The 57671-nt window shown below is 27.6% G+C and carries 52 protein-coding genes (2 of these 52 cut by a window edge); 35 read left to right on the forward strand and 17 right to left on the reverse strand.

Going from position 1 to position 57671, the window contains the following annotated elements; genetic code table 11:
* The 8 genes from MPF13_RS14855 to MPF13_RS14890 form a co-directional block, all read left to right on the forward strand.
* A protein-coding gene (locus MPF13_RS14855; protein ID WP_249983551.1) for a T9SS type A sorting domain-containing protein crosses the window boundary here: on the forward strand, positions 1 to 1179 show its 3' portion. Its footprint begins 399 nt before the window's first position; only the last 1179 of its 1578 coding nucleotides appear in the window; the start codon falls outside the window, past its left edge; the stop codon is at positions 1177 to 1179.
* Complete coding sequence (locus MPF13_RS14860; protein WP_249983552.1) at positions 1180 to 2130, forward strand: GSCFA domain-containing protein; 951 nt, start codon at positions 1180 to 1182, stop codon at positions 2128 to 2130.
* A 102-nt stretch (positions 2131 to 2232) separates the two neighbouring features.
* Positions 2233 to 2739, forward strand: a complete 507-nt coding sequence (locus tag MPF13_RS14865) for a hypothetical protein (RefSeq protein WP_249983553.1) — start codon at positions 2233 to 2235, stop codon at positions 2737 to 2739.
* On the forward strand, positions 2736 to 3728 hold the full coding sequence (locus MPF13_RS14870) for a hypothetical protein (protein WP_249983554.1): 993 nt from the start codon (positions 2736 to 2738) through the stop codon (positions 3726 to 3728). The genes MPF13_RS14865 and MPF13_RS14870 overlap by 4 nt, the downstream gene beginning before the upstream one ends.
* A 294-nt stretch (positions 3729 to 4022) precedes the next feature.
* A complete protein-coding gene (locus MPF13_RS14875) occupies positions 4023 to 5336 on the forward strand; it encodes a hypothetical protein (protein WP_249983555.1) in 1314 nt (437 codons plus the stop codon).
* Positions 5337 to 5698: 362 nt separating this feature from the next.
* Positions 5699 to 7669: a tetratricopeptide repeat-containing sensor histidine kinase gene (locus MPF13_RS14880; RefSeq protein WP_249983556.1), complete on the forward strand. Its 1971-nt coding sequence runs from the start codon at positions 5699 to 5701 to the stop codon at positions 7667 to 7669.
* 45 nt (positions 7670 to 7714) lie between these two features.
* Positions 7715 to 8368: a response regulator gene (locus MPF13_RS14885; RefSeq protein WP_249983557.1), complete on the forward strand. Its 654-nt coding sequence runs from the start codon at positions 7715 to 7717 to the stop codon at positions 8366 to 8368.
* 45 nt (positions 8369 to 8413) lie between these two features.
* Positions 8414 to 8800 (forward strand): hypothetical protein, encoded by a 387-nt coding sequence (locus MPF13_RS14890; protein ID WP_249983558.1) that lies wholly within the window; start codon positions 8414 to 8416, stop codon positions 8798 to 8800.
* A gap of 96 nt (positions 8801 to 8896) precedes the next feature.
* Here MPF13_RS14890 and MPF13_RS14895 read toward each other — a convergent pair whose 3' ends face one another.
* On the reverse strand, positions 8897 to 9178 hold the full coding sequence (locus MPF13_RS14895; protein ID WP_249983559.1) for a rhodanese-like domain-containing protein: 282 nt from the start codon (positions 9176 to 9178) through the stop codon (positions 8897 to 8899).
* A 326-nt stretch (positions 9179 to 9504) separates the two neighbouring features.
* Between MPF13_RS14895 and MPF13_RS14900 the strand changes: the two genes are divergently transcribed.
* The 5 genes from MPF13_RS14900 to MPF13_RS14920 all read left to right on the forward strand — a co-directional run bounded on the left by MPF13_RS14900 (position 9505) and on the right by MPF13_RS14920 (position 13369).
* Positions 9505 to 10281 (forward strand): M48 family metalloprotease, encoded by a 777-nt coding sequence (locus tag MPF13_RS14900; protein WP_249983560.1) that lies wholly within the window; start codon positions 9505 to 9507, stop codon positions 10279 to 10281.
* Positions 10282 to 10339: 58 nt separating this feature from the next.
* Positions 10340 to 10591: a hypothetical protein gene (locus tag MPF13_RS14905; protein ID WP_249983561.1), complete on the forward strand. Its 252-nt coding sequence runs from the start codon at positions 10340 to 10342 to the stop codon at positions 10589 to 10591.
* A 315-nt stretch (positions 10592 to 10906) separates the two neighbouring features.
* Complete coding sequence (gpmI, locus tag MPF13_RS14910; RefSeq protein WP_249983562.1) at positions 10907 to 12424, forward strand: 2,3-bisphosphoglycerate-independent phosphoglycerate mutase; 1518 nt, start codon at positions 10907 to 10909, stop codon at positions 12422 to 12424.
* Between the two features lie 19 nt (positions 12425 to 12443).
* Entirely contained in the window at positions 12444 to 12968 is a 525-nt protein-coding gene (locus MPF13_RS14915; RefSeq protein ID WP_249983563.1) for a thioredoxin family protein, read from the forward strand.
* Entirely contained in the window at positions 12968 to 13369 is a 402-nt protein-coding gene (locus MPF13_RS14920; protein WP_249983564.1) for a BT0820 family HAD-type phosphatase, read from the forward strand. The genes MPF13_RS14915 and MPF13_RS14920 overlap by 1 nt, the downstream gene beginning before the upstream one ends.
* A 6-nt stretch (positions 13370 to 13375) precedes the next feature.
* Here the strand turns inward: MPF13_RS14920 and MPF13_RS14925 are convergent, their stop codons facing one another.
* Entirely contained in the window at positions 13376 to 14641 is a 1266-nt protein-coding gene (locus tag MPF13_RS14925) for an acetyl-CoA hydrolase/transferase family protein (RefSeq protein ID WP_249983565.1), read from the reverse strand.
* Between the two features lie 132 nt (positions 14642 to 14773).
* Between MPF13_RS14925 and map the strand changes: the two genes are divergently transcribed.
* Positions 14774 to 15583, forward strand: coding sequence for a type I methionyl aminopeptidase (map, locus tag MPF13_RS14930; RefSeq protein ID WP_249983566.1), 810 nt, complete (start codon positions 14774 to 14776; stop codon positions 15581 to 15583).
* 5 nt (positions 15584 to 15588) lie between these two features.
* Positions 15589 to 16359: a class I SAM-dependent methyltransferase gene (locus MPF13_RS14935; protein WP_249983567.1), complete on the forward strand. Its 771-nt coding sequence runs from the start codon at positions 15589 to 15591 to the stop codon at positions 16357 to 16359.
* Here MPF13_RS14935 and MPF13_RS14940 read toward each other — a convergent pair whose 3' ends face one another.
* Both MPF13_RS14940 and MPF13_RS14945 read right to left on the reverse strand, forming a co-directional pair.
* Positions 16360 to 17637: a hypothetical protein gene (locus tag MPF13_RS14940; protein ID WP_249983568.1), complete on the reverse strand. Its 1278-nt coding sequence runs from the start codon at positions 17635 to 17637 to the stop codon at positions 16360 to 16362.
* A 73-nt stretch (positions 17638 to 17710) separates the two neighbouring features.
* Positions 17711 to 18703, reverse strand: coding sequence for an FAD:protein FMN transferase (locus MPF13_RS14945; protein WP_249983569.1), 993 nt, complete (start codon positions 18701 to 18703; stop codon positions 17711 to 17713).
* A gap of 115 nt (positions 18704 to 18818) precedes the next feature.
* On the opposite strand from MPF13_RS14945, the gene MPF13_RS14950 reads away from it, so the two are divergent.
* Positions 18819 to 19664, forward strand: coding sequence for an OmpA/MotB family protein (locus tag MPF13_RS14950; RefSeq protein ID WP_249983570.1), 846 nt, complete (start codon positions 18819 to 18821; stop codon positions 19662 to 19664).
* A gap of 78 nt (positions 19665 to 19742) precedes the next feature.
* Here MPF13_RS14950 and MPF13_RS14955 read toward each other — a convergent pair whose 3' ends face one another.
* Together MPF13_RS14955 and MPF13_RS14960 are read right to left on the reverse strand one after the other, a co-directional pair.
* Positions 19743 to 20108 (reverse strand): DUF8840 domain-containing protein, encoded by a 366-nt coding sequence (locus MPF13_RS14955; protein WP_249983571.1) that lies wholly within the window; start codon positions 20106 to 20108, stop codon positions 19743 to 19745.
* A 98-nt stretch (positions 20109 to 20206) separates the two neighbouring features.
* Positions 20207 to 21559 (reverse strand): DEAD/DEAH box helicase, encoded by a 1353-nt coding sequence (locus tag MPF13_RS14960; RefSeq protein ID WP_249983605.1) that lies wholly within the window; start codon positions 21557 to 21559, stop codon positions 20207 to 20209.
* Between the two features lie 153 nt (positions 21560 to 21712).
* Here MPF13_RS14960 and MPF13_RS14965 point away from each other — a divergent pair, with 153 nt between their 5' ends.
* The 7 genes from MPF13_RS14965 (at position 21713) to MPF13_RS14995 (ending at position 29304) form a co-directional block, all read left to right on the forward strand.
* Positions 21713 to 22477: a TatD family hydrolase gene (locus MPF13_RS14965; protein WP_249983572.1), complete on the forward strand. Its 765-nt coding sequence runs from the start codon at positions 21713 to 21715 to the stop codon at positions 22475 to 22477.
* Positions 22478 to 22481: 4 nt separating this feature from the next.
* A complete protein-coding gene (locus tag MPF13_RS14970) occupies positions 22482 to 23576 on the forward strand; it encodes a hypothetical protein (RefSeq protein ID WP_249983573.1) in 1095 nt (364 codons plus the stop codon).
* Positions 23576 to 24070, forward strand: coding sequence for a methylated-DNA--[protein]-cysteine S-methyltransferase (locus tag MPF13_RS14975; protein ID WP_249983574.1), 495 nt, complete (start codon positions 23576 to 23578; stop codon positions 24068 to 24070). The genes MPF13_RS14970 and MPF13_RS14975 overlap by 1 nt, the downstream gene beginning before the upstream one ends.
* 57 nt (positions 24071 to 24127) lie before the next feature.
* Entirely contained in the window at positions 24128 to 27505 is a 3378-nt protein-coding gene (locus MPF13_RS14980; RefSeq protein ID WP_249983575.1) for a DUF8818 domain-containing protein, read from the forward strand.
* A gap of 51 nt (positions 27506 to 27556) precedes the next feature.
* On the forward strand, positions 27557 to 28117 hold the full coding sequence (locus MPF13_RS14985; protein WP_249983576.1) for a DUF3575 domain-containing protein: 561 nt from the start codon (positions 27557 to 27559) through the stop codon (positions 28115 to 28117).
* Positions 28118 to 28187: 70 nt separating this feature from the next.
* Positions 28188 to 28685, forward strand: a complete 498-nt coding sequence (locus MPF13_RS14990) for a DUF3575 domain-containing protein (protein ID WP_249983577.1) — start codon at positions 28188 to 28190, stop codon at positions 28683 to 28685.
* A 265-nt stretch (positions 28686 to 28950) separates the two neighbouring features.
* Complete coding sequence (locus MPF13_RS14995; RefSeq protein ID WP_249983578.1) at positions 28951 to 29304, forward strand: toxin-antitoxin system YwqK family antitoxin; 354 nt, start codon at positions 28951 to 28953, stop codon at positions 29302 to 29304.
* Between the two features lie 77 nt (positions 29305 to 29381).
* Here the strand turns inward: MPF13_RS14995 and MPF13_RS15000 are convergent, their stop codons facing one another.
* Both MPF13_RS15000 and MPF13_RS15005 read right to left on the reverse strand, forming a co-directional pair.
* The gene (locus MPF13_RS15000) at positions 29382 to 31346 is read right to left on the reverse strand and encodes a beta-helix domain-containing protein (RefSeq protein ID WP_249983579.1); all 1965 of its coding nucleotides are present in this window, start codon (positions 31344 to 31346) and stop codon (positions 29382 to 29384) included.
* 130 nt (positions 31347 to 31476) lie between these two features.
* The gene (locus tag MPF13_RS15005; RefSeq protein ID WP_249983580.1) at positions 31477 to 34296 is read right to left on the reverse strand and encodes a TonB-dependent receptor; all 2820 of its coding nucleotides are present in this window, start codon (positions 34294 to 34296) and stop codon (positions 31477 to 31479) included.
* A gap of 336 nt (positions 34297 to 34632) precedes the next feature.
* On the opposite strand from MPF13_RS15005, the gene MPF13_RS15010 reads away from it, so the two are divergent.
* On the forward strand, positions 34633 to 35862 hold the full coding sequence (locus MPF13_RS15010) for a porin (protein WP_249983581.1): 1230 nt from the start codon (positions 34633 to 34635) through the stop codon (positions 35860 to 35862).
* A 79-nt stretch (positions 35863 to 35941) separates the two neighbouring features.
* Positions 35942 to 38212, forward strand: a complete 2271-nt coding sequence (locus MPF13_RS15015; protein ID WP_249983582.1) for an inorganic phosphate transporter — start codon at positions 35942 to 35944, stop codon at positions 38210 to 38212.
* A 66-nt stretch (positions 38213 to 38278) separates the two neighbouring features.
* Here MPF13_RS15015 and MPF13_RS15020 read toward each other — a convergent pair whose 3' ends face one another.
* Positions 38279 to 40474 (reverse strand): patatin-like phospholipase family protein, encoded by a 2196-nt coding sequence (locus MPF13_RS15020; RefSeq protein ID WP_249983583.1) that lies wholly within the window; start codon positions 40472 to 40474, stop codon positions 38279 to 38281.
* A complete protein-coding gene (gene uvrC, locus MPF13_RS15025; RefSeq protein ID WP_249983584.1) occupies positions 40471 to 42267 on the reverse strand; it encodes an excinuclease ABC subunit UvrC in 1797 nt (598 codons plus the stop codon). Before uvrC ends, MPF13_RS15020 begins: the two co-directional genes overlap by 4 nt.
* A 180-nt stretch (positions 42268 to 42447) precedes the next feature.
* On the opposite strand from uvrC, the gene MPF13_RS15030 reads away from it, so the two are divergent.
* The 7 genes from MPF13_RS15030 to MPF13_RS15060 all read left to right on the forward strand — a co-directional run bounded on the left by MPF13_RS15030 (position 42448) and on the right by MPF13_RS15060 (position 49208).
* Positions 42448 to 42849, forward strand: a complete 402-nt coding sequence (locus tag MPF13_RS15030; protein ID WP_249983585.1) for a hypothetical protein — start codon at positions 42448 to 42450, stop codon at positions 42847 to 42849.
* Positions 42850 to 43491 carry a hypothetical protein gene (locus tag MPF13_RS15035; protein WP_249983586.1) on the forward strand — a complete coding sequence of 214 codons (642 nt, stop codon included), beginning with the start codon at positions 42850 to 42852 and terminating at the stop codon, positions 43489 to 43491.
* A gap of 138 nt (positions 43492 to 43629) precedes the next feature.
* The gene (locus tag MPF13_RS15040; protein WP_249983587.1) at positions 43630 to 44430 is read left to right on the forward strand and encodes a sensor histidine kinase; all 801 of its coding nucleotides are present in this window, start codon (positions 43630 to 43632) and stop codon (positions 44428 to 44430) included.
* A gap of 1 nt (position 44431) precedes the next feature.
* A complete protein-coding gene (locus MPF13_RS15045) occupies positions 44432 to 45112 on the forward strand; it encodes a response regulator transcription factor (protein ID WP_249983588.1) in 681 nt (226 codons plus the stop codon).
* Positions 45113 to 45256: 144 nt separating this feature from the next.
* On the forward strand, positions 45257 to 45877 hold the full coding sequence (locus MPF13_RS15050; protein WP_249983589.1) for a phage tail protein: 621 nt from the start codon (positions 45257 to 45259) through the stop codon (positions 45875 to 45877).
* Positions 45878 to 46029: 152 nt separating this feature from the next.
* Positions 46030 to 48996, forward strand: coding sequence for an Ig-like domain-containing protein (locus MPF13_RS15055; protein WP_249983590.1), 2967 nt, complete (start codon positions 46030 to 46032; stop codon positions 48994 to 48996).
* A 32-nt stretch (positions 48997 to 49028) separates the two neighbouring features.
* Positions 49029 to 49208: a hypothetical protein gene (locus MPF13_RS15060; RefSeq protein ID WP_249983591.1), complete on the forward strand. Its 180-nt coding sequence runs from the start codon at positions 49029 to 49031 to the stop codon at positions 49206 to 49208.
* Between the two features lie 56 nt (positions 49209 to 49264).
* Here MPF13_RS15060 and MPF13_RS15065 read toward each other — a convergent pair whose 3' ends face one another.
* The 7 genes from MPF13_RS15065 to MPF13_RS15095 form a co-directional block, all read right to left on the reverse strand.
* Positions 49265 to 49870 (reverse strand): DUF4230 domain-containing protein, encoded by a 606-nt coding sequence (locus tag MPF13_RS15065; RefSeq protein WP_249983592.1) that lies wholly within the window; start codon positions 49868 to 49870, stop codon positions 49265 to 49267.
* A gap of 88 nt (positions 49871 to 49958) precedes the next feature.
* Positions 49959 to 50312, reverse strand: a complete 354-nt coding sequence (locus tag MPF13_RS15070; protein WP_249983593.1) for a hypothetical protein — start codon at positions 50310 to 50312, stop codon at positions 49959 to 49961.
* Positions 50313 to 50443: 131 nt separating this feature from the next.
* Complete coding sequence (locus MPF13_RS15075; protein ID WP_249983594.1) at positions 50444 to 51055, reverse strand: lipoprotein signal peptidase; 612 nt, start codon at positions 51053 to 51055, stop codon at positions 50444 to 50446.
* A 43-nt stretch (positions 51056 to 51098) separates the two neighbouring features.
* Positions 51099 to 51743 (reverse strand): hypothetical protein, encoded by a 645-nt coding sequence (locus MPF13_RS15080; protein WP_249983595.1) that lies wholly within the window; start codon positions 51741 to 51743, stop codon positions 51099 to 51101.
* A 51-nt stretch (positions 51744 to 51794) separates the two neighbouring features.
* Positions 51795 to 52172 (reverse strand): TraR/DksA family transcriptional regulator, encoded by a 378-nt coding sequence (locus MPF13_RS15085; RefSeq protein ID WP_249983596.1) that lies wholly within the window; start codon positions 52170 to 52172, stop codon positions 51795 to 51797.
* 5 nt (positions 52173 to 52177) lie between these two features.
* A complete protein-coding gene (gene ileS, locus MPF13_RS15090; RefSeq protein WP_249983597.1) occupies positions 52178 to 55585 on the reverse strand; it encodes an isoleucine--tRNA ligase in 3408 nt (1135 codons plus the stop codon).
* An 80-nt stretch (positions 55586 to 55665) separates the two neighbouring features.
* On the reverse strand, positions 55666 to 56424 hold the full coding sequence (locus MPF13_RS15095) for a TerB family tellurite resistance protein (protein WP_249983598.1): 759 nt from the start codon (positions 56422 to 56424) through the stop codon (positions 55666 to 55668).
* Positions 56425 to 56739: 315 nt separating this feature from the next.
* Between MPF13_RS15095 and MPF13_RS15100 the strand changes: the two genes are divergently transcribed.
* The 3 genes from MPF13_RS15100 to MPF13_RS15110 form a co-directional block, all read left to right on the forward strand.
* Positions 56740 to 57150: a BrxA/BrxB family bacilliredoxin gene (locus MPF13_RS15100; protein WP_249983599.1), complete on the forward strand. Its 411-nt coding sequence runs from the start codon at positions 56740 to 56742 to the stop codon at positions 57148 to 57150.
* An 80-nt stretch (positions 57151 to 57230) separates the two neighbouring features.
* Positions 57231 to 57470, forward strand: coding sequence for a hypothetical protein (locus MPF13_RS15105; RefSeq protein WP_249983600.1), 240 nt, complete (start codon positions 57231 to 57233; stop codon positions 57468 to 57470).
* A 2-nt stretch (positions 57471 to 57472) separates the two neighbouring features.
* Positions 57473 to 57671, forward strand: the beginning of a protein-coding gene (locus tag MPF13_RS15110; protein ID WP_249983601.1) for an HD domain-containing protein. It continues 461 nt past the right edge of the window; only the first 199 of its 660 coding nucleotides appear in the window; the start codon lies at positions 57473 to 57475; its stop codon lies beyond the right edge, outside the window.

Here is a 57671-nt window from a genome sequence, read left to right on the forward strand (position 1 = left end):
AATTCTGCTTCAAGAGCAGAAGATTATATTTCGTCTGGTTGGGTAGGTCGTTTTTTTGATGTAAACCATCCAGAATTTCCAGAAAATTATCCAAGTGAAGAAATACCTCATCCTTTTGCAATTACCTTAGGAAAGGTTGTTTCTGAAACTTGCCAAGGTTCTAATGCAAATTTTTCTTTAGCTATTTCTAACCCTAAAAATCCAGGAACTGCTTTAGTATCTAATACTGGAGAAATTCCTTCTAATTGTTATGGAGATACTTTAAGTTTTGTAAACAATACAATTAAACAAACCAATGCTTATGCAGATGCAATTACAGAAGCAGAAAATTTAGGTAATAATTTATCTACCAAATACGAAAATAGCAACAACAATAAATTAGCTGGAAAACTAAAAAATGTAGCAAAATTAATTTCTGGTGGATTAAAAACTAAAGTATATATTGTGCAACTTGGTGGTTTTGACAACCATGATAGCCAAGTAGAAGAAGGAAATGTAACAGAAGGAAAACACAGTGACTTATTAAAAGAATTATCTGAAGCAATTGCTGCTTTTCAAGAAGATTTAGAATTATTAAATATTGATGATAGAGTAATTGGAATGACGTATTCTGAATTTGGAAGAAGAATTCGTTCTAATGCAGGTTTGGGAACAGATCATGGTACAGCAGCTCCTATGTTTTTGTTTGGTAATTGTGCTAAAAATCAAATTTTAGGTGATGCTCCAGAAATTGATACTGCTGTTGATGAAAAAGAAGGTGTACAAATGCAATTTGATTTTAGAAACATTTATAGTACACTTTTAACAGATTGGTTAGGAGCAACAAAACAAGATTCTACTTCAATTTTATTTGATGAATTTGATGCATTGCCTTTATTTAAAACAGGTTGTTCTGCTGCACTTTCTTCTAACGAGTATATGTTAAATCAATTAGAAATAGACATTTATCCAAACCCAACTATTAACAATTTAAATATTAAATTTTTGGGTAAAAACGAAAATGTTAAAATTATACTTTACAACAGTATTGGAGCAGTTGTAAATCTTATTACAAATAAAAAATACAACAGTACTTTACATACTATTAAAATAGACGTATCTCATTTACCTAAGGGAAATTATTTTATTCATTATCAAACTAAAAGTATTTCTAAAACTAAAAAAATATTGAAATATTAAATGAAACTTCAAACACAAATCCCTATAAAAAAACAAGCTAAAAACACAATAGATTACAATTCTAAATTATTGTTATTAGGTTCTTGTTTTTCGGATAATATTGGAGATAAACTAAATTATTTTAAGTTTCAAACAAGTATAAACCCTTTAGGAATACACTTTCATCCAAGAGCAATAGAAACTTTAATTACCAATGCAATTAATGAAAAAAAATACACGTCAGAAGATTTAATATTTCAAAATGAACGTTGGCACTGTTTTGATGCACATTCTAACTTAAGTTCATCTATTAAAAATGACATATTAAATAATTTAAACACTACTATCTTATCTACAAAAAAACAATTAAAAGAAGCTTCACATATAATAATTACCCTAGGAACTTCTTGGGTTTATAGGTTTATAGAGTTAGATAGTATTGTAGCTAATTGTCATAAAATTCCACAAAAAAAATTCTTAAAAGAGCTGCTAACTATCAATGAAATTACAGAAAGTTTAGACGCAATTTATGCTCTTATAAAAACCATTAACAAAGACATAAATATCATTTTTACAGTATCTCCCATCAGACATTTAAAAGATGGTTTTATTGAAAACACACAAAGCAAATCTCATTTAATTGCTGCAATTCATTCTGTCATTAAAGACAATAAAAACGCACATTATTTTCCTAGTTATGAAATAATGATGGATGAATTAAGAGATTATCGTTTTTATGCAGAAGATATGATTCACCCAAATAAAACTGCAATTAACTATATCTGGGAAAAATTCATAGATTCTTGGTTTACTGAAAATAGTAAACAAATTATGAAAGAAGTAGATGTAATTCAAAAAGGAATGTTACACAAACCATTTAATGAAAATTCTACACAACATCGTCTTTTTTTAGAAAACTTAGAAAAAAAGAAATCTAATTTAATTGCTCAATTTCCTTCAATAACTTTTTAAATCTTCATTTCTAAATACGTCAAATGACGTATTGTTTCTACTTTATATTTTTATGATTTTTGGAGTGTAACTTTAAAACTCATAAAGAATTCCCTTTTAAAGATGGAACAGACAATTAATTTTAAGCTTTTGGCCACTTGGGAATATTCTGAAAAAGAATGGAATGAATTTGTAGACATTGAAAAAGCCAATAAAAAGGAAGATAATATCTATTTTGGTATTGGAATTTTAGTTTTAGGTACCTTTGGATTGATGATACTTAGGCAAACTAGTTTTTTAATGGGGTTACTTTTTGCAGCTCCACTTGCTTTATTAATTCCATTTTTAAGATTTAAATTTAGTTATCCACATTTAAAAAAGAATGCCAAAAAACCATATATTAAAATTTTTAGTGATCATTTAGAAATTAACAAACATATTATAGATTTATCTGGAAAAAGAAAGAGACTAAAAAACATTAAAATTATTGATGCAGTTAATCAAAGAAAACTTTTAGAGTTCGATGTTCAGTGGATTACTGCTAAAGGACCTACAAATGATGAGTTTAGAATTTTAATTCCTAAAAACAAGCTTAATGAAGCTACTACAATTTTAAAAACAATAAAATGAAAAAATTTCTTTACTCTTTTGGTATTCTTTTAGTTACATTTTTTTTTGTTTCTAACTCTGCACAACCAGGAGTTTGGAACGCTGGTGGTAGTGGAAGTTTTACACTTTTATATCCAGAAGACACTATTGCTTACAAAAAAATTCAGATGAAATCTGAAAACATTTACATGCAACTATACAAAGGTTTTGCAACTGTAAAGGGCAATTACTATTTTAAAAATACGGCTACAGATACTTTAAAAATTAAAGTAGGATATCCTATAAATAATGTATTCGAAAACATAGATTTTCATCATCAAGTAAATGAAGTTAGAGTAGATGGATTGTATAAAATTAAAGGGCTTGTTAACGGAAATGAAGCAGAAGTTTTTAAAAAACCAAATGCTCAAAATGACAATTGGTATGTTTGGGAAATAACTTTTCCTCCAAATAAAATTACAGAATTTACTGTTTATTTCTTAGTAAATACTAATAATGCCAAAACCATTGAAGGTTATGAATCTGACAAAAAAAATGCTTTTATTTACTTAATAGAAACAGGTTCTATTTGGAAATCTCCAATTGAAAACGGAAATTTTTACACACAATTAAAAGACAATCTATCAATAAACAAAGTAAAATCAAGTTCTCCAACTTCTTTATATTTTGATGAAGAGAATTCTGTTTTAAAGTTTTCTTTATCTGATTATGGAAAAAAACCAGATCCAAATTTTGTAATTACTTACGGAAAAACCATTAGTAATTTTAACTTTGAAGCAATTACTAAAAACAGTGATTCTTATTTTAATGAAATTAATACATTTTCTAAATTAAATTTCAGCAAGAATACCTATTCAGATATTGATTTACCAAACCCTTATAAAGTAGGTGGTATCTCTAACAAAGCTATTGGGTTTCTTTTTTACTTATCTATTTACGGAATCCCTTTTTTTACAGGTATAATCGTTATTTTACTTTTAGTTTTATTGTACAAGAAAATTAAAAAATAATTCAATTTTAATAAAGATAAAAATACGGCAGATGCCGTATTTTTTTTTGAGTAAATATGTTTGAATTTTGTAAAACAACATTAAAACATAACTAAAAAAACAAATATAGTTTTAACATTAATTACTTTTTCAATTTTCCTTTTTAGTTGAACAAGTACTAAATGATTAAATAAATTAAGAACTATTTAAAAACATTAAGATTGTTTTTTAGGGTTACAGATGGTTGGTGGTTTCTAGAATATAAACCAACCATCTCCTTTAAAACAATAAGTATTAACCTTAAAAACAAACACAATGAAAAAACTAACAATTTTATTATTTCTACTAACAGTATTTCAATTTGATGGATTTAGTCAAACAGAAATCTACAATTTAGAATCGCAAAACTTACATAAAAATGTTCAAAAAACTATAGAGCATTATTATACTTATGATAAAAACAGTGGTGGTTTTGTAAAAAAATCTGTGAGTATAAAAAGATATAATGATCATGGTAATTTAGCAGAAACTTATTATTTATATAATAGTACTTATTCAGAATCCAATCCTACTAAAAAAATCTATAATTATAATAGTAAAGATTTATTAGTAAGTACAAAAAACATAAGCGATGTTACTAATAAATACAGCTCTCATTATGAGTTTACTTATGATAAAAAAGGAAATCTTATTAAAAGAGAGTCTGTTTCTAAAGATGGAAGTAAATATGTTACTTTATACGAAAATGATAGAAAAGGAAGGGTTATAAATAAAAAAGAATACAACAAATCTAATAAACTAATTGCAGAAGTAAACTACACTTATAAAGGAAACAAAAAAACACAAAACAGAACTAGTTTTAGCGGTAAAGATGGTAGTATTTCTGGTAATTACATTACTGTTTATAAAGACAACATAAAGGTTTCTTATAAAGCAGATAGTAAGTATAGTAATTCAAATACTACTTATGAATATGATAAAGAAGGCAACCTTTCTAAATCAAATTATAAAGGAAAAACAAATTCTACCTCTTCATATAATTATGTGTATGATAAAAAGGATAATTGGATTAAAAAACACCATAATTCAGGCAAATATCATTATTTCTATTTTAGAGAAATATACTTTAAAAATGGTGACGTAACAGGAAGTAGTGAGTTTGATAGAACTTTTATAAATAGACATGGTAATTTTGATAATGTTGCTGTTGTTCCTTTAAAAAAGAAAGATTTAAAAAAGAAAAACAATACTTCTTACGATTCTGGAATGCCTAGTTTTAGTTACAAAAACTGGAAATATTCATTTGTTAACATGAAAGATAAAGTAACAGATGTTTCTGGTAAAGTAAATCTTTCAGTTCCAAATAATTCTAAATTAACAAATGGTGCAACTGTAAAATTTAGAGTAGAAATAAATGGAGCAGACACTAAAAACCTAACCTATACAGTAAGTTCTTATTATTTTGACACAAAAACAAAAAGACATTTTTGGTCGTTAAAATCTAGCACTAATGATTCTAAAGGAACTTTATGCCTTTTTAAAGAATCACAAAACTTAAGAAGTGTAGACATTGTTGGTTTATTAATGGTTGGTAAAGAAGACAATAAACTCAGTTTTTATCTACAATAAAAAAAATAATGCTTAATCTATTGGAATATCCCCCATTCTTTTTTTTCTCTCTACTACTTGTAATAGCTGCTATAATAATATATTTTACTTATAGTTTTAAGGTATTAAAGGTAGTAGAGAATAAAAAGTTAAATCTGATTTATTCTAAAATAGAGGCCGAAAAAAAAATAGCCAAAGAGTTTAAAAATTCTGATAATGATGTTGTAGTTTTTAATAACAAAACTCAGATTAAACTTCAAAAAATAAAAGTTGGCATTTTAAATATAGATTTTACTTTGAGAGAATTGTATACTTAAGCTCTCCTAGCAAATTAATAATCAAATATTTGTAAATTAGTTTCTTAATTTATTAAATTACATCTTATGTTTTCACATTTTAAAAAATTAGTATTTATAGTTTTACTTTGTAATTTTAGTACATACTCTCAACAAAAACAAATTAACACTTTAAAAGAAAAACTAAAAGGTGAAAACATTTCAGATTCTTTAAAAATTAAAATATTTGGTGATTTAGGGTGGTATTATGGAAACATCAATACAGATTCTGCTTTTTATTACACAAAAAAGGGATTAAACCTATCTTTTAAAAAAAATAATTTAAAAGGAATTGGACAATCTTATAATGATCTTGGTATTATTTATTACAGAACTTCAAAATTTGATTCTGCTGTTTATTATTATAAAAAATCTCTAAAAACAAGAACAGAACTAAATGATTCTGTTGGTATTGCAGGTTTGTATTCTAAAATAGGAATTGCTTTTCAAAAAACTGCTACTTTAGATTCTGCATTATTTTTTAATAATAAATCCATAAGAATTTATGAAAATTTAGGGTTAAAAAGGCATATATCAATTAATCAAAACAATAATGCCAATATATATCAATCTTTAAATCAATTAGACAAAGCTCTAGAAATACATTTTGATATATTAAAATATAGAGAAACAACTAAAGTACCTATAGATTTGGTAAACTCATACACTAATATTGGAAACATTTATTTTAAAAAGAAAAAATATAATGACTCTAAAAAATACTATAACAAAGCATTATCTATAGCAGAAAAAAATAATTTTAATAATGTGCTATCTGTTATTTATAACAATTATGGAAGTATTTATAATGATGAGGGCAATTCTAAACTAACATTATGGTATTATAAAAAAGCCTATGATATAAGAAAAAAATTAAATGACGTTTATGGATTAGCTAGTACAACTGCAAATTTAGGAATACATTATTATGAAGCTGGTTCTTTTAATAAAGCTAACATCTATCTTCAAGAATCTGTAACTCTTAGCAAAAAAATAAATGCTAAAGAAATAGAACTAAATTCTTACAGGTTTTTATTACTTCTTAACGCACATCTAAAACAACCAGATAGTGTTTTATATTATCAAAAAAAATATGACAACTTAAATAATCAAATTCTTAATTCTAATATAACAAAACAAATTACAGAGATTGAAGCTAAATATAAAACTGAAAAAAAGGAAAAAGAAATTTCTATTCAAAAAGAAAAATTATTAAAGCAAGAATTAGCACTTAAAAACAAAACTTTATATACTATTCTTTTACTTGCATTCATTATTATTTTATCGATAATTTTTATCGGTATTTACAAAAAAAACCAATTTAAAAGAAAACAATTACAAAAAGAAATAGATTTAAAAGATGCCCTAGCAACTATTACTACTCAAAATAAATTACAAGAACAACGTTTAAGAATATCTAGAGATTTACATGATAATATTGGCTCTCAACTTACTTTTATTATTTCGTCCATAGATAATTTAAAATATATTTCTAAAGATGCCAATCAAAAATTAAAAGACAAGTTATCAAATATAAGTTCATTTACCTCAGATACAATACATCAACTTAGAGATACTATTTGGGCTATGAATAAATCAGAAATTTCTGTTGAAGATTTACATGCCAGAGTATTATCTTTTATTGAAAAAGCAAAATCTGCAACAGAAAACATAGAGTTTGAAATTGTAGAAAAAATAGACAAGAACACTTCTTTCTCTTCATTAATAGGAATGAACTTATTTAGAGTTATACAAGAAGCAATTAATAATGCTATTAAATATGCTGATGCTTCTAAAATAGAAATATCATTACAAAAAAATAAAAATCTTTTTGAAGTTTTGATAAAAGATAATGGAATTGGTTTTGATTTAAATACGGTAGATTTAGGAAATGGGTTAAGCAATATGGAAGAGAGAATGAATAATATTAATGGAAAAGTAAATATTAATTCAAAATTAAAAAGTGGTACAGAAATATCAATTTCTATTTCTTTAAAAAATACGGCAGATGACGTATAAAATAGAATTTCATATTTTTTTAACTTAGTAAAAAAACCAAACCATATGAATTTGAAAGTTTGCATAGCAGAAGACAACTATTTTTTAGTAAAAGCTATTAAAGAAAAACTCTCTTTTTTTGACGATATTTCTTTAAAATTTCATGCAAACAATGGCGCTGAACTTATTGGAAAATTAGAAGAAAACCATAATATAGATGTTATTTTAATGGATATTCAAATGCCAGAAATGAATGGTATAAAGGCTACAGAAATTGTAAAAAACAAATATCCTCAAATTAAAGTAATAATGCTTACTGTTGTAGATGATGATGATTGTGTTTTTAAAGCAATAAAAGCAGGAGCAAATGGTTATTTGTTAAAAGAAATTAATGCAGAAAATTTACACAAAAGTATTATAGAAGTAACCAAAGGTGGTGCCCCTATGACACCAAGTATTGCGTTAAAGACTTTAAATTTATTACGTAACCCAGATTTAGCAAACATAAAAAAGTTAGAACAAGAAGAAATAAAACTATCTAAAAGAGAAACCGAAATTTTAGTTCAATTAAGTAAAGGCTTAAACTACAATGTAATTTCAGAAAACTTAATTATTTCTCCATCTACAGTTAGAAAACACATAGAAAACATCTACAAAAAATTACAAGTACACAGTAAAATGGAAGCTGTTATGAAAGCTCAAAAAAGAAACTTAATTTAATCTAATTTTTTTATGTATTTTTATAGGAGATAATTCCCCAATAAAATGTTTCAAAAAATTATTATAGGAATACTTTCCGGTTTTTTAATAGGTCTATTTGTTACTTCAATTTTTGTTTCAAAAGAAACAACTTTCATAGATTTATTTCTATCAAAAATAACTGCTACATCAATAATAACAGGTGGTGTTTGTGGTGTTTTTGCACATAAAATAAAATCAAAATTAAAAGTATTTCTACTTTCTATAGTTATAGGAGTTATTATTTTTTATTTAAAGTATATTATTACAAATCATAATTACGATCCATTAACAATGGGAGCTTTTGTTGGTGCAATGTTAGGTGGTACTTTTGCTGTAATAAGAAAAGTAACACACTCAATTAAAGTTTATAACAGACTTCAAAGACATAGAAAAAAAGGATTTAATCACTAAATTTTATATAACTTATAAAAAAATAGGATTGTAACTTTTAGTTACAATCCTATTTTTTGTTTATAATATCTATTTAAGATATACCTATAATTTTTATTATTTAGAAACGTATTGGTCTACATTTTGCCAAGGTCCTCCATTAATAACATCTACTCCATTATTCGTTAAAAACTGAGTAGCTTGTCCACTTCTTGCTCCACTTCTACAAACAGCAATTACTGGTTTGTTCCAAGCTTTTATTTTTTCTATTTCTAAAGGTATTACTGTTAAAACAACATGTTTTGCTCCAGCAGTATGTCCTTCATCCCATTCAGCTTTTGTTCTAACATCTAAAATAACTGCTCCTTTTTCTAAATATTCTTTAATTTCTTCGCCCATATTTTTTCTTCTAAATAAATTAAATAAACCCATATTATATTCTTAATTTTTATACAAAACTAAGTCATTTTAAAAAAGCCATGTGTAGCATTTGTTACAATCTAAACTTTTTAAAATAAAATAATTAAATGCAAATATAAATCTATTAACAATAATTTATCCTATTGTAAATCTCTTTTTAACTGATTAACCTTTTCTGTTAGTTATTCTGTTAGTGCAATAAATCTCTCCTTTCTTACAGTTTAATCTAAATAAGTTGATTTAATAAAAACCAAATAAAAAATCTGTTTTGTATCTTTATCGCTAACAACAAAAAATCAAAAAAAATGAGGTTTAATAGAAATGGAAGTAAATTTAAAATACGGCTTTTTATAGGTATAGCCATAGTTGCCTTTGCTTATTTAAAAAAATGTAGTCAAAGTGAGGTAAACCCTTATACAGGTAAATCTCAATCAATAAGTTTATCTCAACAGCAAGAAATAGCTATTGGATTACAACAAGCACCAATGATGGCACAACAACATGGTGGTTTGTATCCAAATCAACAATTACAAGACTTTGTAGACAAAGTAGGTAAAAAATTGGTTGATAATTCTATAGCAAAAAGATCTAATTATAAATACGAGTTTCATTTATTAAAAGATGAAAGAACAATTAATGCTTTTGCACTTCCTGGAGGTCAAATATTTATAACCTATGCTTTATTTTCTAAATTAAAAAACGAAGATCAATTGGCAGGTGTATTGGGTCATGAAATTGGACATGTTTTAGGTAAACATTCTAATGAAAGAATTACAGATGCTAATTTTTGGAAACTTCTAACCATGGGAGCTTCTGTTGGAGCAGATTTAGGAGATTTAGCAAACGGAATTGGACAAAAAACTTTACTTAAAAATGGACGTGGAGACGAATTAGAAAGTGATGAACTTGGAGTTAAACTAATGATTGATGCAGGTTACAATCCAGAACATTTAATTGGAGTTATGGAAATTTTAAAAGCAGCAGCTGGACCTAACAGAGTTCCAGAATTTCAAAGTTCTCATCCAGATCCAGAAAATAGAATTCAAAAAATTAAAGAAGCTATTAGAAAATATAGAAAGTAAAATACTGTAACATTTCTTAGAAATCTACTACCTATAAGTAAATAAAAAAATATAAGCTATGGGTTTTGGTGGTTCTGTTGCAGCAATGATTGCAAGTTTAAAGGCAAATAAAAGAACGCGAGTTTCTACTTTTGATAAAATAAAAGATTTTAAAAAAAGTAGTAAAACTGAACTTTATTTTAAGAAAAAAGCTTCTCCTTTAGAGTTAAAAAAAATTAGAGATAAATTACAAAAAGAAAATGATGCTAATTTTAAAAGAAAAATATTATTTCTTATTACATTATTAATAATATTACTATTTTTAATATAAAACAAATAGCGATTGCCTTTAACTAGCAATCGCTATTTTTTTGCCTTTAGATTAATTAATTCAAATAAATTACCCAAAGAAAACCTTTAAAATTTGGGGATATCAAGCTTTTAAAATGATTTTATACAATAAAGACTTCTCTAAAGAAAAAATGTTTCACTTAAAACCACAAAACAGTATTTATTAAACAAAATTATAGGTTACTGTTAAGAATTAAACCAATAATTTATTCTTAATAATTACGCTATCGGTTTCGTAAAAAAATGAGAATCAAGCCAAAAAACTTTCTTATTTTTACTGCTCAATTTTAAGACAATGAACAAGAAAGTTATACTAATGATTTTGGATGGTTGGGGAATTACACAAGACCCAAAAGTATCCGCTATTTACAACGCAAAAACACCTTATATTAATGGGTTATATGACCAATATCCAAATGCAGAATTAAGAACAGATGGAGAGCATGTTGGTTTACCTGAAGGACAAATGGGTAACTCAGAAGTTGGACACATGAATTTGGGTGCTGGTAGAATAGTTTATCAAAATTTAGCACGTATAAACAAAGCTGTAGAAGAAAAAACTTTAGGTAAAGAAAAAGTATTATTAGATACCTATAAATATGCTAAAGAAAATAATAAAGATGTTCATTTATTAGGATTGGTTTCTAATGGAGGAATTCATGCGCACATAGACCACTTAAAAGGTTTACTAGATGTTGCTAAAGAAAATGAAGTAGAAAATGTGTATTTACATGCTTTTACTGATGGACGTGATTGTGACCCAAAATCTGGTACTTATTTTATAAACGATATTCAGGAATACATGAAAGAAAGTACAGGAGAATTAGCTTCTGTAACTGGGCGTTATTATGCAATGGATAGAGATAATAGATGGGAACGTGTAAAAGAAGCATATGATGGTGTTGTTAATGGTGAAGGTTTAAAAACAACTGATGCTATTGCAACAATGAACGCCAATTACGAAGCTGGTTTAACAGATGAATTTCATAAACCAATTATTGTAACAAATGAAGATGGATCTCCAAAAACACAAATTAAAGAAGGAGATGTTGTTTTATTCTTTAACTACAGAACAGATAGAGGTAGAGAATTAACAAATGTATTGTCTCAAAATGATTTTCCAGAATTTGGAATGAAAAAATTAGATCTTTACTACACAACAATTACTTTATATGATGAAAGTTTTGAAGGTATTAACGTAATTTATAATACTGACAATATTAAAAACACATTAGGAGAAGTTTTATCTAATGCTGGTAAAAAACAGATTAGAATTGCTGAAACTGAAAAATATCCTCACGTAACATTTTTCTTTTCTGGAGGACAAGAAGCTCCTTTTGAAGGCGAATCTAGAATATTAAGAAATTCTCCAAAAGTTGCAACTTACGATTTAAAACCAGAAATGTCTGCTTATGAATTAAAAGATGCTCTTTGCCAAGATTTAGAAAAAGGAGAAGCAGATTTTGTTTGTTTAAACTTTGCAAACGGAGATATGGTTGGTCATACAGGTATAATGGAAGCTGCAATAAAAGCTTGTGAAGCTGTTGATGAATGTGCAAAAGCAGTAATAGAAACAGGTTTAGAAAATGGTTATTCTATCCTTTTAATTGCAGATCATGGTAATTGCGAAACAATGATGAATCCTGATGGTTCACCTCATACAGCACACACAACAAACCCTGTTCCATTCATTTTAATAGACAAAGAAATTAAATCAATAAAAAGTGGTATATTGGGAGATGTTGCACCAACAATTTTAGATCTTATGGGCGTAGAACAACCAGAAGAAATGACGCAACATTCTTTATTATAATTAAATAAAACTTAAAAAAATGAAAAAGATTCTTTTATTAGCATTTGTAATCATGTTATCCTCTTGTACTGCACAACAAAAAATAACTGCAGAAAAAAACAAAAATGGAGACTTAGTTGGTATTGCTAATAAAGAATCTTTTAATCAAACTCCTTACAACACTTGGTTTAATCAAAAATATGACTCTTATAAACCAGATGAAAACACAATTTCTTTTCTTAAAAAAGAATTAAAAGGAGTTAAGATTAAAGGTTTTATGGGTACTTGGTGTGGAGACAGTAAAAGAGAAACTCCACGTTTTTATAAAATATTAGAATTATCCGATTTTAATTTAAAAAACTTCGAATTAATTACGGTAAACAGAGGTAAAAAAACTCCAGATAACTTACAAGAAGGTTTAGATATTAAAAGAGTACCAACTTTTATTTTTTACAAAAATGGTAAAGAAATTGGTAGATATGTTGAGTATGCAAGAGAGTCTTTAGAAAAAGATATCTTAAAAATTGTTTCAGGAAAAGAATATAAACATTCATACGACAATTAATGTTACCAAATAATCCTCTTATTATTGCTGTAGATTTTGACGGTACAATTGTAGAAGATGCTTACCCAAAAGTTGGTAAAGAAATGATTTTTGCTTTTGATACTCTTAAAAGATTACAAGGTCAAGGGCATAGATTAATTCTTTGGACATACAGAAGTGGTAGAAAATTAGATGAAGCTGTTGCTTTTTGTAAAGAAAATGGTCTTGAGTTTTATGCTGTAAATAAAAATTTTCCTGAAGAAGAATATGATGAAAAATACAGTCGTAAAATTCATGCAGATTTATTTATAGATGATAGAAATGTTGGAGGTTTTTTAGGATGGACTGCAATACACAAAGCCATCTTTAACTATGAACCTCCTGCAAAAAAGAAAAAAGGTTTTTTCTCATTTTTTAAATAACAACTATTAATTCATTTCTCTGTATTCTCTCTCTAAATTTTCTCTATGAGTTGGATGCGCAATTTTAATCAACTCTTTTAGTCTTTGTTTTAAGGTTTTACCATACAAATTAGCAACACCATATTCTGTAACAATATAATGAGCATGTGCTCTTGTAGTTACTACTCCTGCTCCATTTTTTAAATAAGGTACAATTTTACTCTCTCCTTTAGCTGTAACAGATGGAAGTGCAATAATTGCTTTTCCACCATCACTTAAAGATGCTCCCCTAATAAAATCTACTTGTCCACCAACACCAGAATACATTCTAGGCCCAATAGAATCTGCACATACTTGTCCAGATAAATCTACTTCAATAGCAGAATTAATTGCTACCATTCTTGGATTTAATTTAATATTAGCAACACTGTTTACATAATCAGAAGATCTTAATTCTATAAACGGATTATCATCTACATAATCATATAATTTTTTGCTTCCTATTAAAAATGTAGCCAAGGCTCTACCAGGATTAATTCCTTTAAAATTGCCATTTATTACATCTTTTTCAATTAAATCTACTACTCCATCAGAAAACATTTCTGTATGTAATCCTAAATTTTTATGATTTCCTAATCTAGATAAAACTGCATTAGGTATTGTACCAATACCCATTTGTAAAGTACTTTTATCTTCAATTAAACTAGCAACATAATCTCCAATTTTATTTTCTATTATTGTAGATGTTGACATATGATGTTCAAAAATTGGAACATCAACTTCTACAAGTGTATCTATTTCAGAAATATGAATAATTCCTTCTCCATGAATTCGTGGCATTTTTGGATTTACCTGTGCAATAACATGTTTTGCATTTTCTATAACAGCTAAAACAGCTTCTACAGAAACACCTAAAGAACAATAACCATGTCTGTCTGGAGATGAAACATGAATTAAAGCGACATCTACAGGCAAAACATTTCTCTTAAATAACAAAGGTACTTCACTTAAAAAAATAGGTGTATAAGAACCATTTCCTGCTTTTAAAGTATGTCTTACGTTTGCACCTATGAATAAAGAATTTACATGAAAACTATCTTTTAACTTTACATCTGCATAAGGTGCTGCACCTTCTGTGTGTAAATGGCAAACCTCAACATTTCTTAATTCTTCATGTCTATTAGTCATTGCAATTATTAACTCTTGAGGTGTTGCTGCTGCAGCCTGTACATAAACTCTATCATTAGATTTTATAACTTTAACGGCCTCTTCTGCTGAAAGATAATTATACATTTTGTTAATTTTTAGAATACAAATTTCTAAAAAAACTACTATTTAAAATGTGAAATATATCATATTAATTCTTAGAAACTCTTCATAATTTAAAAATCTAAATAAGTATCTTTGCCTTTCAATTTTTTTAACATGATTAAAATAAAAACTAGAGAAGAAATAGAAATTATGCGCGAAAGTGCTTTAATTGTTTCTAAAACATTGGGTATGCTAGCTAAAGAAGTTAAACCTGGAGTTTCTACTTTATATTTAGACAAACTTGCTGAAGATTTTATTAGAGCAGAAGGTGCTATTCCTGGTTTTTTAGGATTGTATGATTTTCCAAATACACTTTGTATGAGCCCAAACTCGCAAGTTGTTCATGGAATTCCAAACAAAAAACCATTAATAGAAGGCGATATTATTTCTATTGATTGTGGTGCTCTAAAAAATGGTTTTTATGGTGATCATGCATATACTTTTGCTGTTGGTGAAATTGCTGACGAAACAAAAAAACTTTTAGAGGTAACTAGAGAAAGTTTGTATGTTGGTATTCGTGAATTTAAAGCTGGAAATAGAGTTGGAGATGTTGGTTATGCTATTCAGAAATTTACAGAAGACCATGGTTATGGAGTTGTTAGAGAATTGGTAGGTCATGGTTTGGGAAGAGAAATGCATGAAGATCCAGAAATGCCAAATTATGGTAAAAGAGGAAGAGGAAAAAAGTTTACAGAAGGTATGGTTGTTGCAATTGAACCTATGACAAACCTAGGAACTCATAAAATTAGACAGCATGCAGATGGTTGGACAATAACAACTTTAGATAATAAACCATCAGCTCATTTTGAACATGATGTTGCTATTGTTAATGGTAAACCAGAGTTACTTTCTACATTTAAATATGTGCATGAAGCATTAGGTATAGAAACTAATGAAGAAGATGAATTTAGAGCAGATTCTTAATATTTGTGTCTTTATTTAAATCCATATTAAACACTGTACCAAGACCTTGGCTAATTAAAGCAAGTTACTTAGTTAGACCTATTATTGCTTTATCTTTAAAAGGAAATAAATTTACAGACCCAATAGATGGTAAAAGCTTTCGTAAGTTTTTACCTTATGGTTATGGTAAACAAAGAGAAAATGCACTTTCTCCATCTACTCTTTCTTTAGAAAGACACAGATTAATGTGGTTATTTTTAAAAGACGAAACAAACTTCTTTACTTCAGAAAAGAAACTAAAAACGTTACATATAGCACCAGAACAATGTTTTTTAGACATTTTTAGAAAACAAAAAAACTTAAATTATATTACCTCAGATTTAGAATCTCCAATTGCAGATGTAAAAGCAGATATTTGTAATTTACCTTTTAAAGACAATTCTTTTGATGTTGTTTTTTGCAATCATGTTTTAGAACATATTACAGATGATACAAAAGCAATGCAAGAACTTTTTAGAGTAATGAAAAAAGGCGGTTTTGGTATCTTTCAAATTCCACAAGACTTATCTAGAGAAACTACTTTTGAAGACAACTCTATTACTGATAAAAAAGAACGAGCAGAAATCTTTGGACAGTATGATCATGTAAGAGTTTATGGTAAAGATTACTTTAATAAATTAAGATCTATTGGTTTTAAAGTAGATGAAATTGACTACACAAAAAAAATCGCTCCAGAAAAACTAGAACGATTTTGTTTGATGAAGAATGAAATTCTTCCTGTATGTTATAAAAAATAATTATTTATTATTTCTTAAAAATTCTGCTATTTTTTCTAATTTTTCGTTTCCTAAAATTATAAATTCACCTTGCATTAATTGGTAAGAACCGTTTGATAATTTTACAACTTTAGTATTACCAGTATAAACTCCAGATTCATTATCAGGAGCTCCAACTTTAGTTCCATTTTGATTAACCCAAACAGTTTCATTATCTTTTATTGCTTGAAATTTATTATTATAAAAAGCTCCTATAAACTGGTATCTAGAAGTACTTCTTAACATTTTTCCATCTATAGAACATAAAAAAGAATGCACTTTATAATTATTGTTAATATATAGAGGGTGTATACCACCTCCTAAATGACCTCCAAATTTGTACCAAACTTTATTTACTTTTAACTCATCATCTTTGTTATACTTATCAATAACGTCGTTCTTTTTTAAATTTTTAAATAAATCTTGTTTATTAGCAACTTTTACGTTTTTCTTTAAATTTAAATCATAAACCATTGGCTCATAAGAGTTGTTTGGATATGTAACTAATCTTCCATTTCCACGAGGTAACATTACTTCTCCATAATGAGTAGAAAGCATATTAAAATCTGAAGGACTTGGTAATGTATAACCCGTTTTAGAACTAGCATTATAACAATAAATTTTAGTAGCTTCTTTTACTTTATTTTTTAAAATAAAAAAGCCATCAAAACTTAATGCATCTTCATAAAGATCTGCTTTTAACAATACTTCTCCTTTATCATTTATAATACCATAATAATTATTTGCCTTAAAAAGGGCTAAATTATTTTTATCAAACTTATAAATACTATCAACTTTAAGAGACAAGGATTCAGACTTATTATTCCAAATAGTTTTTAAAGAATCTATTCTTTTTAATTCTTTTTCTTTTCTTAAGCGTTCTTCTTCAATCCTTTTTTCTTCTGCTAATTGAGCTTCTAATTCTTCATTAATATTAACAAATAAGTCTAAAAACTCTAAATATTCTTCTGATTTTTTATTTTTAACTAATAAAAAATATTGTTTGGCATAAGATTGAGCTTCTGCAAAATTTGTTAATTCATAATGAATTATTGTTCCTAATCTAGCAACTTTAGAAGAAGTAATAGTATCCATGTATTTCATGGCTTTGTCAAAATGAGTCAATGACAGTTGTACTTCTAAGTTTTCAAGACTCTCTTTAGCCCTTTTTACATAGACATTTGCAATGTCTTTATTAGATTGAGCGTTTGATAACGCAAACGTCATTAAGCATATAAATGCTAATAGTAATTTTTTCATAGTAGTTGTAGTTATCCCCGTTTACAAAACGCAATATAGCAAAAATAGAGCGTAATCTACTAACAAAAAATACCTACTTATAAGTATTTGTCTTATATTCTTTTAACACACCCTTTTTATCAACAAATAATAATATTGCATCTATATTTTTGTGTTTATCTAAAAATTCTATAGATTTTTCTAATCCCATAGCCATAAAAGCAGTTGCATAAGCATCTACATCTGCACAATCTAAACTAGCAATAACTGAGGCACTTAGTAAATTACTTTCTTTTGCATACCCTGTTAAAGGATTAATTGTATGTACAAATTTTTGTCCTTCTTTAGTTAATCTAAATTTTCTATAATTACCAGAAGTTGCCATAGACTTATTAGATAAATTTAAATTTTTATATCCTTTATTTTTATCTTTATTTAATGGATCTACCAATTTAATTATCCAAGGAACATTATTTTCTTTTGTTCCTTTAGCTCTAATTTCTCCTCCAATTTCAACTAAAAAATTATCTACATTTTTACCCATTAAAAAACGAGCAACAACATCAATTCCAAATCCTTTAGCAATTGAGTTAAAATCTAAATAAATTTTAGGGTCTTGTTTTACAATTCTTCCTTTTTCTAATAAAACTTTATTAAGACCAACATACTTCATTTGCTCTAGCACTTCATTTTCTGTTAAAGATTTCTTTTCTCTTTTAGGACCAAAACCCCATGCATTAACCAAATTACCAACTGTAGGATCAAAATATCCATTGGTTTCTTTATGTATTCTTTTAGACTTTTTAAAAACTTCAGTAAATAAATCATCTACCAAAACAGAAGAATCTCCTTTATTAATTTTAGAAATATCTGAAGAAGGAATATAGGTAGATAACGACTTATTCATTAAATAAAACAAACTGTCTATCGATTTTTGATAGTTCTTTGATGCGTTTAAATAAACAATTTTATAAGTAGTACCAAAAACATGACCTTTTAAAGTATAGTTTTTTCTTATTTCTTGCTTTGAACATGCAAAAAACATTATACTAATCGTAAGAAAAAGAAGATTTTTTTTAAGTATCATTAATTTTATATTCAGTTCACAAAAATAGTGCATAAAGTTTTCATAAAATATCATTAATACTACTTTTTATAGATACATTTTGCTAAATTTGTTAACTGAATTTAATCTTTAGACGATGAAAAAAATATCATTACTGTTATTAACTGCAGTTTTAGTTAGTTCTTGTGTTACAAAAAAAGAATTTGTTGCTTTACAAACTAAACATGATCAAACTAAAAAAGAATTAGTAAATGTAAAAGCTAACTTACAAAAGTGTTTAATTGAAAACGAAAAAGAATCTACACAAGTTTTTGGTTTAACAGAACAAGTAAAAACCCTAAAAGAAGATAAAAAAGTAGCTTTAAAACAAGTTGAAAACTTAACTGTTTTAACACAATCTTCTTCAGATAATATTAAAAGTGTAATTTCTCAATTAAGCGAAAAAGACAAATATATTAATGGTGTAAGAAAAGCAATGACTCAAAAAGATTCATTAAATCTTGCTATTAAATATCATTTAACTAAAAACTTAACAGATGGTATACAAGATAAAGATATTGAAGTAAATGTTGAGAAAACTGTTGTATTTATATCTATTTCTGACAAATTATTATTTAAAAGCGGAAGTTATAATGTAACTGACAAAGCTTATACAGTATTAGAAAAAATAGCTAAAGTTATTAAAGGGCAACCTAAAATGGATGTTATGATAGAAGGTCATACAGATTCTAACCCTATAAAAACTGATTTCTTACAAGACAACTGGGATTTATCAGCTAAAAGAGCTACTTCTATTACAAGAATTTTACAATATAAATATGGTGTTCAACCTCAAAGGTTAATTGCTGCTGGTAGAAGCCAATATGTACCTTTAGTTGAAAATGACTCTGATGTTAATAGAGCAATTAACAGAAGAACAAAAATTATTATAATGCCTAAATTAAATCAGTTTTTTGATTTGTTAGAGCAAGATACTGAGTAAAATATTATTAAAAAACCATCTGATTTTCAGATGGTTTTTTGTTTTATAATTAATTATTTTAATTAAAAATTAAGACTTTTACTCTATAATCTTAATAAAATCATCAAATGCTTCATAGTAAGGTTGATTTTTAAAAACAGGGTTATCAACACTTTCTGCATTAGCAATACCAACACCAGCAAACCAAACTTTTGCATTTTGCTTTATAGCATGATTTTTAAAAGTTTCCATCCAAATTGCATCATATTCATTAGGATTTTGAATATTGTTAGTAGCTTTAACCAATACAAAAATTGTAGGTTCTCCTTTTTTAAATAATACAAACTGAGGATGTTTTTTTAATTGGCTATTTATTGCCTGAAATTCATACCCCATTTTTGTAAGTTTTTCACCTACAATATTCATTGCCAAATTGTGCAATTCTTGTTCGGTTAAAATCTGCATTTCCTAAAATAAAATTATTGAATTATGTATCTTTTATTTGTCATTTTATTATTATTTCGCTTAAAATGACAGTAACTTAACTTTTTTTAAAAGTTAATCTACTTCTTTTTATTTCTTTTATTGTAATTTTTATCTCCCCTAGTTTTAGGCTTCTTATATTTTTTAGCAATTTCTCTTCTATAAGATCCACCTAAATTTACTTTACTATTTTTCTCGCTTTTTTCATGAAAAGCAGGTCCAGGTACATACTCTAAACCAGATCTATTTTTAGATTGTTCATTATCTTCTTTAGGCCTTTCATCTTCAGTTAACATTGTAGAAATTTCTACTTCATCTGGCAATTCTAAAACAGGAATTTTATAATCCATTAACTCTTCAATACCAGCTTTAGCTTCTTGTTCTTTTTCGGTTGAAAAAAGAATGGTTTTTCCTGCTTTTTCTGCACGACCAGTTCTTCCAATTCTATGCATATAGTTTTCTGGAAAATCTGGAGTATCAAAATTAAATACATGAGAAACTTCATCAAAATCTAAACCACGAGCCATTACATCTGTTGCTAATAAAATTCTGTTTTTCCCTTCATCAAACTGACGGATAGAACGTATTCTATAATTTTGAGTTTTATTAGAATGGATTACACACATTTCATCATTAAACACTTCTTCTAAATGTTTAAACAACAAATCTGCAGTTCTTTTAAATGCAACAAAAATTAATACTTTACTATACGTTTCTTTGTCTTTTAAAAGGTAATTTAACAAATTTACTTTAGTAAAAAAGTTAGGTATATTATAAGAAACTTGCTTAATATTATCTAAAGGAGTTCCACTAACTGCTACAGAAATTTTAGTCGGATTTTTAAAAAAATCGTAAATTAAAGCATCCACATCTTCAGTCATAGTTGCAGAAAAAAGCACATTTTGTCTTCTTTCTGGTATCACATCAAAAATGTTCATCAATTGAAAACGGAAACCTAAATCTAACATTACATCTACCTCATCAATAACCAATTTTTGAATAGATTTAAGTTTTAAAGCATTGCTTAAAGCCAAATCATACAAACGTCCTGGTGTAGCAACAATTATATCTTGTCCCTGTAAAATAGCTTGTTTTTGGGTATTAATGTTTGTACCACCATAAACCCCTAAAACACGATTATTAATGTATTTTGATAGTTTTTCTATTTCATCTACTACCTGAATTACCAATTCACGAGTGGGCACCAACACTAAAACTCTTGGATGTTGTTGCTTAGAAAACTTTAATTCTTGCAAAATAGGCATCATATAAGCAAAGGTTTTACCTGTACCAGTTTGTGCAATTCCCACAACATCTTTCCCCGATTTTACTACAGAAAATGCTTGTTCTTGAATTGGTGTTGGGTTTACAAAACCTAAATCATCAATAGCATATTGTAGTTGTTTAGAGATTCCTAAATCTGTAAAAGTCATTCTAATTATTTTTTGCAAAGGTACATTTAAAGTTTTGAGTGACGAATTTTGAATTTTAAGTTTAACAGGAAACTAAAAAAATAAAAATCTGACAGTTTTCATAAATTTTGAAAGTCTAAATTTAGTAGTTTTGTTGCTTCCTAAATAACTTAAATGATTACAGATACACACACCCATTTATATTCAGATCAGTTTAATGAAGATCAAGCAGAAATGATGCAAAGAGCTAAAGATGCTGGGGTTTCCCGCTTTTTTATTCCTGCTATAGATTCTTCATATACAAACAAAATGTTGCAGCTAGAAAAAGAGTATCCAAATGAAGTTTTTTTAATGATGGGATTGCACCCAACTTCTGTAAAAGAAAATTATTTAGAAGAATTAGCCCTGGTAAAAGAATGGATTGATAAAAGAAATTTTTATGCAATTGGAGAAATTGGTATGGATTTGTATTGGGACAAAACTTTTTTAGAACAACAAAAACAAGCTTTTAAAACTCAAATACAATGGGCAAAAGAAAAAAAACTACCCATAAACATACATTGCAGAGATGCTTTTGATGAAATTTTTGATGTTTTAGAAACCGAAAAAGGAGATGATTTAAGAGGTATTTTTCATTGCTTTACAGGTAACAAAGAACAAGCAGAAAAAGCTATTTCTTACAATATGAAATTAGGAATTGGAGGTGTTGCAACCTTTAAAAATGGTAAGATTGATAAATTTTTAAATGAAATTGACATTAAACATATTGTTTTAGAAACTGATGCTCCTTATTTAGCTCCTACTCCATTTAGAGGCAAAAGAAATGAAAGTTCATACATAACTAATGTTGTTGATAAATTAGTTGATATTTACGGACTTTCTTTCGATGAAATTTCGGAAATTACTACTCAAAATTCTAAAGACGTTTTTAATATTTAATAAAATGAACAAACAACTTTTATTCTTAGTAATTCTCTTAATTTCTTTTAAAAGTAATGCACAAGATTATAGAAAACATTGGAAAGATGGCAATTTAGTTTGGAGTGATTTTCAAGCAAAACCAACTAAAAAACACACTTCATATCTTGCTTATGTTTTACTTTATCAGTCTGATAAAAAAATTATAGACAATGTTACTTATGAAGGTGTTTTTACAGATGCTTATATAGACAAATCATTGTCATTTGTTCATAATAATTTAAAAGACAAGCATCATTTAAAATACAATCAGGTAATTTTTAACTTGCTAGAAATCTATAAAAGAAAACTACAAAAAAGAATAATTTCTTTAGAAAACATTCATTCTATAAGTTCTGTTTTAAGTGATACTAAAAATCAATTACAAAGAAAAATTTTAGATTTTCAAGAAGAAGGTAATTATGGTATAGATAAAGATATTACTGCTAAATGGCTTTCTCAAACAAATTTAGATTTATTAAAAATTGATGTTTTTGAATTGCCCGATTTTAAAAAAAGTAATTGGACTTATGGTTTAAATGGTGGTGTAGATTTTGCCTTTTATAATGATAAATACAAAGAAATCTTTAACAACACTGCAGCACTAACTTTTGGTTTTGAGTTTTCTTATAAAAAGCTATTTATGGGCTTAAACATGTCTATTACAAACAGTAAATTGAATGAAGACATAGTACATAATTCTTTTTTAAACTCTAAAGGAAATAGAAGTACCATTTCTAATTTAAACATTACTTTAGGATACCCAATCTACGAAACCAATAAATTTAGAATACTTCCTTTTGCAGGTTATGGAATTTTAAGTTTAGGTGAAGTTAATAAAGAAAAAAATAAAGATGAAATTACAAATGGTAGCTCATTTATAGGTTTAAATTTTGATTTCAAAAACAGAAAAAGAGTTAATTTTACTCCATCTATTTTTAACATAAGAGAAGAAGGAAATAGTTATATTAGAGCTAAAATTTTTATGAGTAAATCTAACTTTAATCCAAATTTAAAAGGTTATAGCATAAATATTGGAATTGCTTATGGTATAGAAGGTAGATTATTATCTTTAAAATAATGAGTTTACAAACTGCATTTTATAAAACACCAATTGGAACTGCTAAAATTATTGGAGATGAAAATGGCATACAGTCTATAACCGTTTTAGATGAAGATTTTTCTGGTAATTTAGATACTGTAAACACAAAAGTTCCTTATTATTTACAAGATTGTATTACACAATTAGAACAATATTTTTCTGGAGAAAGAGTAAATTTTGATTTAAAATTAAATCCTCAAGGAACTACTTTTCAGAAAAAAGTTTGGGAAGAACTTTTAAACATACCTTTTAATAAAACAAGAACTTATTTAGAACAAAGTAAAGCTTTGGGCGACGTAAAAGCAATAAGAGCTGTTGCTTCTGCAAATGGCAAAAACCCAATTTGGATAATAATTCCATGTCATAGAGTTATTGGTTCTGATGGTTCTTTAACAGGTTATGCTGGTGGAATTTGGCGTAAAAAGTGGTTACTAGCGCATGAAAACCCTGTAAAACAGCAATCACTTTTTTAATTATTATTTTAAGAATATTAAAAAACTAATTTTTACGTTAAGATTGTATCGTTTTTTATGACTCAAAAATTTCTCTTTTTTCTATTCCTTTTTGTTGGATTTTCTATCCAATCTCAATCTATATCTACAGATTTTAGAGTAAAGAAAATTTTAGTAAAAAAAGATAGTCTTCAATTAGATTCTGTTGCTATAAATCCAGAAAAATTTAAAGTCTTAAATTCTTTTTTAAAAGTAATACCTACAACAGAATATACAGTTAATTTTAGTAATGCCATTTTAATAATTGATTCTAAAAAATACTCAGAAATTACTGTAGAGTATTTTAAACTTCCAGATTTTATTACCAAAACTTATACACTTTTTGATGAAAATTTAATTGTACCAAATGGCACTAATACTGGAAAACTTTACAGTTTAACCACTAATAAAAAAGCATCAGACATAAAACTTTTTGATGGCCTTAAAACCAAAGGTTTTATTTCTAGAGGAGTTACATCTGGTAACAATCAAAATGCTGTTACAAACTCTGCTTTAGATTTAGAAATTTCTGGAAAACTCTCTAAAGATGTTACGTTAAGAGCAAATATTTTTGACACAAATATTCCTATTCAGCAAAATGGATATTCGCAAAACATAACCGATTTTGATAGAATTTTTATAGAAATGTTTACCGAGAATTGGCTAGTGAGAGCTGGAGACATTTCTTTACAAAATGAAGAAAGTTATTTTATGCCAATTAATAAACAAATTGCTGGTTTAAGAGTAGAAGCCAACATCAATAAAAATTTAAAAGTTGCAGCTTCTGGCGCTGTTGTTAGAGGTAAATTTAACACCTATTATGTAACAGGAACAGAAGGAAATCAAGGACCTTATAAAATTTATGGTGTAAATAATGAGGCAGCAATTTTAATTATTGGTGGTAGTGAAACTGTTTATATTAATGGTGTTCCAATTGAAGGTGGAGAAAATAAAGATTATGTTATAGATTATAATTTAGCAGAAATTACTTTTAATACTACTTTTCCTATTACAAATGATATGAGAATTGCTATCGATTTTCAATATTCAGATAGAAACTATTCTAGATTTGTAACTTTTGAAGAAGCTAGCTACAAAAGCGAAAAATTTAATATTAGCGCTTATTTTTATAATGAAAAAGATGCCAAAAACCAACCAATACAGCAAAACCTAACAGAACAGCAAAAGCAAATTCTAGCAAACGCAGGTAATGATACAGATTTAATGGTTACAGAAAGTGCTTTTATTGATGCTTTTGATGAAAATAAAATTCTTTATAAGAAAGTTACAAATGGAGCTATAGAAACATTTGAACATTCTAAAAACGCTAATGACGAATTGTATTTTGTAACTTTTACAAATGTTGGATCTAATAATGGAGATTATGAATTAGACCAAAGTACAGCAATTGGAAACATCTTTGTTTATGTAGGTGTAAACCAAGGTAGCTATAGCCCAATTATTAAACTAACTGCACCCAATAAACTGCAAACTTTTGTTTTAAAATCTAATTATAATTCTACAAAAAAGACAAAAATAAATTCTGAAATAGCTGTTAGTAATAATGATGCTAATTTGTTTTCTTCTATAGGTGATGATAATAATGTTGCAATTGCTGCAAAAATAGATTGGGAACAGATTTTAATAGATAAAAAATGGCAACTAAAAAGTAATATTTCACACGAATTTGTTCAGCAAAACTTTAATACAGAACAAGGTTGGGAATCTGTAGAGTTTAACAGAGATTGGAACATTTTAACAAATGATGCAACCAAAAATTACTTTCAATCAGAAATTACATTTCAAAACAAAAAAAACGACTTTATATTATATAGGTATAATAACTTAAGTTACCCAAACACTTTTAAAGGAAACAAACACGAGTTGCAGTCTGCAATGAAATTAAAAAACACTTCTTTTTATGTAAATGGTAGTTTTTTAGAAAACACATCAACTACAGAAGATAATTCTTTTTTTAGAGCAAAAGCAAAAGCAGAACAAAACTTAAACAAAAAATGGTTAGGTGCATTTATAAATTTTGAAACCAACTCCAGACAAAATATCAACACAAAAGAGTATATAAATACAAGCCATAGATTTAAAGAAATTGAAACCTATTTTGGTATTGGAGATACAACAAATGTTTTTGCAAAAATTGGTTTTAATTACAGAAATAATGATAGTATAAAAGCCAATACATTTACTGAAATAAACAACAGAAAAACCTTTTATATAAATAGTAAGGTAATACAAAATAAAAAAACTAACCTAAGTGTCTTTGCTAATTACAGACTCACAGAAAACACTTTTAATGAAGATGAAAAATCTTTAAATTCTAAGATAGTTTTCAATCAAAAATTATTTAAAGATTTTATTAATTTGGCAACTGTTTACGAAACTTCTTCTGGTAATGTTGCAAGGCAAGAATACATTTATATTAAGACAGAACCAGGTTTGGGTTATTATACTTGGATTGATTATAACTCTGATGGAATTCAAGATTTTGATGAATTTGAAATTGCAGAGTTCCAAGACCAAGCAGAGTACTTACGTTTACCTAAACCAAACATACAATACATTGCAACTCAAAGAGCAAAATTTACACAATCTTTAAGTTTAAACCCTAAAGTGTGGTCTTCAAAAAAAGGAATAAAAAAAGTACTTTCTAAATTTTACAACCAAAGTTTTTTAAGTGTAGAAAATGAACAACAAAGAATTGGAAATACATTTAATTTTAATCCTTTTAATTTTGATGAAAACAAATTAATAGGTTTAAATTTTAACCTAAGAAACAGTTTTTATTATAACAAGAATCTTCAAAAAAACAGTATTACTTATACTTATGGACAAAGCAGAAATAAGCAGCAATATTTTATAGGAAGTCAAGAAAATAAAATTAAATTATATCAATTAGATTATGCCCATAAATTTAAATCATTTTGGTTATTTGAACTGATGGGTAAAACATCTAACAACGATCTAATTACAGAAAATTTTACCAATAGAAATTACACTATAAAATCAAATGAAATTCAACCTAAAATTAGTTTTTTATACAATGAAAACAATAGGTTTTCTGCTTTTTACCATTTTAAAAACAAGAAAAATGAATTACAAGATTTCGAAAAATTAAATCAACAAAAATTTGGCATAGAATATTTCTACATTAGTAGTAAAAAAAATCAAATTTCTGCAAATTTAAATGTGTTTTTAAATGATTTTACAGGAAACACAAATTCTCCTGTTGCATACCAAATGCTAGAAGGATTGCAATCTGGTAAAAATTATACTTGGAGCACATTATTTAATCATAAAATAAACCCTTTTTTAAACCTTAATTTAAATTATTTAGGCAGAAAAAGTGAAAATTCTAAAACTATTCACACAGGTAGTATTCAACTAAAAGCAATTTTTTAGTTTCTTGGCTTGTTTTTTGATATGTTTGTAACAACCATAACAAACTAAATTATGAAAAAAACTACCTTTTTACTTTTATTATTTATAACTACAATTTCTATTGCTCAAGTAAAAGAAGAAAAAGCACTACTAGATATTAACAAAAAACATGAAATTAAAATAAATGCATTAGGACTTTTAGTTTTTGAATGGCTAGACGTTTCTTATGAGTATTTAATTAATGAAGAATCTTCATTTGGTACTGGTTTATTAATAGGTGTTAATAATGATTATGATTTAGATCGTTACAGAAAATTTTCTTTAACTCCATTTTATAGGAGGTATTTTTCTAACAAGTTTGCTAGAGGTTTTTTTGTAGAAGGTTTTGGTATGTTACATTCTTATGAAAATAATTATTACGATTATTATGATTATAATGGAGATTACATAGCCAATAGAAATGATGATACAAAAACTGAATTTGCAGTTGGTATTTCTGTAGGAGGTAAATTTGTTTCTAAAAAAGGTTTTACAACAGAAATTTATTTAGGATTAGGTAGAAACTTAGGAGGAAATAACAGTTCTTTAGAAGCAGTTGGTAGAGGAGGAATCTCTTTAGGATATAGATTTTAAAACAATCCTAATTTTGTATGTTTGTAACATACTTTTTATAGTAAACAATACGTTATAAAAAAAACAAAAAATGAAAAAAACAATTTTAGCTTTCGTACTTTTAGTAAGTTCATTTGCATATGCACAACAAGAAATTAAATTAGATATTGGTGATGCTTTAGTTATAAAAAGTTTAGAATTTTCTTACGAAAATTACTTAACTGAGAATACATCTTTTGGTATTAGTGCTTCATTTAATTTAAACAAACAAGATGTTTCTTTTAGATATAATGAAAACACAATGATTACTCCTTATTACCGTCAATATTTTTCAACTAATGAACAATGGAACTTTTTTGGGGAAGGTTTTATAGGTGTTAATGCTGGTAAAAAAGAATCTGTTGAAGACTCTGGAAATTACGATTTAAAATACACTGACGCTGCTTTGGGTATAGCAATTGGTACAAAATACATTAGCACTAGTGGATTAACAATTGACTTATATGGTGGTATTGGTAGAAATTTATTTGCTTCTAACTCACCTATTTTAGTACCTAGATTAGGTTTAAATGTTGGTTGGAGGTTCTAAATAATATCTTTTAACGTTAAAAAAAACCACTTGAATTGTTATAATTCAAGTGGTTTTTTTGGTTTTACAAACTATTTCTACAATAAATTTAATACTCCAATGTTAAGTTTTTAGCATTAAAAAACTATAAAATACTAACAATCAGCAACTTACATTTACATCACTTTTACCTTATGTTAACTTAATGTTATGTAATTGTTTATTTATCGTAATTTATTAATATATTTGTGTAAGCACAATGTTAATTAATTAAAAAAACAAGAAGATGAAGAAAGCAATTTTACTAGCAATATTATTTATAACAGCAATAGGATATTCTCAAGACAATACTACTACTTTTGAAAAAGAAGGTGCTTTAGTAAAAGCAACATACTATTATGACAATGGAGACGTAAAAGTTCAAGGTTATTTTAAAGATAAAAAATTAACAGGTACATGGACTAGCTTTGACAAACAAGGAAACAAAACTCAAATTGCCCAATATAATGAAGGTAAAAAAGTAGGAAAATGGTTTGTTTGGGGTAAAGAATCTTTAAAGGAAATAACTTATAATAACAACGTTATTGTAAGTGTAAATGATTGGAAAGCTGAGTCTAGGCTTGCTTACAATAAAAAATAATAATTCAAATAATTTACTTTATAAAAAAAAGCAGGCTAATTAGCCTGCTTTTTTTTATATGATTTATTTAGTATAAACTACAGTCCAGCATTTTTCCAAGACCAAGAGCTTACATCTACTTTAGTTCCTGTTTTATAATCTGCAGTTGTAGAAGCATCTACTCCATCAATTTTAACATTAGATAATGCTCCACCATCTTTCATATCAATGTTTTTAGCATAACCTTCTAACCAGATATTTGTAATGGTTGCACCTGAGTTCTTTTTAAATTGTAAAGCAGTACCACCTACTGTAGAAATTGCAGTTAAGTTAACAAACTTAGGATTTCCATTATCTTTATCTCCTTCAAAAGCAGTAGAAAAACCAGATACTGTATGAGAAATGTAAGTATTAGTTACTGTACCATTCCATCCTTCTGTCCAATCTACAGAATCATCTTCATTATTTTCTAAATATAAATTTGTAGCAGAAACTGTACCTCCAAAAAACTCAACACCATCATCAGATCCATTAATAATAGAAACGTTTTCTATAGTTGTACCAGAACCAACTGCATATAAAGAAATTCCATTGTATTGAGAATCTGCATTAATTTGAGCACCAGTTCCTTTAATAACTAAATATTTAATAGAACCTGAGTTATCAGCATCAGTAGTACCACCATAAATAAATCCTCCAACTTCAGCTTGTGCATCTACACCTGCAGTAGTTGTTGCTTTACCACAAATTGTTAATCCACCCCAATCTCCAGGAGTTGCAGCTGCAGAAGAAATAACTACAGGCTCAGTTGCAGTACCTTGAATGTCTATTTTTCCACCTTGTAAAACAGCAATATAAACTCCTGTTCCACCAGCACTTGCTTCAATTTTTGTTCCTGCAGGAATAACTAACTCACCACCTTCTTGAACAATGTAAGAAGAGTTTAACATATATTTTATAGAAGGATCTAAAGTAACTTTACTTGCAATTGTACCTTGTAATGGTAAAGTTGTAATAGAAACATTAGAGTTAACCCAATCAAAATCTGCAGCAGTAACAACAGCAGTACTAGTATAAGATAATGTTGGATCTGCAGGAGAACCTTCAATTATTACATTAGCTAAAGGTCCATTATCTTTCATATCAATAGAAACATCATAACCAGTTAACGATAAACCTGTAATTGTACCTCCAGATTGTTTTTTAAACTGTAAAGCTGTACCACCAACAGTAGAAACTGCAGTAATATTGTTAAATTTAGGATTGTTATTGTCTTTATCTCCTTCAAAAACAGTAGAAAAACCAGCAATAGTATGAGTAATGTAAGCATTATCTACAGTACCACTCCATCCTTCTGTCCAATCTATAGAATCGTCTTCGTTGTTTTCTAAAAATAAGTTAGAAGCAGAAACTGTACCTCCAAAAAACTCTATTCCATCATCAGAACCATTAATAACAGCAATATTACTAATAGATGTTCCAGATCCAACAGCATATAAAGAAACACCATTATATTGAGAATCTGCATTAATTTGAGCTCCTGTTCCTTTAATTATTAAGTAGTTTATAGAACCAGAATTATCTGCATCATTTGAACCTCCATAAACAAAACCACCAACTTCTGCTTCTGCATTAGCTCCTGCAGTAGTTGTAGCATCTCCACAAATAGTTAATCCACCCCAATCTCCAGGATTTCCTGATGCTGATGACATAAATACCGGGTTAGAAGAAGTACCTTGAATATCAATTTTACCTCCTTTTAAAACGGCTATATAAACACTTGTTCCTCCATTTACAGCTTGAATTCTAGTTCCTGCAGGAATAGTTAATTTTGCTCCTGATTGTACTATAAAAGATGAGTTTAAATTATAAACTGTATTTGCATTTAAAGTATAATCTTCATCTAAAGTACCACTCATAACACCAGAGTTTAAATTACCTATAACTTCTGATGTTGGCTCTTCTATAATTATAGAAGGCTCATCACTTCCACAATTTGTAAGGGTTAAAGTAACAATAGAAAATGCTACTAAATTTAAAATTTTAAAAATTGATTTTTTCATTTTTATTTTAATATGGTTATTAATTTTATACAAAGAAATTACCTTATTCTTTAGTTTTCTTTATCTAAATATTAATAGTATGTTAGGGTTTTTACTATTTTTTAAGTTTTGTTAACTAATAGTTAATAGACTAGAAATTGTATTTTACACTTAAAGTTAATTGACTTCCTTTTTTGTAAGACAATACAGTTTCATTAGTTTCTACATTAGTAATTAAACTTCTTACTAATTGTGTTTGTTTAATTTCTGGGTTTAATAAGTTTCTACCTACAAGCTTTACAGATAAATTTTCGCTTATTTTTTTACTTAATACTAAATCTAAAGTAACAAACCCTTTTTCTATAATTTCATCATTATATAAAGAAGCACTATTTGCAAAATCTTCTGGAGATCCTAAAGCATAGATTTTATCTGATGAATAATTACCTGTTAATGTTGCTATAAATTCTTTTTCTTTATTATCACTATAACTTAAAGAACCATTTGCAATAAAATCTGATGCTCCTTGTAAACTAGATTCTGTTATGTTTTTATATTGAAAATCTTGTAATAAATCTTGTTCTAACCACATTTTTGTAATGTTACCAGTAAAATTTAAAAGACCTTCATCATCATCATTTTTAATTAAATCTGTTTTTGCTTCTAATTCAAAACCATAAACAGTTGCTTTTTCTCCTGTATTTGCATAATAGAAATAACCAGAAGAACCTCTTGTTTGTGCTAAGTTTATTGGATCGTTAATTTGTTTGTAAAATGCAGTTGCAGAAAAAAGTTGTCCTTTTTGTGGAAACATTTCATATTTTAAATCGAAATTATAAATTTCTGATTTTTCTAAATCTGGGTTACCTTTTGTAACACGACCAGTTGGAGAAACATACTCAAAAGGAGATAATTCTTTAAACTCTGGTAAAGTTTGTGTAATACTTGAAGCAAAACGTAAGTATTTATTTTCTGCCAACTCATATTTTAAGTTAACACTTGGGTACAAACTTTTATATACTCTATTTAAAGTTCCTAATCTTTCTCTTTTGTTAACCAAATCATAATAGTTAGCAACATCCCAAATTGCATTTATTTCATCTCTTTCAAAACGAAGACCTAAATTACCAGAAAACTTGTTGTTTAATGCAAAATCAAAGTTTGCAAAACCTGCCATAATAGACAAGTCTGCTTCAAATCTATCTGCAGGAGAAGTTCTTAAAGATAAACCATTATTAAATCCTGTAGAAGTAAATGTTGTTGACAATTGATCTATTGAAGGAGCTGTAATACCTTTAGCTTTAACACCTACAAATAAAGATTTAAAAGTTCTTTCTTTATACCTATAATTTACACCATAGTTTAAAGAATATGGCTTTTCTTCATTTTCATCTTCTGCTCCTAATTTTAATTTATTAGCAATAAAACCATTGTATTCTGTATCTTGAATTTTTTGACTAGATTTTCTTTGTTGAAAATCTCCAACGTGAGCATATTGAATTGTTGGAGAAGTAGTAATATCTAAAATATTAACCTCGTTTCTAATTCTATTTGGTTCTTCAGCTAACACAAAATTATAACCACCTGCCCAATTTAAAGTATTATTTTCGCTCCACTTATGTTCTCCCATAAGTTGATTTACAAACATTGTTGTTTGTCTAAAATTTTGATCTCTTACAAAAGCGCCATCTTCTTGTGGATCTTGATCAAAAACATAACCAAAACCTTTTCTACCTTGCTCATATAAATTATCTGTAGATTTATTTACAAATAAAGTATTGTAATTAATTTTATTGTTTTCGTTTAATTTTAAACCAACATTAATGTATCCTGTAGTATTTGTTTTAGTAATAAAACTTTCTACATCATTTTCATTAGCTCCTACACCTTTATCTATATTAATTTGTCTTGAAATTGCAGGAAAAGCTTTATCTAAAACATTAGATCTAAATGCTCTAAATACACCTTCTTGATATTCAAAAGATTTAGAATGAGAACCTGTTAAGAAAACAGAAAGGTCTTTTCCAAAAATTTCAAATTTTCTTCCAATAGAAAAAGAACCACTATAATTTACTGGAGTAGAAACTTTTTCTGTATCCCAACCTTGTAAAGTAATTAAATTTTGTAAAGCATATTGTTTTTTATGAAAACCTAAAGTAACATCATTACCAATTACTGTAGATCTAAATGAATTAGAAACATCTAAGACATTTGTATTAGAACCACCAGATAAAGAAATTGAATATCCTTTTTTAGCGTATTTTTTAGAATTTACATCTACATTACCAGAACCTTGATCTGCATAACTACTAGTTGCATATGTTTTACTAATACCAACATTTTCTATAATGTTTGTAGAAAACAAATCTAAACTTACGTTTTTATTTTCTACATCATCAGAAGGTATTGGCAAACCATTCATAGTTGTAGATAAATATCTATCTCCTAAACCTCTTATATAAATATTTCCTGAGCCTTCACTTTTTACAACTCCAGAAATTTTAGTTGTAGCATTAGCAGCATTTGAAACTCCTGTTTTAGATAAAGTTTGTGCTCCAATACTTTCTTTTATAACAACTGCTTTCTTTTGATCTAATAAAAGTGCAGAAACAGATTCTTTAGTTTTAGAAGATTTAACAACTATTTCATCTAATGAAACACCTTCTTCTGCAGACATTATTTGATTTAAAGTTACAGTTTGTCCTGCTTTAATAGAAAAAGCTTTCTCTATAGATTTGTATCCTAAAAAACTAAAAACTACAATATGGTTTCCTTCTTCTACATTTAATATATAGTTTCCATCAAAATCTGTTGTTGTTCCAATGCTAGTTCCTTTTATAAGAACATTTGCAAATGGTAGTGGTTCATTATTTGTTTCTTTGTCTGTTAATAAACCTTTTAATGTTCCTTTGCTTTGAGCAACAATAATTTGACCTAAAGCTAAAAAAGTAATAAATAAAAATTTCTTCATTATTATGTATAATTTACAGGTGCAAAAGTCTATGGCATTTGTAAATTATACGTTAGTTTTAAATTACCTTTTTATTACAGAAACATTAATTAAATGTTAAGGGGTTAAAATTAGTTAACGTTTTATTAATTTAATACAAACATTAATTTTAAATACCTGATGCATATTTGCAACAATCTTATAAGATGATGTCATAATAATTTAATTAGTTTTTGTCAACTATTTTATATGACCAACTGCCTTTGATCGAGGCAGTTTTTTTTTGTTTTCTTAATACTTCATTAACATTAACTTAACATTACTGTTGGTTCTTTGCAGCGACAAAAACTAATAATTATGAATTTATCTAAACTACCGTTTGTAGTTACATTAATTTGTATTTCTACTTTTTTAAGTATAAATGCACAAGAATTTAATGCCCCAAAATTTGGTAAAGGTCTTTTTAATCTAGTAGGAAAAGACAGTACTTGGACAATGAAAGTTGGTTTAAGATTCCAATCTTTAGCAACATCTCAATGGGATGTAAATAATGGTTTATCTAACCCAGAATCTTCAATGTTAATTAGAAGGTCTCGTTTAAAGTTTGATGGTTATGCTTTTTCTCCGAAATTAAAGTATAAAGTAGAATTAGGTTTAACTAACAGAGATCAATCAGGAGCTTCTTACTATACTCATAATTCTTCTAGACAAATTTTAGATGCAGTCTTAAAATGGAATTTCTCTGGTAACTTTGTTTTATGGTTTGGTCAAACTAAACTACCTGGTAACAGAGAACGTGTAATATCTTCTGCTAATCTACAACAAGTAGATCGTTCTTTATTAAATAGTAGATTTACTATTGATAGAGATATGGGGATTCAATTAAGACATAAATTTAAACTTTCTGAAACTTTTGTTGTAAAAGAAATTTTCTCTATTGCTCAAGGTGAAGGAAGAAATGTTACTAGAGGAAACCAAGGTGGACATCAATTTACTACAAGAGTTGAATTATTTCCTTTTGGAGAGTTTGCTAGTAAAGGTGATTATAAAGGAAGTGATTTAAAATTTGAAAAAAATCCAAAATTATCTCTTGGTATTGCTTACGACTTTAATAATAATGCTTCTAAAACAAGAAGTAACCAAGGTGCTTACATGTATATAAATGGTACTTCTGAAGGCTCTGGTGCAGAATTTTATCAAACTAACATTTCTACATTGTTTATAGATGCAATGTATAAGCATAAAGGTTTTTCTTTTATGGCAGAATATGCAAAAAGAAACGCAGATGATCCTTATGCAAAAAATTCTGACGGAACTTTAACAGGTGATGAAGTACAAGTTGGTAATGGTTTAAATTTACAAACAGGTTATTTACTTTCAAAAACAGTTGAACTTTCTGGACGTTATACAAATATTTCATTAGATAAAACTATAACAGGAAAAGCTGCAGAAAACCAATATACTTTGGGTTTATCTAAGTATATTGCAGGACATAGTTTAAAGGTTCAAACAGACTTAAGTTATACTGATATTGGATTAAAAACTAATCAATTATTATACAGATTACAAGTAGATATTCACTTTTAAAAAATATTAAAATAACATAAAGGTAACATTCACATTTTTTGGTGTTTGTAATTTTGCAAAATTAAATTAAAATTAAATTATGGATAATATTTATTTACTCATGTTAATTGCCATTACAGTACTTGCTGTGGCAGACATAATTGTAGGAGTTAGTAACGATGCTATTAACTTTTTAAATTCTGCAATTGGATCTAAAGCTCTTTCTTTAAGAACAATAATGATTATTGCCAGTTTAGGTATTTTTATTGGTGCAGTGTTTTCTAGTGGAATGATGGAAGTTGCTAGAAAAGGTATTTTTGTTCCTGCTCAATTTGAGTTTGGAGAAATAATGCTAATTTTTATGGCAGTTATGATAACTGATATATTGTTATTAGACTTTTTTAACACATTAGGTCTTCCAACTTCAACTACGGTATCTATTGTCTTTAATTTATTAGGTGCTGCAGTAGTTATGTCTTTAATTAAAATTAGTCACTCAGAGTCTGAAACTTTTGCAGATTTAACTAATTATATAAATACTGCTAAAGCAATAGAAATTATTACAGGTATTTTACTATCTGTAGTTATCGCTTTCTCTGTTGGTGCATTTGTACAATGGGTATCTAGACTTATATTTACTTTTAATTATGAGAAAAAAGTAAAAAACTTTGGAGTTATTTTTGGAGGAGTTGCTTTAACAGCAATTACTTATTTTATTTTCCTTAAAGGATTAAAAGGTACTCCTTATTATAAAGATTTAAAAAGTGTTTTAGAAGGAAATGAAATTTTTATAATTGCTGGAAGTTTTGTCTTTTGGACGTTGTTTTCTTTCTTATTTGAAAAACTTACTAAAAAAACAGTTTTATTAGTAGTAATTGGTGTTGGAACATTTGGGTTGGCATTAGCATTTTCTGGAAATGATTTAGTAAACTTTATTGGTGTACCAATGGCTGCTTACCATTCTTATGAAGCTTGGGTTGCTGGTGGTATGGATACTACTATGTCTATGGCAGTTTTAGAGAAAAAAGTACCAGCTGAACCTTTTTTACTTTTTGTTGCAGGTACAATTATGGTATTAACACTATGGTTTTCTAAAAAAGCAAAAACAGTAGCTGAAACAGAAATTAGCTTATCTAGACAAGGAGAAACTCATGAAAAATTTGAACCAAATTTAATTTCTAGAGCAATTGTAAAAGGTACATCTCAGTTATCTACTTACTTTTCTGCAATTATACCATCTTCAATTTCAGAAAAAGTTGAAAAAAGCTTTGAAAAGCCTAATTATACAATGACAAAAGCACAAAGTATTGATGCTCCTGCATTTGATATGATTCGTGCTTCTGTAAATTTAATGGTAGCTGGTGTTTTAATTGCTATAGCAACATCAATGAAATTACCTTTATCTACTACTTATGTAACGTTTATGGTTGCAATGGGTACTTCTTTAGCAGATAGAGCTTGGGGAAGAGAAAGTGCTGTTTATAGAGTAGCTGGAGTATTAAATGTTATTGGTGGATGGTTTGGTACTGCAATAGGTGCATTTATTGCTGCAGGAACTGTTGTTTTCTTAATAAACTTTAATCCTAGTGTAATTATACCAATATTACTTTTATTAACTGCTGTATTATTATACAGAAACTATAAATCTCACAAAATTAAATCTAATCAAACAGAAGATGAAGATAGTTTAAGTGAAGCAGAAAGTAGTTCTGTACAAGGTGTTATACATGAAAGTGCAAAAAACATTTCTAAAGTTGTTAAACGTACAAATAGAATTTATTCTAATTCTATAATTGGATTAGCAAAACAAGATATATCTCTACTTAAAAAGAGTAAAAATCAAGTTGTTAAACTTTCTGATGAAATTGATGATTTAAGAGATAATATTACTTATTTTATTAAAAACCTAGATGCATCAAGTTTAGAAGCTAGTGGTTTTTATATTAATATCTTAGGTCATTTACAAGATATGTCTCAATCTTTAGAATATATTTCTAAAATAAGTTACAAGCATATTAATAACAACCATAAAAAATTAAAAACGGGTCAAATTAAAGAGCTTAAGGTTATTGATGATAAGTTAGAAACTTTATTTAGTGATATAGAAAAAGCTTTTAAATCTGAATCATTTGAAAAGATTGGTTCGATATTAAATGAGAAAAAAGAAGTTTTTGATTTATTAAACAAGAAAATTGAAAAGCAAATTGAACGTACTAGAACAGAAGAATCTAGTCCTAAAAATACAACTTTACACTTTAGTATTCTTTTAGAGACTAAAGATTTGGTTGATGCAACTATGAACCTTTTAGAAGAATATCACAATTCTTTTGATGGATCTATAGAACCAGCAACTATAAATGTTTCTGAATAATAAATAAACACTTATTATATTTAAAAAATAGCCATGAATAAATTCATGGCTGTTTTTGTTTTAATACTAAAACCAAAAACCAAGATTAAACAACCAATAATTTTGATTGATATCTGGTGACCAACTATATTTTATTTCTATAGGGCCAATAAAAGAGTTATAACTGTAACCCAATGCATAGCCAGATTTAACTTCTTTAAAAAGATCAATATCTTTAAAAACATTACTATCTAACCTACCATAATTTGCAATAAATGAAGCGTAATGTTTATCTGCTAAAGCGTATCTAAAATTAAATTCTGACTTTACAAAAGTGTTGTTAGATAATTCTGCAAAATCATAACCATAAAAAGAAACAAAAGTATTTATGTAGTTCTGATTGTATCCTCCAAGATAAAAATCGAACACATCTGAGTCTACGTTATTTAAAGTAAAACCTGCTTCATTAGTCATTTGAAAAGTAAATTTATCACTAAAAGAAGTAGCAAAACCAAGGGTTCCTTTTGTTTGCGCAAAGCTTTTAAAATCATTATTAGCATCAGAAGAAGCCATATACCATTTAAAATTTAAATCTGCGAAATATCCTTTAGTAGGAAAATACTTTTTATTATAAGTATCTAATTTTAAATATCCAAAAGTGTTTAAATAATTACTGTTATCAAAAATTGTTTCTTCATCATTACCAGTAGAAATTGTTTCTGTTGTTGCTTTTAAGTATTTATACTCTAAACCTATACCAATAGCAAATTTTCTATTAAAAGTTGTTTGCAAAAATATTTGATTTGTAAAATCGGTATATTTTAAATTAATGCTACTAACATTTGGAAATGCCGTAAAAGAACTAAATTTAGAATTAGCTCTAAAATGATTGTATCTCGATCTAAAACCATAACTTATATAAAAACCATTATCAACAAAATAATTTAGGCTGTATCTTAAGTTATCTCCTAATATCATATTAAAAGAAAATAAATCGTTATTATTAAATAAATGTTTTTGACTGTATCTTGCTAAAACACCAGATTTATACAAGTAATCATAATGCATACCCAATTTTAAATTTGCATTACCACTAGATTCTTTAACTTTTAATTTTAAAGAGTAGGTGTTTTCTTTTTCTACCAATTCATAAGAAATTCTTTCATAATTTTTTGTTGATGAAAGCAAATGAATTCTATTTGTAATTTCTTTTCTAGAAATACTATCTCCTTCTTTTATTTTTACTTTTCCTAATACATAAGCTCTGGTATATTCTTCAATACCATTAATTTCTATTTTAGAAATAAGATATTTTCTATCATCAAAATTTAACTTTTTGCGTTTTTGAATTTTTCCTTGTTTTTGTGCTAACTGTTCAAAAATCTGAGTATATTTTTTACTTTCTATAATTCCTTTTTCTAATATTTCTTCTTTTTTATCAAAATCTACAACACTATAATTATAAATATCTGGATGAATATAAACGTCTAACTTTTTCTTTTCAGCATCACTTTTTCTATACATCTGATAACTTACAATCTGATTCATTATATCTACAATAGAAACCAGTTTTTCCTTTTTCACCAACTTTCCCTCTACATCTACCCCAATAATTATATCTACTCCTTTATCCTTCATATGACTTACTGGAAAATTATTAGCAAGCCCACCATCAACTAATAACTTATCATCTAAAATTATTGGGTTTAATAAAGTAGGAAAAGAACCACTTGCTCTTAATGCTAATGGTAAAGAACCTTTTTCTAATAAAACTTCACCCCCATTTTCTACATCTGTTGCAATACAAAAAAATGGAATTGGTAGTTTTTTAAAGTCTTTAATACCTTCTGCAGAAGCTAATAATTCTAATAAAAAATTTAAAACATTTTGCCCTTTAGATACTGCTTTAGGCAAGCCAATAGAACCATTTTTAACTGGTAACGTTATAAAAGTTTTTTCGCCAAATTCTTTTTCAAAAAAAGTATTTGAACTTCTTGGTAATTGGTCTCTTAATAAAGAAATAAAATCTGTTTCTAAAATAATTTTTTCTATTTGTTCTCCTGAGTAACCTATAGAATATAAACCTCCAACAATGGCACCCATACTAGTACCACCAATGTAATCTATTTTTAAACCAGCTTTGTCTATTTCTTTTAAAACACCTATATGAGCAAAACCTTTTGCACCTCCACCACTAAATACCAAACCTATTTTAGATTTTTTTTCTTGACTAAAAAGTACTATTGATAGAAATAAAAAGAATACTGCTACAAACTTTTTCATTTTTTTGGTGGATGGAAATATTGATAAACCTTTATAGCTCTTGCGTTTCCAATAACTTCTTTTAAACTTTCTAAAGAAGCTTCTTTAACACGTTTTGCCGATTTAAATTTACGTAATAAAGTTGTAATTGTTTGCTTACCAACATCAGGAATTTGTTCTAACTCAGATTGAATAGCACTTTTACTACGTTTATTTCTATGAAAAGTAATTCCGAATCTGTGTGCTTCGTTTCTTAAATACTGAGTAATTTTTAAGGTTTCAGACTTTTTATCTAAGTATAAAGGAATTGGATCTCCAGGATAATAAATTTCTTCTAATCTTTTTGCAATTCCTATTATAGCAATTTTACCTCTTAATCCTAAAATATCTAAACTTTTTAATGCTGATGAAAGTTGTCCTTTACCTCCATCAATAATAATTAATTGTGGTAATGGTTGGTTTTCTGCTAGCAAGCGTTTGTATCTTCTATATACAACTTCTTCCATAGAAGCAAAATCATCTGGACCTTCAACCGTTTTTATATTATAATGTCTGTAATCTTTTTTACTTGGTTTACCGTCTTTAAACACCACACAAGCTGCAACAGGATTTGTTCCCTGAATATTAGAGTTATCAAAACACTCAATGTGTCTTGGTTCTTCATGTAATCGCAAATCTTTTTTCATTTGCGCCATTATTCGTTTTACATGTCTATCTGGATCAACAATTTTTATCTGTTTAAATTGCTCTTGTCTGTAATATTTTGCATTTCTTTCAGACAATTCTACAATTCGTTTTTTATCTCCTAATTTAGGAATGGTAACTTTTAAATTTTCGCCTAAATCTACTTTAAAAGGGACATAAATTTCTGGAGATTGAGATTCGAAACGTTGTCTAATTTCAACAATAAATAGCTCTAACAATTCTTTATCAGTTTCATCTAATTTCTTTTTAATTTCTGTAGTATGAGATTGAATAATAGAACCGTTAGAAATTTTTAAAAAATTTGCATAACCATGTGTTTCATCAGAAATAATAGAAAAAACATCAACATTGTTAATAGAAGGATTTATTATGGTCGATTTTGATTGATAATTACTTAATAAACTGAGTTTTTCTTTAATTTTCTGAGCTTCTTCAAACTCCATTTTTTCAGCAAAACTCATCATCATATTTTGAAATTTCTCTAAACTTTCTTTAAAATTTCCTTTAATGATGTTTCTAATTTCTTTAATAGAATCGTTATATTTTAATTCTGTTTCTAGAGCTTCACAAGCACCTTTACAATTTTTTAAGTGATACTCTAAACATACTTTATATTTACCTTCGTTAATATTTTGATGACTTAAATCGTAATTACAAGTTCTTAACGGATACAACTCTTTAATTAAGTCTAATAATACTCTAACTGTTTTTATAGAAGTATAAGGTCCAAAATATTCAGATCCATCTTTTATAACTCTTCTGGTCATAAACACTCTTGGAAAACGTTCTTTTTTAATACATAACCAAGGGTAACTTTTATCATCCTTTAATAAAACATTATAACGTGGTTTGTATTTTTTAATAAGATTATTCTCTAATAATAAAGCATCTGTTTCTGTATTTACAACGATGTGTTTTATACGTATAATCTTTTTTACAAGAACTCTAGTTTTACCATTTTCGTGATTTTTATTAAAATAAGAAGCAACTCTTTTTTTTAAATTTTTAGCTTTACCTACATAAATAATAACCTCATCTTTATCAAAATATTGATAAACTCCAGGTTCATTTGGCAATGTTTTAATTTGTATTTCTAGAGTTGTAGACATATAACGAAAATACACTTTTTTAGATATCTAACTTAAATAAAACTGTTAAACACAATTATAAAAATAAGTGTAAATACGTGTTTTAATTTAAATTACAAGTAATAGTACTTTGTTTTGTTTTTTTTTTATTTAGTTTTATAACCTAACCAAAATAATTTATTAATATAAAAACTATTTAACATGGAAAAACAACCAAACGATGTTCCTAAACCAAACAAGAAAAACACAATTACTTTAAAAACAGCAAAAAATTGGGCCAAAAGATGGCGTAAAATGGAAAGTAATTATAATCAATATAACGAGTGTAGAGCCTTTAACATTCCTTTATTAGACTTACAAGAAGCAATAGCTGAAGGTGCAGCAAGTGTTAGAGCATACATTGGTGTAGAAAAAATGATGGTTGAAGGAGAAAAAGTTTATATCGAAAAACTAATGATTGTTGGTGTAGACAAAAATGGAAAAGATATGATTTCTTCTGAAGATGGTCTTACTTTAGACAATGGTAGTGGAGGTATTTATGATTTTTCTGAACCGTGTCCAGAAAACTGTGATCCAAATAGCCCTTTAAATGGTCCAGACTAAATGGAACTTGATGAATTAATAACAGAATTAGGTTATTTCTTTTTAATAGTAAATACTTTTTTATTTATTCTCAGTTTTAATAAAAAAGACAAAGCGCTAAAATATTTTATATTGAATTTAGTGCTTTGTTCTGTTGTACAACTAATATCTAGTAAACTTCATGATAAAGGAATAAATAATTTATATTTAAGCCACTATTTTTTTACTGGTCAATTTCTATTATTAAGTCTTTTTTATTCAAGTTTATCAGGATATGAAAAAATTAAAAAACCAATAAAATACTTTAGTTTTACATTAACACTTTCTATTATTTTATATTTTTCTCTAAATTCTAAAGCTTATGTTAAATGGAATGAATTAGAAATTGGCTTAACATCAATCCCTTTATTATTATATAGTTTTCTATTTTTCTTAAAGAAGGTAGATGATAATAATGACAAAATATATATATATTTTAATTCTGGCTTTTTTGTTTATACACTTTGTAGCACGCTTATTTTTATTTTAGGTAATATTGGAAGCAGAGAAATTAAGTTAATAGTTTGGGATATAAATCAAATCCTTTATTTAATTTTTCAAATCTTAATTTTTATAGAATGGTATAAAAATTTTAGAACACAAATTTTCTTTAAAAAAAAATAATCATGAGTTTATATCAGTAATTACAAACTAGGTATAAACCCCTGATTTTAATTTCAGGTTTTTAAATTCACTGTGATACTACTATCTTAGTATAAAATATTTTTCCGTAGTTTTGGTTTTACTTTTCAAAACCCCCAAATGGAAGAATTAGTTTCTCAACAAGACCAAGTGATCATAATTGTATTAATAGGTGTTTTATTACTTCTTCTAATGGGAGTTTCACTGCTACTGTTTTTCTTTTTTTCAAGAAAAAAAATAGTGGAAAAAGAAATTGAAAATAAAAATTTAGAAATTACCCATCAAAAAGAAATTATAGAATCTATAATTGTTACTCAAGAAAAAGAACGAAAAAGAATTGCTCAAGATTTACACGATGATATAAGTTCTAAATTAAATGTAATAAATTTAAATGCGAACCTTTTAAAAGATGGAGAGTTAAATGCAGAAGAGTATTTAAAAGTTAACAACAGTATTTTAGAAGCAACAGACAAAACATTAGAAAGCGCTAGAAAAATTGCTCATGATTTATTACCTCCATTATTATCTAATTTTGGTTTAAAAGACGCCATAGAAGAACTTGCAGATTCGTTTAGCAACAGTAAAAAAATTTCTATAAAATATAACATTAAGTACCCAAAAAATTATTTCAATAAAAAAGAAGAATTACATCTTTTTAGAATTACACAAGAGTTAATAAACAACTCTATTAAACATGGAAAAGCAACAGAAAGCGAAATAATTATTTCATGTAAAAGCAATAATTTACTTTTTACATATACTGATAATGGAATAGGGTTTGACGCAAATAATAAAGCACATCAAAAAGGACTTGGAACCCAAAACATAGAAAGTAGAGTTTCTTTATTAAAAGGAAACTACACAATAGAAAGTCAAAAAAACAAAGGATTTAAAATATTAATAACCATCATAAACCCTTAAAATGAAAAAAATTAATATCGTAATTGTAGATGATGAACAACTTTTTAGAAGCGGAATAAGGTTTCTATTAGATAGAGAACAAGAATTCAATGTAATTTTTGAAGCTGAAAACGGAAAGGAATTAGTAGAGTTTTTAAGTAAAACAGAAGAATTTCCTGATGTTATTTTAATGGATTTAAAAATGCCTGAAATGAATGGTGTTGAAGCTACTAAGATTATTCATAAAACACATCCAGATATTAAAATAATTGCCTTAACAAGTTACGATGGTAAATCTTTTATTACCAATATGATTGATGTTGGTGCATCTTCTTACTTATTAAAAAACACAACTCCCAAAATGGTAGTTCATACAATTAATGAAGTGTATGACAAAGGGTTTTATTATGACGAAAAAGTATTAAAAATTATTCATGAAAATATAATTTCTTCTAGTGGAAAACGTATAAAAAGTGATTTAGATAAAAAATTACTTTCTAAAAGAGAAATTGATGTATTAGAATTAATTTGCGAACAATACACTACTGCAGAAATTGGCGAAAAACTCTTTATTAGCCCAAGAACTGTTGAAGGCCACAGAAATAATTTACTATTAAAAACGCAATCTAAAAATGTTGCGGGTTTAGTTATATATGGAATTCAAAAGAAACTCATAGAGATAACTCCAGATTTTAATATATAATTAGTTTCAACTTAACAATAAGGGTATATTTACTTAACTTACAAGTATATATACCCTTTTTGCTTTTCAAGAAGTTGCGCTCTAAAATCCATCCGTACTTAAATATACATTTGAAACATGTTTAACCAATAAAAAATTTATAACATGGATGAGTACATAGGAATTATTAAAATGTTTGCAGGTAATTTTGCACCTAGAAACTGGGCTTTTTGTGATGGTCAATTATTATCAATTGCACAAAACACTGCTTTATTTTCAATTTTAGGAACCACTTATGGTGGAGATGGTAGAACCTCTTTTGGTTTGCCTGATTTACGAAGTAGAGTACCTGTAGGTGAAGGAAGAGGAAATGGTTTATCTAATTACGCACTAGGTCAACACGTAGGTCTAGAAACTACTACATTAAATATAAACAATTTACCAAATCATACTCATACAGCAGCTGTTACTGGTATAACTGCTACAGCAGAAGCAACAATTTCTATACCAGCAACTTCAGAAACAGGGAATACTATAGAACCAGATTCTACCGTAATTTTATCTACTGGAGAAGTGCAAAAAAATCAGAATGAAGTTAATGGATTTAGTACTGATGCTGCAGATACTAACTTAAAACCTTTTACAGCTCCAGTAACCGTTACTGCTACTGGAGGAACAGTTACAGTTGGACCAACTGGAAATAGTGCTCCTTTTTATAATATACAACCAAGTATAGGAATGAATTATATAATCTGTTTGCAAGGTATGTTTCCTCCAAGAAGTTAATTTAAAGATATCTTAAATTATTTTATAAAACTCTGATGAAACCATCAGAGTTTTACCTATTAAATTAATATTTATTAAAAAACACGTATAAACCCCTATCAAATAGTTAAGAATTAAAAATAGATTTGTTTTTTAAGCTAAAACCATTAATTATGAAAAAAAATACAAAAAAAAATACTGATAAGAAGAATCTTGTTAAGTTATGTTTATTATTACTTTTCCTTTTTTTTAATATAGGAAACAAAGTTTATGGTCAATATAGTGAGACATTTTCTATACCTGAAAAAGGAATTCTTGGAGGAGTATGTTCGGACGGAACTTCTGCTACTTGTGCTAGTCAAGATTTTACAGGTGTAAATTGGACTATTAATGGAAATTTTACCACTTTTTATTCAGATGATTATGTTAAAACAAACGGATCTGGTGTACTATACTTTCAAGACCCTAATAATGAAATTTGTTGGGAATCACCAGTTCTTGACATTTCTGCAGTAGCGGGTTCAGTGAGTCTTTCTGTTGATATGACTTGGGGAGGTCATGATAGTACAGATTATGCAGATGTAGAATATAAAATTGATGCTGGTGCTTGGACACAGGTTCCTAAACAATATGGAAGTTATACTGGAGGAGGAAGTCATACAATAGATTTTGCAACAGGAGAACCTGGAAACACAGGTGCAGGCACTGTGTCTATAAGTGGTATTGCTCCAGGAGCTAATACAATAACTATAAGAGTATGCGCTAGAACAGCTTCTAATTCTGAGTATACTACAGTTGATAATGTATCTATACCAGAAGCTGGTGTTGTGGTGTTTTCTGCAAACACAGCTCCAGCTATTACAGGTACAGTCTCTGGACAAGTTGTAAATGACAACGCAACAATCTCTCCTTTTTCTTCAATAACAACAACAGACACAGATGGAGATAATTTAACAGCTACTATTACTTTAGATAATAATGCTAAAGGTGTAATTACAGGTGCTTCTTCTGGTTCAGGGCCATATACTATTACAAGTAGGTCTGCTTCTGCAATGCAAACAGCATTAAGAGCTTTAATTTTTAATCCAACAGACAATAGAAGTGCTACATCAGAAACCACTACTTTTACAGTTGTTATAAATGATGGTGCAGATTCAGATACAAATAACACAACTACTGTAATTTCTAATGCAGTTGCACCAACATTGTCTTCTAGCTCTCCTTCAGATAATGATTCTAATATTGTTATCAGTTCTAATATAATCTTAACTTTTAATGAAAACATTAGCAAAGGAACATCTGGTAATATCACCATTAAAAAAACTTCTGATGATAGTACTGTAGAAACTATAGCAGTTACTTCTGGTATGGTTACAACTTCTTCTACTCAAGCAACCATAAATCCTTCTTCAGATTTAGATTTAAATACAGAATACTATGTTTTAATAGACAACACAGCTTTTAAAGATGCTGGTAATAAAGATTATATTGGTATTTCTAGTACAACAGCACTAAGTTTTACAACAGAAGTAAATCAAACTAATACATATTTATCTGCTGGTGGTTCTTGGTCCGATCCAACTCGTTGGTCATTAAATAGAATACCTATAAGTACTGATAATGTTGTTACTAGCAACAGTCCTGATTTAGACATCAGTTCTGTTATAATTAATAATTTAAATATATCTGGGAGTCTAAATATTGAAACTGGAAACTCTTTAACTGTAAATGGAAACCTTACACAAACTGGAATACTTACTATAAATTCTGATGCTACAACCACTGGTTCTTTAATTGTAAAAGGAACTGCAACTGGTAATGTTACTTATAAAAGAAATCTTACCAATACCAATTGGCATTTAATTGGTGCACCTGTAAGTGGACAAAGTATCAATGCTTTTTCTGCTTCATTATTAACCAATGGATCTAATCAAAAATCTGTGGCTATTTATGATAACACTACTGTATCTGCTTCACGCTGGAGCTATTACACTACATCTTCAATAACAAGTGCTGGTAATTTTATTGATGCTAAAGGATATTCTGTAAAAAGAGATGGTGCAGGTACTTTAGATTTTACTGGTACTTTAAATACAACTGATTTATCTTTTCCTATTACTGATGGTGGTGACAGTCCTAATGGTAATAGATGGAATTTAATAGCAAACCCATACATAGCCGCTTTAAATGGAAGTAATGCTGCTGACGCAACTAACAACTTTTTAAAAGTAAATATTGATGCAGGCAACTTAGATCCTTCTAGAGCAGGTTTGTATCTATGGAATGGTTCTGCTTATGAAGAAAAATCTGTTGACGATGCTGCTTTTTATATTGCTCCTGGTCAAGGTTTCTTTGTACATGCTCCTGATGGTGGAGGAACCTCAGCAAGTTTTACAGAAGCAATGCAAACTCACCAAACAGGTAATATCTTTCTGAAAAGTAGTACTAGTTATCCAGAAATAATTCTAAAAATTAATGATGGAACAAATAATTCTTTAACCAAATTAAGATATATTAAAAACAAAACTACAGGTTTAGATGTTGGTTCTGATATAGGAACATTTACAGGAACATCAACTAATTTAAAGGTATTTACTCATTTAGTAAATGATAGTCAAGGTATTGATTTTGCAATACAAGCTTTACCTAACAATAATTTTGAAAACATGGTAGTTCCTGTTGGTGTGTTTGCTGAATCTGGTAAAGAAATTACTTTTTCTTTAGAAGCATCTAACTTTTCTAAAGGATTAAAAGTATATCTAGAAGATAAATTAACAAACACTTTTAAACAATTAGATGAAGTAAATAGTACTTATAATATTACTTTATCTAATACAGAGAATGGAATTGGGAGGTTCTATATTCATACTAGAAGTAGTGCATTAAGTATTGATTCTAATTTATTATTTGAAAATGTAAGCATTTACAAAACAGACAATACAACTTTAAAAATTGCTGGTTTACAAAGTAAAAATGCTTCAATTAAATTGTTTAACATCTTAGGAAAACAAGTATTTAACAAAAGTTTCGCATCAAAAAGGGTTTCAGAAATTACACTACCTAAATTAGTTAAAGGGGTTTATATTGTTCAGTTACAATCAGAAACTGGAAAGTTGAATAAGAAAATAATTTTAGAATAATAACGATAATTTTAAAGACAAGACAAGACATCATGAAAAAAGATAACAAAAACTCTCAAGATATTGCTCAAGAAATTACTCGTAAACAAGCAATTAAAAAAATAGGAAAATATGGTAAGTACGCTGCTTTAACAGCATTAGGTACTTACTTAATATTAAATCCACAAAAAGCTCAGGCTCAAAGTCCTGAAGAACCAGGGTCTGGATTTTAATTTAATCTGATAATAAAAAAAGGCTATTAAAATATTTTAATAGCCTTTTTTTTAACCTAAGGTTTTACTTTTATAAAATCTTTATGAAAACTATAATTTGTATTATTTACAACTTGCCAATTATAAATAGTAGATAGTTGATAAATCTTAGACAATTCTTCAAACAACCTTGTTTTTGCTTTTTCTTTTAACGTTGAAATCTCAATAGTTTCTTTAATTTTTTCAATACTTTTTTGATTGATTTTATTCAATTCTTCTTTAGAAAAACTATTAAACTGACTTTGTTGCAAATCGAAATATTTTATATCTGGAGAAATTGTTATTTCTTGATTTGGTATTTTATTTATAACAATTCTTTTTCCTATAGAGTCTATTTGAATTTCTAATTTAGATAAATCATAACCAACCTCTACATTAGCATTTATTGTAATAATTGCTTTTTTATCAAAAGATAAATAATCGTAAAAATATTTTTTTGAATCTGAATAATTATATACTTCAGAAAATGTTCCTTTAGAAACAACAAGTTTACTTAGATTTTTAACCGAGTTTACAACTACTTTTATTTCTTCTTTTTTATGGTTTGTTTCATTATTATTAAACCAAAATTTAGCCATAAAAAAACTTAATATAAAAACAACAATGTATTTTATTGAACGCATAAACAAGAGTTTAATTTATATTTACTAAAATAAACCAAAAAATCTGTTATAATAAATTATAACAGATTTAAATCTAAAAAGTAAATTCTTATAAATGTAAGGTTGTACAACCAGATTTACATCCAACAAATGGAGCACATACTTTTCCGCAAATTTCTAATGCAATTGGGTCTGTTTTTAAAGTAAGTTTTACCTCTGCTTTAAAACCTGCTGCTCCACCTCCAATTGTTATAGAAGGATGAGATAAACTAAGCGTTCCACTTCCAATTTCTATTCCCATTAAATAAACGGTTACTTTTACTGCATCTCCTTGTACATCTGCACATACTTTTAGAGCTCCTAATAATGAAATACAAGCATTTGTTGTTGCTACTTGACCTGCTAAAGTTTCAGGTCCATTTATGTGCGATAACACATCTTCTTTGTGAATTTTTACTGCCATTATAATAAGTTTTAGTTAATAACACTTCAAAACTAAAACTATAAACACTTAAAATTCAGAGTAATAAACCCCAATTACAAAATCAAGACGTTATACTTAAGTAAAAATACTGGTTTAAAAAAAGAGGTAGATTATACTTTATCTTCCTTTGGAAAAGCATAATTGCTATAAATAAAAAGCAAAGCTACACCAACACTTATAAAAGCATCTGCAGGATTAAAAATGTATTGAAAGAAAGTAAACTCATTACCACCAACAAAAGGAATCCATTCTGGTAAAATAGCATTTTCTATAAATGGAAAGTAAAACATATCAACTACTTTTCCTTGAAAGATTTCTCCATAAGGATTCTCTGAAAAAAGTGTAGCTACTTTATGATTAGAGTTGTCAAAAATAATTCCATAAAAAATAGAATCTAAAATATTACCAATTGCTCCAGAAATTATAAGTGCAATAGCCACAATTACTCCATTATGATTTTTCTTTTTAATATTTTTAAACATCCAAAAAATCATTACTGGCACTGCAAATAACCTAAAAAAAGTTAAAAATAGTTTCCCTATTTTTCCACCAAACTCAAAGCCCATTGCCATTCCATTATTCTCTACAAAATGAATTTTAAACCAATCAAAAACTACAACTTCTTCTCCTAAGATAAAATGAGTTTTTACATAAATTTTAATAACCTGATCTAAAATAATTGCTATTAAAATGGTAAGAATTGCAAGATACTTTTTTGACATTTTCAAATAATTTGTGCGCACAAAAATAACAATATTATTGTGTTTATTGGTTTGTTAAGAAAATATTAGCAGTTATAGTAGAAATTGTAAGCTCTTTATCAAAATTTATCTTATAATTTTTAAAAGACTTTTTGTGTAAAACGTTATCTATATTAATTTTACCTTTATTAGAAGTTAAATTAATTTTTGCATTATTAACCTCTGCATAAACGTTACCAGAATAGAGTTGTAATGTAGTATTTGCGTTTAATGTATTTAGTTTTACAATTCCGTTTTCTATATATATTGCCAACTCATTTTTAATATTTTCAGATTCTATATCTATAGTTTCTCCAAATATAAATAGTTTTTTATTTTTTGGCACTTTTACTATAGCTGTTGCTCTTTGTAATCTCTTAGTAATAAATTTTCTAAAAATAATTTCTCTTGTTTCAGTTCCTTCAAAATGAAATTTTATATCTAATTCTTTTGGTTTATTTTCTATTAAAATTAATTGTTCATCATAACTTTCTGCATACAAATAAACCTCTACAAAATCTGAATTTGAATTTTCTAAAATTATATTATCTAAACCTTCTGTATAAATATTTATATCGTTAGCAAGTGTTTCAATTTTTTTTAGCGCTTTCTTTTGCGATAAAATCACAGTAGAAAATAAACAAAATAAAAGGATAAAACTTTTTTTCATTAAACAAAAAAAGCTTCTTTACAGAAGCTTTTAATTTAAAATATTATAAAATTATTGTTTGCGTTTTGCTTCAATACTTAAAGTAGCATGAGGTACAAGTCTTAAACGTTCTTTTTGAATAAGTTTACCTAATACTCTACAAACACCATAAGTACCGTTTTCAATTCTTAACAACGCATTATTTAAGTCTCTAATAAACTTTTCTTGTCTTATAGCTAATTGTACGTTTGCTTCTTTGTTCATTACTTCAGAACCTTCATCAAAAGATTTAAATGAATGTGATGTATCTTCAGTACCATTATTAGCATCGTTTTTATAAGCAGATTTTAAATAAGCTAAATCTTCTTCTGCTCTTGCTTTTTTCTTAAGAATAATTTCTTTAAACTCTTGTAAGTCTTCTTCTGAATATTTTAATTTTACGTCTGACATAAATCTTACATTTTTTCGATTAATATTTTACTTTTAATGGTATCAAACTCAATTTCTGTACCATTTTCTAACTCATCAACAAAAACCAATTCATTGGTTAATGTTTCACTCATGATGTAGTCTTTATTATCAGTAATAGATTTCTGTAAGTTTTCAAAATTTAAAACCGTTAACTTTATTCTGTCTGTTACTTCTAAACCTGTGTCTTTACGTGCATTCTGAATTCTGTTTACCAATTCTCTGGCAACTCCTTCTTTACGTAATTCTTCAGTTATTGTAACATCTAAAGCAACTGTTAACGCTCCTTCATTAGCAACTAACCATCCTTCTATATCTTTAGATGATATCTCTACATCTGTGAGTTCTAAAGTAATATTTTTTCCATTAATTTCAAGAATAATGTTGCCAACTTTTTCAATTTTGTTAATATCTTCTTGGTTAAACTCTTTTACTGCTGCTGCTATAAAACGCATATCTTTTCCAAACTTTGGTCCTAATGTTTTAAAATTAGGTTTTATTTGTTTGATTAAAATATCTGAAGCATCATCTAAAATTTGAATTTCTTTAATATTAACTTCATTTTTAATTAAATCTGCAACCGCTAAAATCTCTTCCTTTTGTTGCTCATTATCAACAGGAATCATAATTTTTTGTAATGGTTGGCGCACTTTTATTTTTTCTTTAGCTCTAAGTGATAACACTAAAGAAGATATTGTTTGTGCATTTTCCATTTTACGTTCTAAGCTTTTATCTACAAAACTAGCATCGTATTTTGGGAAATCTGATAAGTGAATACTTTCTGACGTTTCTTTACCTGTTACAGAGTTTAAGTCTTGGTACAATTTATCCATAAAAAACGGAGCAATTGGTGCACTTAACTTTGCAATAGTTTCCATACAAGTGTATAACGTTTGGTATGCAGAAATTTTATCTGTTTGATAATCTCCTTTCCAAAAACGTCTTCTACTTAAACGTACAAACCAGTTACTTACATAATCTTGTGTAAAATCTGATATGGCTCTTGCAGCTCTTGTAGGTTCATATTCTGCATAGAATTTATCTACTTTATGAATTAAAGTATGTAATTCTGATAAAATCCATCTGTCTAACTCAGGTCTTTCTTCTAAAGCTACATCTGCTTCCTTATAAGTAAAACCATCTAAGTTTGTATACAAAGAGAAAAATGAATACGTATTGTATAAAGTTCCAAAAAACTTACGTTTTACTTCTTCAATTCCATCTAAATCAAATTTTAAATTGTCCCAAGGATTTGCATTAGAAATCATGTACCAACGAGTTGCATCTGCCCCATAAGTTGATAATGTTGTAAACGGATCTGTAGCATTACCTAAACGCTTAGACATTTTATGTCCGTTTTTATCTAACACTAAACCATTAGAAACTACATTTTTATAGGCAACAGAGTCAAATACCATTGTTGCAATTGCATGTAACGTATAAAACCAACCACGTGTTTGATCTACTCCTTCTGCAATAAAATCTGCAGGAAAAGATTCGTTTCCATCAATTTTGTTTTTATTTTCAAACGGATAATGCCATTGTGCATAAGGCATAGAACCAGAATCGAACCAAACATCAATTAAATCGCTTTCACGTTTCATTGGTTGCCCTGAAGCTGAAACTAAAGTAATTTGATCTACAATATTTTTATGTAAGTCTAACTTTGCATAATTATTTTCAGAGTTGTTACCAACTTCAAAATCTGCAAAAATATCTTCTGCTAAAACTCCAGCTTCTACAGCTTTTGCCATTTCTTGCTTTAATTCTTCTACAGAACCAATACAAATTTCTTCTTTACCATCTTCTGTTCTCCAAATTGGTAATGGAATTCCCCAATAACGAGAACGTGATAAATTCCAATCGTTTGCATTTGCTAACCAGTTTCCAAAACGACCAGTACCTGTAGATTCTGGTTTCCAGTTTATGGTTTTGTTTAAAGAATGCATTCTGTCTTTAACATCAGTTATTTTAATAAACCAAGAATCTAATGGATAGTATAATATTGGTTTATCTGTTCTCCAACAATTTGGATAACTGTGTTTGTATTTTTCTACCTTAAAGGCTTTATTTTCTGTTTTTAATTTAATAGCTAACTCAACATCTATAGATCTGTCTGGAGCTTCACCATCTTCATAATATTCGTTCTTTACGTATTTACCTGCAAACTCACCCATTTCTGGTCTAAATTTACCTTGTAAATCTACTAAAGGAACTAAATTATCGTTTTCATCTTTTACCAACATTGGTGGCACTTCTGGTGTTGCTTGTTTTGCAACCAAAGCATCATCTGCCCCAAAAGTTGGTGCTGTATGTACAATACCTGTTCCATCTTCTGTAGTAACAAAATCTCCAGAAATTACTCTAAAAGCATCTTGAGGATTGTCATTTGGTAAACAGTAATCTAATAGTTGTTCGTATTTAATACCTACTAAATCTTTACCAACAAACTCTTTTATAACGTGATAAGGAATCTTTTTATCACCTGCATTATAAGAACTTAATTCTTCTGAAGTTTCTACCTGTACATTGTTTTTTCCAGCAAATTGCTTTCCTACTAAATTTTTAGCTAAAACAACTTTTATAGGTTCAAAAGTATATTGATTAAAAGTTTCTACTAAAACATAATCAATTTTTGGTCCAACAGTTAATGCTGTATTACTTGGCAATGTCCAAGGAGTAGTTGTCCAAGCTATAAAATATACTGTTCCTTCGTTTTGTAAAAAATCTGGTAATGTATTTTCTATTGCTTTAAATTGAGCAACTACAGTTGTATCTGTTACATCTTGGTAAGTTCCTGGTTGATTTAACTCGTGAGAACTTAAACCTGTACCTGCCTTTGGCGAATAAGGTTGTATTGTATACCCTTTGTAAATTAATTCTTTATTATAAATCTGTTTTAAAAGCCACCAAACAGACTCCATATATTTTGGTTCGTAAGTAATATATGGATCATCCATATCTACCCAATAACCCATTTTCTGGGTTAAATCGTTCCAAATATCTGTATAACGCATTACAGCTTTTCTACAAGCAGCGTTATAATCTTCTACAGAAATCTTTTTACCAATATCTTCTTTGGTAATTCCTAATTCTTTCTCAACACCTAATTCTATTGGCAAACCATGAGTATCCCAACCAGCTTTACGCTTAACTTGGTAACCTTTCATTGTTTTATAACGAGGAAAAATATCTTTAATAGCTCTTGCTAAAACATGGTGAACTCCAGGAAGTCCGTTTGCAGAAGGAGGTCCTTCAAAAAACACAAAAGGCTCTGCATTTTCTCTTGAGGTTACACTCTTTTCAAATATGTTGTTTTCTTGCCAATAATTAAGAATTTCTTCTGCAACTTTTGGTAAGTCAAGTCCTTTATATTCAGGAAATTTAGCTTTCATTTTCTGTCGTTTCTAATAAGATTGCGAAAATACTGATTTTCTTGAAAATGTAGGCTTTTAGAAGCAAAAAAAAAGAGGGTTTATAACCCTCTTTCATTTTTTATTTTTTCATACGCAGCTTGAATGCTTTGAAATTTTTCATTTGCACCTTTTAAATGCTCTTCTCCTAAGCCTTGTAATTTATCTGGATGGTATTTTTTAACCATTTTTCTGTAGGCTTTTTTAACTTCTGAATCTGTGGCAGATTTATTAATTTCTAAAATTTTATATGCATTTTCTGATGCATCATAAAACATTGCTTTTATAGACTCGAAATCTCTTTGATTTATATATAAATATCCTGCAATTTTTCTAATATCTTCTACTTCTGCATCTACTACAAATTCATCTGCTTTTGCAATACCAAATAAGAAATGAATTAATTGTAAACGTGATGCATGAGACATATTTTGTCTAATTTGTATACAAACTTGTCTTGCAGAAACTTTGCTTTTAATAATACCACTAAATAGTTGAAAGGCATGATTTGCTCTTTCTTTACCATACATGCTTACAAATTGAGTTCTAACATAATCTAACTCTCTTTGATCTACTTTTCCATCAGATTTTATAACTATAGATGCTAAAACAAGTAAACTCATTTCAAAATCTCCAGATTGTGTATTTACATGACCTCTAGAATTTTTAACTCGTTTTTGATATTCTCTACTTTCTTCTTTTAAATCTTCATCTGAAAAACCATCTACAAAACTACCAATTGCAAAACCAATTGCTGCTCCTATTGGACCTCCAAGACTAAAACCTAAACCAGCACCTAACCACTTGGTAAAATTTCCCATATATATTTTTTTAAACGAGCAAAGTTACAAAGTTTCATAGTTAGAGAAATCTTAATTTTTTTAAATTTATTGATTTTGCATGAAGGATTGAAGCATTTGTTTGAGCTCTTTTTTGAAGAATGAAAAAAAAAGCGAGTGCTGAAAGCCTGACGATTTTTAAAGAAAATGCAGTGAAACGAAATTTTTCTTTAAAAATGGGCATGCCCAAATAATGTATATCGATTTTATTGATGTGGCTATTGAAACAAGCATTGAATTACATGTTGAATTACAGTTGATTTATACTTATATTTGCAACTTAAATTATTTGAAATTATGTATCCAGAAGAATTAGTAAAACCAATGCGTGATGAGTTAATTAACGCAGGTTTTGAAGCATTATATACAAGTGAAGATGTTGAAAACGCAATGTCTAAAGAAGGAACAACTTTAGTTATGGTAAACTCTGTTTGTGGTTGTGCAGCAGGTACTGCAAGACCAGGTGCTATTGCATCTTTAGGTGCAGATAAAACACCTACAAATTTAACTACTGTTTTTGCAGGTGTAGAAAAAGAATCTACACAAAAGGCTCGTGAGTTTATGATTCCTTTTCCTCCATCTTCTCCAGCAATTGCTTTATTTAAAGATGGTAATTTAGTGCATATGTTAGAGCGTCATCATATTGAAGGTAGATCTGCGCAAATGATTGCTCAGAATTTGGCTCAAGCTTATGATGAGTTTTGCTAAACCTATAACTTTCTAAAGAAAGAACTTATAAATCCATTCTATTTTGAATGGATTTTTTATTTTTATTAAAATTTTTAACAATGGCTTCTCAATACTCAAATTACCCTAAAGAATTACTTTTAAAAAAATTAAAAGCTACCAAAACTAAAGCAATAGCCCATGGTATTGTAGTTGCTTTACTTTTTGTAATTGCTATATACAAATCGTTTACAGAAGGTATTTCTTTTAGTTCTTATTTGCCTTTATTTTTTGTGCCTATGCAAGTTATTTTTATGAAAGAGATAAAAAAATTAAAAGAAGAACTTGCTTCTAGAAAATAAGAATGGAACAATCTAAAATTATTGAAAACACCATTTTATTTGTAAAAAAAGAATTAAAAAATGCTGAAGGTGGGCATGATTGGTTTCATATTGAAAGGGTTTATAAAAATACTCTTTTAATTGCAAAAGAGGAAGATGTAGATGCTTTTGTAGTTTCTTTAGGCGCTTTGTTACACGACATTGCAGACCCTAAATTTTATA

The sequence above is a fragment of the Polaribacter sp. Z022 genome (assembly GCF_023555495.1).
GTDB lineage: Bacteria > Bacteroidota > Bacteroidia > Flavobacteriales > Flavobacteriaceae > Polaribacter.

Bases quoted from the DNA above. Each gene is read 5' to 3' on its own strand.
- MPF13_RS15100 (WP_249983599.1), top strand. From the start codon at position 56,740: ATGTATCCAGAAGAATTAGTAAAACCAATGCGTGATGAGTTAATTAAC.
- MPF13_RS15000 (WP_249983579.1), bottom strand. From the start codon at position 31,346: ATGAAAAAATCAATTTTTAAAATTTTAAATTTAGTAGCATTTTCTATT.
- MPF13_RS14975 (WP_249983574.1), top strand. From the start codon at position 23,576: ATGAGTTTACAAACTGCATTTTATAAAACACCAATTGGAACTGCTAAA.
- MPF13_RS14895 (WP_249983559.1), bottom strand. From the start codon at position 9,178: ATGGGCGAAGAAATTAAAGAATATTTAGAAAAAGGAGCAGTTATTTTA.
- MPF13_RS14940 (WP_249983568.1), bottom strand. From the start codon at position 17,637: ATGAAAAAATTACTATTAGCATTTATATGCTTAATGACGTTTGCGTTA.
- MPF13_RS14870 (WP_249983554.1), top strand. From the start codon at position 2,736: ATGAAAAAATTTCTTTACTCTTTTGGTATTCTTTTAGTTACATTTTTT.
- MPF13_RS14945 (WP_249983569.1), bottom strand. From the start codon at position 18,703: ATGATACTTAAAAAAAATCTTCTTTTTCTTACGATTAGTATAATGTTT.
- MPF13_RS15075 (WP_249983594.1), bottom strand. From the start codon at position 51,055: ATGTCAAAAAAGTATCTTGCAATTCTTACCATTTTAATAGCAATTATT.
- MPF13_RS15040 (WP_249983587.1), top strand. From the start codon at position 43,630: ATGGAAGAATTAGTTTCTCAACAAGACCAAGTGATCATAATTGTATTA.
- MPF13_RS14985 (WP_249983576.1), top strand. From the start codon at position 27,557: ATGAAAAAAACTACCTTTTTACTTTTATTATTTATAACTACAATTTCT.
- map (WP_249983566.1), top strand. From the start codon at position 14,774: ATGATTAAAATAAAAACTAGAGAAGAAATAGAAATTATGCGCGAAAGT.
- MPF13_RS15010 (WP_249983581.1), top strand. From the start codon at position 34,633: ATGAATTTATCTAAACTACCGTTTGTAGTTACATTAATTTGTATTTCT.
- MPF13_RS15080 (WP_249983595.1), bottom strand. From the start codon at position 51,743: ATGAAAAAAAGTTTTATCCTTTTATTTTGTTTATTTTCTACTGTGATT.
- MPF13_RS14990 (WP_249983577.1), top strand. From the start codon at position 28,188: ATGAAAAAAACAATTTTAGCTTTCGTACTTTTAGTAAGTTCATTTGCA.
- MPF13_RS14885 (WP_249983557.1), top strand. From the start codon at position 7,715: ATGAATTTGAAAGTTTGCATAGCAGAAGACAACTATTTTTTAGTAAAA.
- MPF13_RS15015 (WP_249983582.1), top strand. From the start codon at position 35,942: ATGGATAATATTTATTTACTCATGTTAATTGCCATTACAGTACTTGCT.
- MPF13_RS14950 (WP_249983570.1), top strand. From the start codon at position 18,819: ATGAAAAAAATATCATTACTGTTATTAACTGCAGTTTTAGTTAGTTCT.
- MPF13_RS15055 (WP_249983590.1), top strand. From the start codon at position 46,030: ATGAAAAAAAATACAAAAAAAAATACTGATAAGAAGAATCTTGTTAAG.
- MPF13_RS14865 (WP_249983553.1), top strand. From the start codon at position 2,233: ATGGAACAGACAATTAATTTTAAGCTTTTGGCCACTTGGGAATATTCT.
- MPF13_RS14980 (WP_249983575.1), top strand. From the start codon at position 24,128: ATGACTCAAAAATTTCTCTTTTTTCTATTCCTTTTTGTTGGATTTTCT.
- MPF13_RS15065 (WP_249983592.1), bottom strand. From the start codon at position 49,870: ATGCGTTCAATAAAATACATTGTTGTTTTTATATTAAGTTTTTTTATG.
- MPF13_RS15070 (WP_249983593.1), bottom strand. From the start codon at position 50,312: ATGGCAGTAAAAATTCACAAAGAAGATGTGTTATCGCACATAAATGGA.
- MPF13_RS14955 (WP_249983571.1), bottom strand. From the start codon at position 20,108: ATGCAGATTTTAACCGAACAAGAATTGCACAATTTGGCAATGAATATT.
- MPF13_RS14905 (WP_249983561.1), top strand. From the start codon at position 10,340: ATGGGTTTTGGTGGTTCTGTTGCAGCAATGATTGCAAGTTTAAAGGCA.
- MPF13_RS15085 (WP_249983596.1), bottom strand. From the start codon at position 52,172: ATGTCAGACGTAAAATTAAAATATTCAGAAGAAGACTTACAAGAGTTT.
- MPF13_RS15045 (WP_249983588.1), top strand. From the start codon at position 44,432: ATGAAAAAAATTAATATCGTAATTGTAGATGATGAACAACTTTTTAGA.
- MPF13_RS14900 (WP_249983560.1), top strand. From the start codon at position 9,505: ATGAGGTTTAATAGAAATGGAAGTAAATTTAAAATACGGCTTTTTATA.
- gpmI (WP_249983562.1), top strand. From the start codon at position 10,907: ATGAACAAGAAAGTTATACTAATGATTTTGGATGGTTGGGGAATTACA.
- MPF13_RS14925 (WP_249983565.1), bottom strand. From the start codon at position 14,641: ATGTATAATTATCTTTCAGCAGAAGAGGCCGTTAAAGTTATAAAATCT.
- MPF13_RS14860 (WP_249983552.1), top strand. From the start codon at position 1,180: ATGAAACTTCAAACACAAATCCCTATAAAAAAACAAGCTAAAAACACA.
- MPF13_RS14880 (WP_249983556.1), top strand. From the start codon at position 5,699: ATGTTTTCACATTTTAAAAAATTAGTATTTATAGTTTTACTTTGTAAT.
- MPF13_RS15105 (WP_249983600.1), top strand. From the start codon at position 57,231: ATGGCTTCTCAATACTCAAATTACCCTAAAGAATTACTTTTAAAAAAA.
- MPF13_RS15035 (WP_249983586.1), top strand. From the start codon at position 42,850: ATGGAACTTGATGAATTAATAACAGAATTAGGTTATTTCTTTTTAATA.
- MPF13_RS14920 (WP_249983564.1), top strand. From the start codon at position 12,968: ATGTTACCAAATAATCCTCTTATTATTGCTGTAGATTTTGACGGTACA.
- MPF13_RS14970 (WP_249983573.1), top strand. From the start codon at position 22,482: ATGAACAAACAACTTTTATTCTTAGTAATTCTCTTAATTTCTTTTAAA.
- MPF13_RS15050 (WP_249983589.1), top strand. From the start codon at position 45,257: ATGGATGAGTACATAGGAATTATTAAAATGTTTGCAGGTAATTTTGCA.
- MPF13_RS15095 (WP_249983598.1), bottom strand. From the start codon at position 56,424: ATGGGAAATTTTACCAAGTGGTTAGGTGCTGGTTTAGGTTTTAGTCTT.
- MPF13_RS14995 (WP_249983578.1), top strand. From the start codon at position 28,951: ATGAAGAAAGCAATTTTACTAGCAATATTATTTATAACAGCAATAGGA.
- MPF13_RS14875 (WP_249983555.1), top strand. From the start codon at position 4,023: ATGAAAAAACTAACAATTTTATTATTTCTACTAACAGTATTTCAATTT.
- MPF13_RS15020 (WP_249983583.1), bottom strand. From the start codon at position 40,474: ATGAAAAAGTTTGTAGCAGTATTCTTTTTATTTCTATCAATAGTACTT.
- MPF13_RS15005 (WP_249983580.1), bottom strand. From the start codon at position 34,296: ATGAAGAAATTTTTATTTATTACTTTTTTAGCTTTAGGTCAAATTATT.
- MPF13_RS14965 (WP_249983572.1), top strand. From the start codon at position 21,713: ATGATTACAGATACACACACCCATTTATATTCAGATCAGTTTAATGAA.
- MPF13_RS15030 (WP_249983585.1), top strand. From the start codon at position 42,448: ATGGAAAAACAACCAAACGATGTTCCTAAACCAAACAAGAAAAACACA.
- MPF13_RS14960 (WP_249983605.1), bottom strand. From the start codon at position 21,559: ATGACTTTTACAGATTTAGGAATCTCTAAACAACTACAATATGCTATT.
- MPF13_RS14890 (WP_249983558.1), top strand. From the start codon at position 8,414: ATGTTTCAAAAAATTATTATAGGAATACTTTCCGGTTTTTTAATAGGT.
- MPF13_RS14915 (WP_249983563.1), top strand. From the start codon at position 12,444: ATGAAAAAGATTCTTTTATTAGCATTTGTAATCATGTTATCCTCTTGT.
- uvrC (WP_249983584.1), bottom strand. From the start codon at position 42,267: ATGTCTACAACTCTAGAAATACAAATTAAAACATTGCCAAATGAACCT.
- ileS (WP_249983597.1), bottom strand. From the start codon at position 55,585: ATGAAAGCTAAATTTCCTGAATATAAAGGACTTGACTTACCAAAAGTT.
- MPF13_RS15060 (WP_249983591.1), top strand. From the start codon at position 49,029: ATGAAAAAAGATAACAAAAACTCTCAAGATATTGCTCAAGAAATTACT.